Consider the following 57,671-nt stretch of genomic DNA (forward strand, 5'->3'; position numbering starts at 1 on the left):
GGGCGGCCCCTGCTGCGTTCACCGATGCGGTTCACCGATGCGCCAGGCTCTCCTTGACCGCCGCGATCAGCGCCAGCGCGCGCGGGTCGGCGGTGACTCCCTTGCGCAGTCCGTTGGTGACGTACCCCAGCGCGATGCCCGACTCCGGGTCGGCGAAGCCGAGCGAGCCGCCGCGCCCGGGGTGGCCGAAGGAGCCGGGGCCGAGCAGCGGGGACGCCGAACCGTGCAGCATGAAGCCCAGGCCGAAGCGGGTGTTGACGACCAGCACGCGGTCGGGTCCGGCGGATTCCTCGGTACGGGCGAGGGTGAGCGTCGCGGGCGCGAAGAGCCGGGGGCCGTCGTCGACCGGGCCGATCATCGCCGCGTAGCAGCGGGCGAGGGCGCGGGCGGTGGAGATGGCGCCGGAGGCGGGGAGTTCGGCGGCGCGGTAGGCGGCGTCGTTCTCGTCGGGGAGCGGGTCGATGGCCCCGAAGGCGCGGCGGGTGAGGGAGGCGGGGTCGGCGTACGCCTCGCTGACGGCGCGCTTGGGGCGGAGCTTGAGGCCGGTGGTGGACGGCGGCTCCTCGACGGGCGCGAGCCGCCCCACCCGGTGGGCCTCCTCCTCGGGCAGCCCGATCCAAAAGTCGAGGCCGAGCGGTCGGGCGATCTCCTCCGCCACCCAGCGGCCGATCGTCCGGCCGGTGACGCGTCGTACGAGTTCGGCGACGAGGAAGCTGTACGTCTGGGCGTGGTAGCCGTGGTCGGTGCCGGGTTCCCACACGGGGGCCTGGGCGGCGACCGCGCGGGCGCCGGACTCGCCGTCGCAGGCCTGGGCGGGGGTCAGGGGGTGGTCCAGCACCGGGAGTCCGGCGCGGTGCGAGAGCAGGTGACGTACGAGAACCCGCTCCTTGCCCGCGGCCTTGAACTCCGGCCAGTACGTGCCGACCGGCGCGTCGAGGTCGATCTGGCCGCGCTGGTGGAGGAGGAGGGGGACGGCGGCGGCTATGCCCTTGCCGGCGGAGCGGACGACCTGGGCGGTGTCGAGGGCCCAGGGGACGCTGCCGTCGACGTCGCGGGTGCCGCCCCACAGGTCGACGACCTTGTGGCCGTGGAGGTAGACGGCGACGGCGGCACCGCGGTCGCCCCGGTCGCGGAAGTTGCGCAGGAAGGCGTCCTTGACGGGTTCGAACCCGGCGAGCGTCGTGCCTCGGATGCCTTGGACGTCCACGCGTGTGCTCCGCTTCCTGGAGGGGTCGGGGTGGTGCTGGACACCATGGTGCAGGGTCGGGCGGGGCTCTTGCAGGTGGGGGCCGCCCCCGGTGGCGTGGGTCGGGGTCGGGGTCGGGGTCAGCGCACGCGGACCGACCGGGGGTCGAAGCCGAAGGGGAGTTCCAGGCGGTGCGCCCGCATGAGGTCCTCGTCCAGGAGGAGGTCCTGCGTGGGTGCGTCGGCGACGACCGTGCCCTCGCTGAGGACGACCGAGCGGGGGCACAGTTCCAGTGCGTACGGCAGGTCGTGCGTGACCATCAGGACGGTGACGTCCAAGTCGCGCAGGATGAGCGCGAGTTCCCGGCGGGCGGCCGGGTCGAGGTTGGAGGACGGCTCGTCGAGGACGAGGATCTCCGGGTGCATGGCGAGTACGGTCGCCACCGCGACCCGCCTGCGCTGGCCGAAGGAGAGGTGGTGCGGGGCCCGGTCGGCGAAGGCTTCCATGCCCACCCGCTCCAGGGCCTCCCGTACGCAGGTCTCCAGCGCGGCGCCGCGCAGTCCGGCCGCCGCGGGGCCGAAGGCCACGTCCTCGCGCACGGTCGGCATGAAGAGCTGGTCGTCGGGGTCCTGGAAGACGATGCCGACCCGGCGGCGGATCTCGGCGAGGTTGCGCTTGGCGACCGGGAGTCCGGCCACTTCGACCGTGCCGGCGCCGGCCGTCAGGATGCCGTTGAGGTGGAGGACCAGGGTGGTCTTCCCGGCGCCGTTGGGGCCGAGCAGGGCCACCCGCTCGCCCCGCTCGATCGTCAGGTCGACGCCGAACAGGGCCTGATGGCCGTCCGGGTAGGCGTACGCCAGTCCGCGTACGGCCAGCGAAGAAGTCGCGGTCACGCTCACACCATCACCCATCCCGTCAGACACACCAGCAACGCCGCCCCCGGCAGTACCCCCACCCGCGCCCACTGTGCGCGCGTGGCCACCGTCTCCTCCAGCACGGGCATGACGCCCGTGTACCCCCGGCTCACCATGGCCAGGTGCACGCGCTCGCCCCTTTCGTACGACCGGATGAACAGCGCGCCGGCGGTCTTCGCCAGCACCCCCCAGTGCCGTACGCCCCGGGCCTCGAAGCCCCGGGACCTGCGCGCGATCGACATCCGCTTCAGCTCACCGGCGATGACGTCCCCGTAGCGGATCATGAACGTCGCTATCTGTACGAGCAGTGGCGGGAGCCGCAACTTCTGTAGACCGTGCAGCAGTTCGCGCAGCTCGGTGGTGGAGGCGAGCAGCACGGAGGCGGCGACGCCGAGCGTGCCCTTGGCCAGGATGTTGAAGGCACCCCACAGCCCGGAGACGCTGAGCGAGACGCCCAGCACCTTGGTCTGTTCCCCCTGCGCGACGAACGGCATCAGGACGGCGAAGGCCACGAACGGCACCTCGACCAGCATCCGCGTCAACACATGACGGGCGGGCACCCGGGCGACGTACGCGACGGCCCCGAGCAGCACGGCGTACGCCGCGAAGGCCCACACGGCCTCGCGCGGTGTGGAGACGACGACCACCACGAAGGCGAAGACGGCGACGAGCTTGCAGTGCGGCGGCAGGGTGTGGACAGGACTGTCGACATGTCGGTAGAGCGCGTGAGCGTGACCTGCACCCATGTCAGACGCCGGTGGAGTCGGCGGTCTCCACGGCGTCCGTACGCCGCTTGCGGACCGCCCAGAAGACCCCGCTGCCGACGGCGACCGTCACCCCGACGCCGATGACCCCCGCGAGCCCGCCGGACAGGGAGCTGTCGCTGATGCCCCGGACGCTGTAGTCGGCGAGCGGGGAGTCGGCGGTGGCGTGCTCGCGGACGTTCTTGTCGATGCCCTGGTCGGCGGCGACCTTCTCCAGGCCGTCGGGGCTGGTCGACGCGTACAGCGACACGACACCGGCGAGGGCGAGCGCGGCCAGCAGCCCCACACCCCAGAAGCGCCGCGTGGAGCGGGCCGCGACGGGGACGGCCGCCGTGTCCGGAACCGGAGCGTCCACCAGCTCGCCGCCGACCCGCAGCTTCAGCGGCGCGCTGAGCCCGCGTGCGCCGAACACCAGGTCGGGCCGCACGGCGAGCACCGCGCCGACGGTGAGCGCGGTGATCGCCGCCTCGCCGATGCCGATGAGGACGTGCACGCCGACCATGGCGGTCAGCACCTTGCCGACGGGTACGTCGGTGGTCCCGCCGAGCGCGTACAGCAGGGTGAAGAAGGCGGCCGCCGTCGGCACGGAGACGAGCGCGGCGACGAAGGCGGACACCGTCACCGTGCGCCGCTTGCGCGGCAGGACCTTCACCAGGCCGCGGAAGATCCCGTACGAGACGAGGACGGTGATGACGCCCATGGTCGTGATGTTGACGCCGAGCGCGGTGAGGCCGCCGTCGGCGAACAGCACCCCCTGCATCAGCAGCACCACGGATATGCACAGGATGCCGGTCCACGGCCCGACCAGGATCGCCGCGAGTGCGCCGCCGAGGAGGTGACCGCTGGTGCCCGCCGCGACGGGGAAATTCAGCATCTGCACGGCGAAGACGAACGCCGCGACCAGGCCCGCCAGGGGCGCCGCGCGCTCGTCGGTCAGCTCGCGCCGGGCGCCGCGCAGGCCGAGACCGACGGCGGCGACGGCGGCGACACCGGCGGTCGCGGAGACGGGTGCGTTGATGAATCCGTCGGGGACATGCATGGCGGAACTCCCGAGTTCGAACCGCTACGGAGCGTGCAAGCGGACAGCCGTTCGATGATAGGGAGTTATTGCAAAGCGGTTGCAAAAGCTCCCTCTCGATAAGTACCCCTCCTGAGCGGCCGACAAGATGTCGATATTCGTTCGGACCGAAATATGGGACATTGGGTGTCAATTAACCGCGAATGTGAGTGTTGCGTACGTACGAGGTGAGGAGGCGGGCCGATGTCCCGCACCGTGGAGGACCGCCCCCTCGGGGGTACCGACGCCGAGAGCGCCGCCGCCGAGGCCACTGCCGCCGAAAGCCCTGCACAGGTCCAGTTGCGCGCGAACCTCGTCACCGACGCGCCGGTCCCCACCTGCCTCCCGGTCACCCTGCGACACGCCCCGGCGGGCGACCGGCGCGCGCTGCTCATCGAACTGCCGGTGCCGGGCCCGCCCGGCAGCAAGGGCGGCCGCCCCAACTGGACCTTCCCGCGAGCCCTCCTGGAGGCGGGCCTGCGCGCACCGGCCGAGCAGGGTGACGTACGGATCTGGCCGTGCGGCCGGGTGCAGGTGGTGCTGGAGCTGCACGCGGAGCAGGGGGTGCTGCTGTTGCAACTGGACAGCGCACCGCTGGTGCGATTCCTGCGGCGTACGTACGAGTGAGACGGCGGGCCGGGCCGAGCCGGGCCGGGCCCGCGCACATGGGTGACGGAGCGCACGTAACAATGCACGCGCATTGGAACGCGCACAACAATGCATGCGCATCGCGAAACACATGGCAATGCGCAGGCATCGCAACGTACGCACAGAGATCCAGCCGTACGAGTTGCCGGGCCCCCCTGGCGCGGAAAGCATGAGGGCATGCGAGTGCCCACAGACGAGTCCGCCCAGGAGCCCGACGCCCCCCACACCGCACCGCCCGAGCCCCCCGCCTACCTCCGCTTCCCGCACCTGCACGGCGACACCCTCGCCTTCGTGGCCGAGGACGACATCTGGGTGGCCCCGCTCCCCGCGGCCGGGCAGACCCCGGGCCGGGCGTGGCGACTGACCGTGGACCGCACCCGCGTCGGTCACCCGCGCTTCTCGCCGGACGGCCGGCACCTCGCGTACACGACCTGGCGCAGCCTCGACCCCGAGGTGCACGTCGTCCCCGTCGACGGCGGCCCCTCACGCCGCCTCTCCTACTGGGGTTCGGTGGACGCACGCGTCTGCGGCTGGACGCCGGACGGGCAGATCCTGGCGGTGTCCTCGCACGGCCAGCCGTTCTCGTACTACTCCTGGGCCTACACGCTGCCCACCGACGGCAGCCCCGGCGGCAGACTCCCCTGGGGCCCGGTCTCCGACATCGCGATCACCGACACCCTCCCCGACTGCAACGGCGAACGCCGCACCCTGCTCCTCACCGGCAAGCCCCCGCACGAGCCCGCCGCCTGGAAGCGCTACCGCGGCGGGGCCACCGGCCGCCTGTGGCTGCACGGCGACCGCCTGCTCCCGGACCTGAACGGTCACCTCGAAGCGCCGATGTTCGTGGCCGGCCGCATCGCGTTCCTCTCCGACCACGAGGGCATCGGCAACCTCTACTCCTGCCTGCCCGACGGCTCCGACCTGCGCCGCCACACCGACCACGCCGACTTCTACGCCCGGCACGCCTCCTCCGACGGCACGCGGGTGGTCTACCAGTGCGCGGGCGAGGTGTGGCTCGTCGACGACTTCTCACCGACCGGGATGCCGCGCCGGCTCGACGTGCGCCTCGGTGGCCCGCGCACCGGCCGCCGCCCCTACCAGGTCCCGGCGGCGGGCCACGTGGGCGGCCTGGCCGTCGACACCACCGGCCGGGCCAGCGCCGTCTCGGTGCGCGGCAGCCTGTACTGGCTCACCCACCGCGACGGCCCGGCCCGTACGATCGCCGACACTCCGGGGGTACGGGTGCGGCTTCCGGAGATGCTGGGCTCCAGCGGGCAGGTCGCGTTCGTGACGGACGCGGAGGGCGAGGACGCGGTGGAGATCGCGTACCTGCCCCGGGCGGCCGGGGCGCGTGCCGCACGCCGTCTCGCCGCCGGTCAACTCGGCCGCGTACACGAACTGGTGGCCGACCCCGACGGCGCGCGCGTGGCGGTCGCCTCCCACGACGGTCGCCTGCTCCTGCTCGGTGTCACTGAAGGACAGGAGTCCCTGACCGAGCTGATCCGCTCGGTGAACGGCCCCGTCCGCGACCTCGCCTTCTCGCCCGACGGGTCGTGGCTGACGTGGTCGCATCCGGGCATCGGCCGCTCGCTGCGGCAGATCAAGATGGCGCGCATCCAGGACACCGCGGCCGAGACGACCGCCCTGATCGTGGACGTCACCAACGGCCGCTTCGAGGACGAGAATCCCGTCTTCACCAGCGACGGCCGCTACCTCGCCTTCCTCTCCTGGCGCGGTTTCGACCCGGTGTACGACGTCCACACGGGCGACCTGTCCTTCCCGCTCGGCTGCCGCCCGTACCTCGTCCCCCTCTCCTCCGCGACCCCCTCCCCCTTCGCCCTCTCCCCCGACGGCCGCCCGGCGGCGGGCGGCCTGGACCCTGACGAGGCGTCGGAGGGCGACGGTACGGTGACGGTCGAGGTCGAGGGCCTGGCGAACCGGGTGACGCCGTTCCCGGTGGCGGCCTCCAAGTACTCGTCGCTGTCGGCGGTCAGCGGCGGCGGCCTGGTCTGGCTGCGCTGGCCGATCTCGGGCGCGCTCGGCGAGACGTTCGCGAACCCCGCCGACACCTCCGGCCGGCCCACCCTCGAACACTTCGACCTCGCCAAGGCCCGCAAGACGGAACTCGCCGACGACCTGGAATGGTTCGCCATCAGCGGCGACGGTACCCGCCTGGTGGTGGTCGAGGACGGTGAGCTGCGCGCCGTCCCCGCCACCGAACGCGGCGACAGCGACTCCACCGTCCACCTCGACCTGCGCCGCATCCTGCACGACGTGGACCCGGCCGCCGAGTGGCGCCAGGCGTACGCGGAGGCGGGCCGCATCATCGACTCCTACTTCTGGGAGCCGAACATGGGCGGTATCGACTGGTCGACAATCCTCGACCAGTACCGCCCGCTGGTGGAGCGGGTCGCCTCCCCCGACGAGTTCGCCGACCTGCTGCGCGAAGTCCTGGGCGAGCTGGGTACGTCGCATGCGTACGTCGCCGGCGCCCGCCGCAACGAAGGCCCCCCGCACTACCAGCGCGCGATGGGCCTGCTGGGCGCCAACTTCTACGTCAAGGACGGCAACTGGACGGTCTCCCGCATCCTCCCCGGCGACTCCTCCGACTCCAAGGCCCGCTCCCCGCTCGCCGGTACGGGCATCCGGGTCGGCGCGGTGCTCACCCATGTGGACGGCCGCCCGGTGGACCCGGTGGCGGGTCCCTTCCCGCTGCTGTCGGCCGCCGGGGGGACGACGGTCGAGCTGACATTCGTACCGGAAGGGCCCGAGGGCGCGGAGGTGCGTCCGCGGCGGGTCGCCGTCGTACCCCTCATCGACGAACGCCCCCTGCGCTACCAGGACTGGGTCGCCAAGCGCCGCGAGGTCGTCCGCGACCTGAGCGGCGGAAAGTGCGGCTACCTGCACATCCCCGACATGGGCGGCTCGGGCTGGGCGCAGTTCAACCGCGACCTGCGCCTGGAGGTGTCCCGCCCCGCGCTGATCGTCGACGTACGCGGTAACGCGGGCGGCAACATCAGCGAGCTCGTCATCGAGAAGTTGACGCGCCGCATCCTCGGCTGGGACCTGACGCGCGACGCCCAGCCCGTCTCGTACGCCTCCAACGCCCCCCGGGGCCCGGTGGTCGCCCTCGCCGACGAGGCCACCTCCTCCGACGGCGACATGATCACCGCCGCCTTCCGGCTGCTGTCGCTGGGGCCGGTCGTCGGTCAGCGCACGTGGGGCGGGGTGGTGGGCATGACCGGCCGTCACCCGCTGGGTGACGGCACGGTCATCACCGTCCCGATGAACGCGGCCTGGTTCGACGAGTACGGCTGGGCGGTCGAGAACCACGGCGTGACCCCGGACATCTCCGCCCTCCGCACCCCGCTGGACTGGGCGGAGGGCCGGTACGCCGTACTGGACGACGCGGTGAAGGTCGCCCTCGACCTGCTGGAGTCGACACCGGCGGCGGTCCCGCCGGACTACTCGGCGGTGCCGGACAAACGGCGACCGACACTGCCGCCGAGGTAGCGGGGCCGGGTGGCCGGGGGCGCTAGACCCCCACCCCCCGGGTCGACTCGTCCGCCGCGCCGCCCGCGCCCACGAGCCCCTTGGCGACCCCGCCCAGCCGGGGGGCGAAACGCTTCATCTCCCGCTGGCCGACCGTCCCGATGATGCCGGGCAGGTACCCGCGCACCGACTGCATCCCGCGCAGCCACCACTGCGCGTACACGTGGTGCGACCGCCGCTCGATGCCCGCGACGATCCGGTCCACGGCCGGCCCCAGCGGATACGTACGGTTCGACGGCCACGGCAGCCGCTGCCGCAACTCCCGCATCACCTCGTCCTGATCGGCCCCGCGCACCATGTCGGTGTCCGTCCACGACAGGTAACCGACCCCCACCCGCACGCCCCGGTAGCCGACCTCCGCCCGCAGACAGTGCGCGAACGCCTCGACTCCCGACTTCGACGCGCAGTACGCGCTCATCATCGGCGCGGGCGTGATCGCCGCCAACGAGGCGATCTGGAGGAAATAGCCGCGGCTCTCCATGAGTACGGGCAGAAAGGCGCGCGCGGTGACGGCGCCGCCCACGAGGTTGACCTCGATCACCCGCCGCCAGGCCTCGGGGTCGGAGTCGACGAAGGGACCACCGGAGGCCACGCCGGCGTTGGCGACGACAATGTCGACTTTCCCGAAGCGCTCCTTGACCTCCTCGGCGACCCGCACCATGGCCTCGTGGTCGGTGACGTCCGCGTACCACCAGTCGCTCTCGGTGTGCAGCCGACCGGTGACGTCCTTCAGCAGCTCGGGCTCCAGCCCCACCAGGGCGATGTTCGCCCCGCGCGCGGAGAGCTTGCGGGCGAGCAGCTCACCCACACCACGGGCCCCGCCCGTCACCACCGCGACCTGACCCTCAAGGCTGTAGCTCACGCGACTTCCTCCTTCTGCTGTGCACCGGCGTCGGCCTTCGGCCCCGCACCCTCGACGACGTATTCCCGCACCAACTGCCGGATCTTCCCGCTGACGACCTCCGGCGCCTCCACCGGCGTCATGTGCCCCACGCCGGTGAGCAACGTCAGCCCCAACGACTTCCGCAACGCTGCCTCGATCCCCCGGGCGTGCACCGGTGGCGTGAGCCGGTCATCAGCACCCGCGACGACGGCGACCGGCACATCCAACTCCCGCACACCGTCGGCCAGCTCCAACTCGGCCAGCACGTGCGACCAACCGACACGCGCCGCCTTGGGGCACGCGTGCACAATGCGAGCGCATTGCAAAACCCGCTCCGGTGACGCACCGCGCCCCATCGTGGCGTACTTCAGCACCGCCTTGGAGACCGGCGTCACCGGCCCCAGCGGAGCCTTCGCCCCGAGCACGGACCGCGTCAGCCGCGTCCGCAACCGCCCAGCCCGCAGCGGCACCACCAACGACTCCGCGACCAGCCGCGAACTGCCAGTACTGCACAGCAGCACCGCCGCCGCATGCTCGACGAAGGCAGCACGCCCGGCAGCCGCCATGACCGTCATGCCACCCATCGAGTGACCGGCGATCACCGCCTTCTCGCCCGGCGCGAGCGTCGCCGACAGCACCGCCTCCAGGTCATCGGCGAGCCCCTCCACCGCATACGCGGCCGAATCCGGCGAACGCCCGTGCCCCCGCTGGTCGTACGCCACGACCTTGAAGTCCCGCGCCAGCTCCCGTATCTGGGCCGCCCAGAAGCCGATCGAGCACGTCCACCCGTGCGCCAGCACCACCGCCGGCGCACCTTCCTCCCCGTACACCTCGACATGCAGCCGCGCACCGTCGCGCGAGGTGACGGTCACCTCCCGTACGTCGAGCCCGAGTTCACCGGCGACGCGGCTCACGCCACGACCTCCTCGACCTCGGCGGGGGCGGCGGCCTGGGCGCGCACCACCTCGTACTCCGCGAGATTGACCTCGCGCGTCGCCCGCCGGAACTCCGAGGTGGTGCCCGGCCAGACGGTCGTGTTGCGGCCGTTGGCGTCCAGGTACCAGCTGTCGCAGCCGCCGGTGTTCCACACGGTGCGTTTCATGCGCTCCTGCACACGACGGTTCCAGGCACCGACGGCCGAGGGGCGTGCCGACAGCGCGACCCGGCCGCCGAGCGTGTTCAGCTGCCGCATGTAGTCGGCCAGGTAGTTGAGCTGCGCCTCGATCATGAGGATCATCGACGAATTGCCCAGCCCGGTGTTCGGGCCGATGATCGTCATCCAGTTCGGGAAGCCGACGGCGCTCGCGCCGCGCAGCGACTCCATGCCGCCCTTCCACGTCTCGGCGAGGGTGATGCCGTCGGCGCCGACCACACGGTCGGCGATCGGCATGTCGGTGACGTGGAAGCCCGTACCGAAGATGATCGCGTCGACCTCGGTCTCCGTGCCGTCGGCGGCGACGACGGTCGACCCGCGCACCTCGGTCAGCCCGGAGGCGACGACATCCACGTTCGGCTGCGCGAGCGCCGGGTAGTACGTGCTCGACAGCAGGATGCGCTTGCAGCCGATGCGGTAGTCGGGCGTCAGCCTGGCGCGCAGGGCGGGGTCCTTGATGGACTTCGCCATGTTGGCCTTGGCGATGGCCTCGATGAAGCCGAGCTCGTTGGGGCGCTTGGTGAACGCCTGCACCTGGAGCTCACGGATGCCCCACAGCAGCCCCCGCCGGGCCTTGCCGGTCGCCGGCACCGTGCGGTGCAACCAGCGTTCGCCGCCGGTGATCGTGCGGTCGGCGCGCGGCATCACCCACGGCGGCGTGCGCTGGAAGAGGGTGAGTTTGTCGACTTGTGGCTGAATTGCCGGAACGATCTGGATCGCGGACGCCCCCGTCCCGATCATCGCGACCCGCTTGCCCTGGAGGTCGTAGTCGTGGTCCCACCGCGCGGAGTGGAAAACCTTGCCGGGGAAGGTGTCGAGCCCCGGGATGTCGGGCGTCTTCGGGTCAGACAGCGGCCCGGTCGCGGACACGACGACGTCCGCGACGAGCGTCTTCCCGTTCGCCGCCTCGATTTTCCACAAGAGCTTCTCGGCATCCCAGGTCATCATCGTGACCTCGTGGTTCAGCCTGATGTGCGGCCGCAGCCCGAAGGTGTCGGTCACGTGCTCCAGGTACGCCCGGATGTGCTCCTGCCCGGAAAAGGTGCGCGGCCACTCGGGGTTGGGCGCAAAGGAGAACGAATACAAATGGGACGGTACGTCGCAGGCGCACCCGGGATAGCTGTTGTCGCGCCAGGTCCCGCCGACCGAATCCGCCCGCTCCAGCACGACGAAGTCGGTAACCCCTTCCCTGCGCAGCCGGACCGCGGCCCCCAGGCCCCCGAACCCGGACCCGATCACCGCCACTCGTACATGCTCGTGCTCGAACTCGGCCATGCCCGACGCCTCCCGCACTCAACGACACATTGACACTTAGTGACACCCAAGCGACTCTGCCAGCAATCACTGGCATGATGGGGAGCGTAGAGCAGTGCCGTACTGATCGGTAGGGGTAGGACCGAGGAAAGTTACCCGGGGTACGACATAGGCTTCCCGGCGTGGACGAGGCAGTGGAACAGGCACCGGAATCCCCCGACCAGGGCGGCGCACGCGACGACGCGCAGCCCGAGAAGCCCGACGGCACGCAGGCCGCCGAGGCACGCCCGTACCGCGAATACCGCATGGAAGAACTGGCGGAGGCGGCCGGCATCCCCGTCCGCACCCTGCGCTTCTACCGCGAACGCAAGCTCATCGGCCCACCCCGCCGCGAGGGCCGCATCGCCTGGTACAACGACCACCACCTGGCCCGCCTGCGCACCGTCGCCGCCCTCCTGGAGCGCGGCCACACCCTCACCGGCATCGCCGACCTGGCCTCCACCTTCGACAGCGGCCGCGACATGGGCGACCTGCTGGCCCTCGGCACCCCGCCGGAGCCCACCGAGGAGACCCCGGTCCGCCTCACCCCGGAGAACCTCGCCGACTACTTCGAGGGCGAGGTCACCCCCGGGAACCTCGCCTCCGCCATGTCACTCGGCTACCTCACCGTCGACGGCGACGAGATCGTCCACATCAGCCGCCGCCTGCTGGACGCGTCGGCGGCACTCGTCCGCGAGGGCGTCCCGCTCTCCGAGGTGATGGCCGCTGGCCTCCAGGTGCGCGAGCACGCCGACGTACTCGCACAGATCTTCGTCGCCCTGCTCACCACCCACGACGCCGACCCCCAACGCCTGCGCCCCCTGGCCAAGAGTGTGGTCGAGGCCGAACTCTCCATGGCCCTCGACCGTCACCTGCCCACGTCCCGCCCGCAGACGACGTAGGCCCCCGCGAACACCGCGGGGGCCGGGCGAACTACTTCTCGTACGTCACCGTCACCGGCGCGTGGTCGCTCCACCGCTCCCCGTGCGTGGCGGCCCGCTCCACCCAGCCCTTGACCGCACGGTCGGCCAGCCCGGGCGTCACCACCTGGTAGTCGATGCGCCATCCCGTGTCATTGTCGAACGCACGTCCGCGATACGACCACCACGAGTACGGCCCCTCGACATCCGGATGCAGCTTGCGTACGACGTCGACGTACCCGGCCTCCTCGAAGACCCGCCCGAGCCACTCCCGCTCCTCCGGCAGGAACCCGGAGGACTTGCGGTTCGCCTTCCAGTTCTTCAGGTCGGCCTCCTGGTGCGCGATGTTCCAGTCGCCGCACACCACGACCTCACGCCCGTCCGCCGCCGCCCGCGCCTTCAGCGCGACCAGGTAGAGCATGAATTCGTCCATAAAGCGATACTTCTCGTCCTGCTTCTCCGTCTCGACCTCCCCCGACGGCAGGTACAGGCTCGCGACCGTCACCCCCGGCAGGTCGATCTCGACGTACCGCCCGCTCGCGTCGAACTCCTCGCTCCCGAAGCCGATCTGCACCCGCTCCGGCTCCTGCCGCGAGTACACCGCGACCCCGGCCCGCCCCTTGGCCTGCGCGGGCGCGAGCACCACGTGCCAGCCCTCGGGCGCCCGCACGTCCTCCGGCAGCTGGTCGGCCTCGGCCCGTACCTCCTGGAGGCACACCACGTCGGCACCGGTCTCCGCCAGCCACGGCACGAAGCCCTTCTTGGCGGCGGCCCGCAGGCCATTCACATTCACGCTGGTCACAGTGAGCATCCAAAAACCCTACCGACCCTCCGCACCTTTCCCTCGCGCTCGTACGCTCGTACGCATGGAATTCCGCCCCGTCGCCTACGACCACCCCGACGCCGTGAAGCTCAACGCCGACGTGCAGCTCGAATACGCCGAGCGCTACGGCGAGGGCGACCTCACTCCGCTCGACCCTGCGATGTTCACGCCCCCGCAGGGCCTCTACCTGATCGCGTACGACGACGAGGGCTTCCCCGTCGCCACCGGCGGCTGGCGCACCCAGCAGGCGGGCGAGGAGAACTACGCCGACGGCGACGCCGAACTCAAGCGCATGTACGTCGTCCCCGCCGCCCGCGGCAAGGCGCTCGCCCGCCGCATGCTCGCCCTTCTTGAGGCCGACGCGCTCGCCGCCGGCCGCACCCGCATGGTGCTGGAGACCGGCACCGAACAGCCCGAGGCCGTCGCCCTCTACCTCTCCACCGGCTACACGGCCGTCCCCCTGACCGACCGCTTCGGCCTCTACCGCCACACCGACGAGAGCCGCTGCTTCACCAAGCCGCTGGTGTAATCCGCCTCACACGCAAAAGGGGCCGGTCACAGCGACCGGCCCCAACACCCCTTGCACACGGCGCACATACGAAAGATCCCGCCCGGTCTTCCGACCGGACGGGATCTTTCTTGTTGTTGTGGACCTGTGGGGATTTGAACCCCAGACCCCCTCGATGCGAACGAGGTGCGCTACCAGACTGCGCCACAGGCCCTTGCAACGAGATGAACTCTAGCACCTCTTCCGGGGTGCTCGGTAATCCGTTCCTCGCCCCCTCCCGGGCCCCCCACCTGCGACGGGTCCGCCCGGGCCGATCACTCGTTGGCGGCGCGAGGGCGGTCGTCCTCGTCGTACTGGTCGAAGAGCGGGGTGCGACCGCGCTCGCGGGAGCGGCGGCCCGGCTGGGGGCGGCGGGCGCCCTGCGCAGGTCTGTCGTCCTCGGCCGGGGCGGCTGCCGGGTCGGCGGTGCTGGAGCGGGCGGAACTCCAGGTGCCGGGGGCGCCCAGGTCCAGTTCTCCGGTGGCGCGCGGGGCGACGGGGGCGGTGACGTACGTCGGGAGCGGGACCGGGACGGGCTCCCAGCTCTCGCCGCGGGCGGCACCGCGCTCGCGTTCGCGCTGCTGGTCGACCCACTCGGCGTGGTCGGTCTGCTCCACCAGGGCGCGGCGGCCGGCCTCCTGGGGGGAGACGGCGGGCGCGGGGGCGGGCTCCGGGCGGTCGTCCGGCTCACCGTGGGAGTGGGAGTGGGGGGTGCGCGCGTGCGGCTGGTGTCCCTGGTGGCCCTGGTACGCGTGGTGGCGCTGGGGGTGGTCCGGGGAGGGTGCCGGGCGGTGGATCTGCTGGGTGCGCTGCTCGCGCAGGCGCTGGGCGGCGAGTTCGGCCCGGCGGCGGTCCATGGTAAAGGCGAAGCGGCGCTTCTCCTGGCCGCGCAGGTGCACGATGTACGCGCTGAGGAGGACGGCCGGGATGCCGGGGGCCCACAGGTAGCGCAGGCCGCCGACGGCGGCGACGATCGCGCCGAGCGTGAAGGCGGCGAAGAGCAGGACCGTGGTGCGCCGGCGGCGGGCCAGGACCTTGGAACGGCGGGCCCGTTCGAGCGCGGCCGGGGACGGCTTGGCGGGGCGGGGGCGCTCCCTCTCGCGCACCGGCTCACGGGGGGCCGGTTCCTCGTGCGGGGCCTCCTCGCGGTGGGTTTCCGCGCGCTCGGCCCGCTGCTGCGCCTTGCGTTCGGCCCTGGAGGAGGGTGCGGCGAAGGCGCGGACGTCGACCGAGTCGGTCACCGGGTCCGCGTCGGACGGGGCGTCGGGGTCGCTGGGCTGTGCGCCTTCGGTGCCGGCCGCGCCGCCGTCGCGCTGCTGGAGCTCCTTGGCGTACCGGCGCTCCATGGCCGCGCGTCCCGACAGCAGTCGGATGGCGGTGCTGAAGCGTTCCGTCGGACGAGCCTCGTTGAGTTCGTCCTGCCTGCGGAGCCACATCGGCACCAAGTAGGCGGCCCAGGCCCCGACGATGACTGCGTAGATCAGGCCGCTGCTGCTCACACCCCACACCGTAGAGGGGCCCGGAGGGGGGCATCCGCCAATTGGGCCGGTGTGTCGGGCGTATCTGTCTGATATTCCGAACTTTTTTGACGCGCGGGGTGGCAGCCTCGATCAAATTCGAGCATTTGTTTTATTTTTGCGAGGCAGAGCGGCGCCGCCAGCGGCCGAGGACCCCCTCGGGAACCTCTTCCGAGGTCAGGGCGAAGACGAGGTGGTCGCGCCAGGCGCCGTCGATGTGCAGATAGCGCGGCCGCAGCCCCTCCTCGCGGAAGCCGAGCTTTTCCACCACGCGGCGGCTGGGCCCGTTCTCGGGGCGGATGCACACCTCCATGCGGTGCAGCCCGACGGTGCGGAAGCAGTGGTCGACGACGAGCGCGACGGCGGTCGGCATCACGCCGCGCCCGGCGACGTCCCGGTCGACCCAGTAACCGACGTGCCCCGAGCACATGGAGCCCCAGGTGATGCCGGCGACCGTCAGCTGACCGACGAGCTGCCCCCGGTACTCGATAACGAACGGCAGCATCCGCCCCGCGTTCGCCTCCGCCCGCAGGTGGCGCACCATTTGACGGTACGTCGGACGATGCGCGACCGGACCGCTCGGCGTGGGCGGCGGGATGGTCGCCTCCCAGGGGCGCAGCCAGTCCCGGTTGCGTCGGTTGACCTCGCGCCAGGCCCGCTGGTCGCGCAGTTTTATGGGACGCAGGACCACGTCCCCGTCCTTGAGTTCCACGGGCCAGGCGGCGGTGTTCAGTTGATCCCCCCGGGGGTACCGGCGGCTCTCGGGTGGTCGCCGCCGCGCAGCTGGTCGACGGCGTGCAGCAGGATGCGGTCGAGGACCGCGAGGCCGTCGCGGACGCCGCCGGTGGAGCCCGGCAGGTTGACGATCAGGGTGGTGCCGCCCGCGACTCCGGCCAGGCCCCGGGAGAGCGACGCGGTGGGCACGTGCGGGCGGCCCTCGGCTCGGATGGCCTCGGGGATGCCCGGGATCTCGTAGTCGACGACCCGGCGGGTGGCGTCGGGGGTGCGGTCGGTGGGCGAGATGCCGGTGCCGCCGGTGGTGACGATGACGTCGTACGCCAGCAGCACGCCGTCGCGCAGGGCCGCCTCGACGGGGTCGCCGTCGGGAACGACTTCGGGTCCGGTGACGGTGAATCCCATACGGGTCAGACCTGCGGCGACCATCGGGCCGCCCTTGTCGGCGTACACCCCGGCGGAGGCGCGGTTGGAGGCGGTGACGACGAGCGCGCGGTAGGGGCGGACGTCGGGGCCCGCGTACATCGGCTCGCCGGGCACCTGCGACTGGTAGCCGGGTTCGGAGACGGGTCCGGGTACGGCGTCGGGGTGGGCGTGCGCCTCGGAGTGACGGTCGGCCTCGGTGTCGGCGGGGGCGTCGGGGGCGAGGTCGGTGGCCCTGAGCTGTGTGTTCATGCGCGGGTCCAGTCGCCGGACTTGCCGCCGGTCTTCTCCTCGACCCGTACGTCCGTGATGACCGCGCCCTTGTCGACGGCCTTCACCATGTCGATCACGGTGAGGGCGGCGACGGTGACGGCCGTGAGGGCCTCCATCTCGACGCCCGTACGGTCGGTGGTCTTCACGGTGGCGTGGATCTCCACGGCGTCGTCGGCGACGGTCAGCTCGACCTTGACGCCGGAGACGGCCAGTGGGTGGCAGAGCGGGATCAGGTCGGGGGTGCGCTTGGCGCCCATGATGCCCGCGATGCGGGCGGTGGCGAGGGCGTCGCCCTTGGGGACGCCCTCGCCGCGGAGGAGTTCGATCACGCGCGGGGCGACGAGCACGCGGCCGCTGGCGCGGGCGGTGCGGTGGGTGACGTTCTTCTCGGAGACGTCCACCATCCGGGCCGCGCCGGCCTCGTCGATGTGGGTCAGGCTGCCTTGCGTACTCATCAATCCGCCTCGCGATCGGGCGCCGGTCCGTCGCGGCCCGGCAGTCGTTGCCTTCGGCCGTTGCCTCGGCGCAGCGGCAGACACCGTACCGCCACGGGCCCCTCAGCGCGTGAGCAGGACCACGTCCACCTCGCTTCCGGGGGCCAGGGACGTGGTGTCCTCGGGGACGACCAGCAGGCAGTCCGCGTGGGCGAGGGCGGCGACCAGGTGGGAGCCGGAGCCGCCCACAGGGGTGACGGTGCCGGTGGCCGCGTCGTACGCACCCCGCAGGAACTGGCGCTTCCCGGACGGGGATTCGAGTGCCTTGTCCGCCTTGAGGGTGGCGTGGACGACCGGGCGGTGGACGTCCTCCAGGCCCATCAGGGCGCGGATCGCGGGGCGTACGAACAGCTCGAAGGAGACGTACGAAGAGACCGGGTTGCCCGGCAGGGCGAGCAGCGGGGTGTGGTCGGGGCCGATCGAGCCGAAGCCCTGGGGTTTGCCGGGCTGCATGGCGAGCTTGCGGAAGTCGACACCGCTGCCCGGTTCGTCCTCGTCGGAGGTGTGCGAGAGGGCTTCCTTGACGACGTCGTACGCGCCGACGCTGACGCCACCGGTGGTGACCAGGAGGTCGGCGCGGACCAGCTGGTCGTCGATGGTGTCGCGCAGCTCGGCGGCGTCGTCGGTGACGGCGCCGACGCGGTAGGCGATGGCTCCGGCGTCGCGGGCGGCGGCGGTGAGGGCGAAGCTGTTGGAGTCGTAGATCTGGCCGGGGCCCAGTTCCTCGCCGGGCTGGACCAGCTCGGAGCCGGTGGACAGGACGACGACGCGGGGGCGCGGGCGGACCAGGACGGTGGCCCGGCCGATCGCGGCGAGGAGTCCGAGCTGGGGCGGGCCCAGGACCGTACCGGCTTCGAGGGCGTTGTCGCCGGCCTTGACGTCGCTGCCGGCGGCGCGGACGTGCGCGCGGGCGGTGGCGGGGCGGTGCACGCGGACCTCGCCGGAGGAGTCGCCGGGGTTGGCGCCTGCGGAGCGGAAGGCGGTGGCGGGGCCTTCGCCGCTGCCGCCGTCGGTCCACTCGACGGGGACGACCGCCTCGGCGCCCGGGGGCAGCGGGGCGCCGGTCATGATGCGGGCGGCCTCGCCGGGGCCGACGGTGATCTCGGCACCACCGGAGCCCGCCGCCACGTCGCCGATCACGGTGAGCACTGCGGGGAACTCCGTGCTCGCGTCCGCGACGTCGGCGACCCGGACCGCGTACCCGTCCATCGAACTGTTGTCGAAGGGCGGCAGCGAGACCGGGACGGTGACGTCCTCGACGAGGACGCAGCCCTGGGCGTCGGGGAGTTGGAGCTCGATGGGCTCCAACGGGCGGATCGCGCCCAGGACGTCGTCCAGGTGCTCGTCCACCGACCAGACGCGGTCGGGGCCGCCCTCGCCGTCGGCGGTGGCGGGCGGTGCTTCGGTGGTGCTCACGTGCTACATCTCCTCGTGGACGTAACTGCGAAGCCAGGTCTTGAAGTCCGGGCCCAGGTCCTCACGTTCGCACGCGAGTCTGACAATCGCCCGAAGATAGTCTCCGCGGTCCCCGGTGTCATAGCGCCGACCCTTGAAGACGACGCCGTGGACGGGGCCGCCGACCTTCTCGTCGGCGGCGAGTTTCTGCAGGGCGTCAGTGAGCTGGATCTCGCCGCCGCGGCCCGGCTCGGTCTCGCGCAGTATCCCGAAGACCGCCGGGTCCAGGACGTACCGGCCGATGATCGCCAGGTTGCTGGGGGCCTCGGCGGGGGACGGCTTCTCGACCAGGCCGGTGACCTTCACGACGTCGCCGTCGGCGGTGGGCTCGGCGGCGGCGCACCCGTACATCTGGATGTGCTCGGGATCGACCTCCATGAGCGCGATGACGCTGCCGCCGTGCTGCTCCTGGATCTCGACCATGCGCGAGAGGAGGGGGTCGCGGGGGTCGATGAGGTCGTCGCCGAGGAGGACGGCGAAGGGCTCTTCTCCGACGTGCGGGGCCGCGCACAGGACGGCGTGGCCGAGACCCTTGGGGTCGCCCTGGCGCACGTAGTGCATGGTCGCGAGGTCGCTGGACTCCTGGACCTTGGCCAGACGGCCCGCGTCGCCCTTCTTGGTGAGGGCGGACTCCAGCTCGTAGTTGCGGTCGAAGTGGTCCTCGAGCGGGCGCTTGTTGCGGCCGGTGACCATCAGGACGTCGGACAGGCCGGCCGCTGCGGCCTCCTCGACCACGTACTGGATGGCGGGCTTGTCGACGACCGGGAGCATCTCCTTGGGCGTCGCCTTGGTGGCCGGCAGGAAGCGGGTGCCGAGACCCGCTGCCGGGATGACAGCCTTACTGATCCTGGGGTGAGCCTGAGTCATGCGCGGAACGATATCGGCTGGCCCCTCACAGAAGGTCGGGTTCCAGCCTTTTTGTTGCCGTACGAGCGAATTGTGAAGGTGAAGTGACCGTGGACGCCGAGGAGATGACCGGCCTGGCCGCACAGAAGCGGGTGCTGCGGGGTGAACTCCTGGAGCACAGGAGGCTGTTGTCCCAGGAGGACGCAGCGGGGGCGGCCGCGGTTCTTGCCCGGCGGGCGCTGGAGCTGCCGGAGCTGGCGGGTGCGGGGACGGTCGCCGCGTACGTGTCGGTCGGCCGTGAACCCGGCACCCGTGCACTGCTGGACGCGCTGCACGCGCGCGGGGTGCGCGTTCTGCTGCCGGTGCTGATGCCCGACAACGACCTGGACTGGGGGGCGTACGAGGGTGCGCAGGGGCTCGTACGGGCCGGGCGCGGGCTCCTGGAACCCTCGGGGCGCCGACTGGGCGTGGACGCCGTACGGGAGGCGGACGCGGTGCTGCTGCCGGGGCTGGCGGTGGATGCGCGGGGGATGCGGATGGGGCGCGGCGGCGGGTCGTACGACAGGGTGCTGGCGCGGCTGAAGGGGGGCGCGGCGCACCTGGTGGTGCTGCTGTACGCGAACGAGGTGGTCGCGGAGGTTCCGGTGGAACCCCACGACCACCCCGTGCACGCGGTGGTGACGCCGGAAGGTGTCCAGCGCTTCGGCGCTCGTCCGCCGATGGGTGGCTAGCCGGGCGGGCCCGGCTTGAGGACCAGGGTCTCGGTGGTCGACTTGTCGACGGCCGCCTTGGTGAACGACCAGTCGAGCAGTTCGCCCTTGGCCCACTTCTCCGTCTGGTCACTGTAATTACTGTGATAGGCGTGGCCGGAGGCGCCGGTCAGGTTGATCCAGCGGGACTTGTCGAGGTCACTGAGGTTGACGACCATGCGCATGGACGGCACCCAGACGACCTCGTAGCCGCCCGCCGCGTTCCAGCCGGTGGCGTTGACGGCCGCCTCGCCGCCGCCCAGGTTCCAGGGGCCGCGGTTGAGCAGGTGCTGGATGAAGCCGGGGCCCTCGGTGCCCAGCGTCTGGTTCTTCAGGGTGAGCTGGTGCAGGCGGCCCCAGTTCCAGGTCTTGATGTTCTTGCCCAGCTTGGCGGTGAGCTCCCAGCGGGCGTCCTCCATGGCCCGCGCGAACAGCTCGTCGCGGGTCGTGGTGGCCTTGTCGGTGCGGGAGGCCGGCGAGGACCACCAGTCGTTCTTCTCGTCCTTGACGAGGTTGCGTACGACCTCGAACCAGCGGTCGCCGCCGTCGGGCTGCGCGGAGTCCGCGTCGCGCTCGCCGCACTCGCGGGTGGGCTTGGCGAGGTCGTCGACAGGGCCGTCGGCGGAGCGCACGTACAGGCACTGGCCCTTGACGCGCAGTTCCTTGGGCATCTTGTTGCCGAAGGCCAGCTTGAGGATGTTGCGCCAGACGCCGTTGAAGTAGGCGGCGGCCGCGGAGTCGGACTCCTGGGTGTAGTCCCAGCCCTCCAGGAGCTTCTGCGCCTCGCGGACCTGGTCGTCGTCGATGTCGATCTTCAGCAGGTAGGGGGTCAGCAGCTTGGCGATCTCGCTGCTGTTGTCCATCTGCATGGTGCGCATGTCATCGGTGCTGATCTTGCCGCCGTCCTTGGTCTTGGACTCGATCAGGTCGTTGATGCGCTGCGAGCGGGCGCCGTAGCCCCAGTCCTCGGTGAGCTTGAGGTCCGACTTGCGGGAGTCGACGACGGCCTGGTTGGCGGTGACGATGTAGCCGCGCTTGGGGTTGTACTCGTACGGCATCTGGGACTGCGGGATGTAGCCCTGCCAGTTGTTCTTGGAGTCCCAGCCGGCGACCGGCATGCGGCCGTCGTGGCCGGTCCGGCGGATCGGGATGGTGCCCGGGGCCTGGTAGCCGATGTTGCCCGCGGTGTCGGCGTAGATGAGGTTCTGCGACGGCACCTCGAAGTGGCGGGCGGCACCCTGGAAGTCCTTGAAGTTCTTGGCGCGGTTCATCTCGAAGACGGCGTCCATGGACTTGCCGGCGTCGAGGGCGGTCCACCTCAGAGCGATCGCGTAGCCGTTGCCGCGGTCGGGGGCGGCGTTGGTGACGGGCGCCTTCTGGCCGACCGACTCCATCTCGGAGTTGCGGTCGGAGATCAGGGGGCCGTTCTGGGTGGAGCGGACGGTGATCTTCTTGCTGCCGCCGCCTGCGACCTTGATGGTCTCCACGCGGGTCTTGAAGGGGACTTCCTTGTTGTCGTAGAGGTACGTGTTGTTGGGGCCGACCTTCTCCAGATAGAGGTCCGAGACGTCGGCGCCCAGGTTGGTCATGCCCCAGGCGATGTCCTGGTTGTGGCCGATGACCACACCGGGCATGCCGGAGAACGTGTAGCCCGCGGTGTCGTACTGGCACTGCGAGGAGATCTCGCGGCAGTGCAGGCCCATCTGGTACCAGAGGGACGGCATCTGGGGGGCCAGGTGCGGGTCGTTGGCGAGCAGCGGCTTGCCGGTGGTGGTCTTCGAGCCGGCGACCACCCAGGAGTTCGAGCCGATGCCGTTGCCGTTGGGGCCGAGCAGCGCCGGGATCTTGTCGAGGTTGGCGGAGATGCGGGAGAGCTGGGTCTGGAGGCCCTGGGTGGAGCCGACGCCGGTGTTGGCGTTCGTGCCGGTGCCGTTGCCGGTTCCGGTGTTACCGGTGCTGGTGTTGCCGGCACCGGTGCCGGCGTTGCGGCCTGCGCTGCCGCCGGCGCTGGTGCCCGTTCCCGTGCTTCCGGTGCCGGTGCCCGTACCCGTACCCGTACCGGATGCGCCGCGGGCGCCGGTGCCGAGGCCGGTGTTCGACGAGCCGCCCTTGGCGAGGTTCTCCTCGACGATCGGCTTGTGCCGGTCGAAGGGGTACTTCGGGTACAGCTCGTCGATCTGCTTCTTGTCCAGGCGGCTGGTCATCAGCGAGCGGTCGATCTCGTCCTGCATGTTGCCGCGCAGGTCCCAGGCCATCGCCTTGAGCCAGGCCACCGAGTCGACCGGGGTCCACTCCTCGATGGTGTAGTCCGTGGTGAAGCCGAGGGCCGCGTACTCCACGGAAACGTCCTTGCTGGAGCGCCCCTTCAGGTACTCGTTGACGCCCGCCGCGTACGCCTGGAGGTGCTTCTTCGTCTCCGGCGACAGCTTCTTGTCGTACTCCTCCTGTGCCACCTGGCGCCAGCCGAGGGTGCGCAGGAAGGCGTCCGTCTCGACCTGTCCCGAACCGAACATCTCGGAGAGGCGGCCCGACGTCATGTGACGGCGGACGTCCATCTCCCAGAAGCGGTCCTGCGCCTGGACGTAGCCCTGGGCGCGGAAGAGGTCGGCGTCCGTGGAGGCGTAGATCTGCGGGATGCCGTTGGCGTCGCGCTTGACGTCGACGGGCTGCGTCAGCCCTTCGAGCGTCAGCTCACCACTGGCTTGAGGGAACGAGGCCCGTACGGTGCTGACGCTCCAGTACGTGCCGTAACCGACGCCCGCGACGATCGCCAGCACCAGCACGATGACGAGCAGGCGGGCGCGCCCCCTCTTCTTTTTCTTGCCTGCGGGAGCAGCGGAAGGGGCGGTGGGGGTGGCGGGCATCGCTGTCCTTAGAGGGGCAGGGTGGTCCTGGAGTGCTGGAGCAACCATAGGCGCAGCCCCGTACCGCTCCGGACTCGGTCTCCTGAAGCACTGTTCGAGGCAGTTGAGGAAACGCGTTAAGGAGGCGTCAAAGATTAGGTAAGGTAATGAAACTACCTCGCCCGTATGCCCTGCCGCTGGAGGAACGATCCGGCTGGCCCCAGGAAAGGACCGGCCCCTGACTGTCCACCAGCTCAATGAACTCCTGCTCATCTGCGCGGTCGTGCTGCTCGTCGCCGTCGCGGCGGTGCGGCTGTCCTCGCGCAGCGGGCTCCCCAGCCTGCTGATCTACCTCGGGATCGGTATCGCGCTGGGCCAGGACGGCATCGGCAACGTCGCGTTCGACAACGCCGAGCTGACGCAGGTGATCGGCTACGCCGCACTGGTCGTGATCCTGGCCGAGGGCGGCCTGGGCACGAAGTGGAAGGAGATCAAACCCGCGTTGCCGTCGGCAGTCGTCATGTCGACACTCGGCGTCGCGGTGAGCGTGGGGATCACCGCGGCCGGTGCGCACTATCTGGTGGGCCTCGACTGGCGGCAGGCGCTGATCATCGGCGCGGTGGTGTCCTCGACGGACGCGGCGGCGGTCTTCTCGGTACTGCGCAAGGTGCCGCTGCCTGCGCGTCTGACGGGCGTACTGGAGGCCGAGTCGGGCTTCAACGACGCCCCGGTGGTCATCCTGGTCGTGGCGTTCTCCACGGCCGGCCCCGTCGACCACTGGTATGTCCTGGTGGGCGAGATAGCCCTGGAGCTGGCGATCGGCGCGGCCATCGGTCTCGCGGTCGGCTGGCTCGGTTCGCTCGGTCTGCGCAGCGTGGCACTGCCCGCCTCCGGCCTGTACCCGATCGCGGTGATGGCCATCGCGGTCACCGCGTACGCGGCGGGCGCCATGGCACACGGCAGTGGCTTCCTCGCGGTCTACCTGGCCGCGATGATCATGGGTAACAGCAAACTTCCGCACTGGCCGGCCACCCGCGGTTTCGCCGACGGGCTCGGCTGGATCGCCCAGATCGGCATGTTCGTCCTGCTGGGCCTGCTGGTCACCCCGCACGAGCTGCTGGACGACATCTGGCCCGCGGTCATCGTCGGCCTGGTCCTGACGATGGTGGCCCGCCCCGCTTCCGTACTCATCAGCCTGCTGCCCTTCGGTACGTCCATGCGCGAGCAGGTGCTGCTGTCGTGGGCGGGGCTGCGCGGGGCGGTGCCCATCGTGCTGGCGACCATTCCGATGGTGGGCGGCGTCGAGGGTAGCGACCAGATCTTCAACATCGTCTTCGTGCTGGTCGTCGTCTACACGCTGGTGCAGGGGCCGACGCTGCCGTGGGTGGCGCGACGACTGAACCTCGGCGACGGCGCGGAGACCGCCGACCTCGGCATCGAGTCCGCACCGCTGGAGCGGCTGCGCGGTCACCTGCTGTCGGTGGCCATCCCGGAGAAGTCCCGGATGCACGGGGTCGAGGTGGCGGAACTGCGCCTGCCGCCGGGTGCCGCCGTCACCCTGGTGGTGCGGGACGGCACCAGCTTCGTACCGCTGCCCACGACGGTGCTGCGACGTGGCGACGAGCTGCTGGTGGTGGCCACCGATCCGGTACGGGATGCCGCTGAGCGGCGACTGCGGGCGGTCGGCCAGGGCGGCAAGCTGGCGGACTGGCTGGGCACTGGTGGCGAGCCGGCACCACGGCCGGCAACAGGGAAGGCGTCACGACAGGTGACAGGAAAGCCACCCGCGCCGACGGCGGGGACGGCGGCGAAGCCCGTGACGGGGATGCCGCAGGACCCGGTGACAGCGAAAGCAAGGACGACGGAGCAAAAGCCCCTGTAGCATGAAGGTGAATTGATCGACCAACTCTGCCTGACGCAGGGCTGGCGCGACCGCACGGCGGCCTGTCCCCATCACAAGGGGCGCCTGGTATCTACCGCCGGTCCTGCGCAAGAGGACAGCTCTCGGCGGCTTCCGCACGCACTGCGTGCCCGCGTACGACGTACGCGCAAAGGGATGCGCTACCAGGCGGCAGAAAGGCAAGGGCCGTGACGAACACGGTCACGACCGACGCCACGAAGACCGACAAGCGCCCCGGGTACGGACAACTGCTGCGTACGCCCGGGGCCTGGACGTTCCTGATTCCCGGGTTCCTGGCCCGGCAGCCCTTCGCGATGCTGACCATCGGCATCGTGCTGCTGGTGCAGCACACGACCGGCTCCTACGGCAGCGCGGGCATCGTGGCCGCCGTCACTGGTGTCTCGATGGCGCTGTTCGCGCCGCAGAGCGGCAAGCTCGCGGACCGCTTCGGGCAGCGTGCGGTGCTCCTGCCCGGCGTACTGGTGCACGCGGCGTCCGTGAGCGCCCTGACCGCGCTTGCGCTCGCCGACGCGCCCCTGTGGGCGCTCTTCGTCGCTGCCGTCCCCGCAGGTGCTTCGGTTCCGCAGGTGGGGCCGATGGTGCGGGCACGCTGGGCGGCGAAGCTGGAGGGTTCGCCGCTGATGTCGACGGCCGCGGCCTTCGAGTCGGTGACGGACGAGTTCACCTTCGTGGTGGGTCCGGTGCTGGCGACCGCTTTGTGCACCGGTGTGCATCCGGCGGCGGGGCTGATCGCCGAGGCGACGCTCACCCTGGCGGGCGGCCTGTTCTTCGCCGCCCAGCGCCGGACGCAGCCGGAGCCGAGCCGTCGCGCCGGTGAGGCGAAGGTCAAGCACGTCTCCGCGCTCTCCATCCCCGGTGTGCGGGTGCTCGCGGTGGCGTTCCTGGGCATCGGCTCCGTCTTCGGCGGCATGCAGGTCTCGCTGACCGCCTTCGCGCAGGAGGCGGGCAACCCGGGTATCAACGGACTGCTGTACGGGATCTTCGCGGGCGGCAACATGCTGGCGGGCATCGTCTGCGGCACCATCGCCTGGAAGATCGGGCCGCGCCGCCGTCTGATCGCCGGGTACATCGGCCTGACGCTGTTCGCCTCCGGTCTGTGGGCGGTGCACTCCGTGCCGCTGCTGGCGGGGCTGGGGCTGCTGGTCGGCCTGTGCATCGCGCCGGCGCTGATCACCGGCTACACCATGGTCGAGACGCTGGTGCCCGCCACCGCGCGCACTGAGGCGTTCACCTGGCTGACGGGTGCGGTCGCGTTCGGGCAGGCCATGGCGGTGACGGTGGCCGGGCGGCTGACCGACGCGCATGACTCCGGCGCCGGATTCCTGGTGCCGCTGGGCGGCACGGTGCTCGCCCTGGTGGTGCTCGTGGTGCTGCGCTCGCGCCTGTTGCCGCAGTCGTCGGGGCGGGTGGCGGCACGTGGTGTGGGTCACCGCGTGCCGGTCACGGTGGACTGATCCAGCGGAATACGTCACTATGGACCGTCGTTAGCACTCATCGAGTGAGAGTGCCAGGAGGAGCAAGTGCCGACCTACCAGTACCAGTGCACCGCATGCGGCGAAGGCCTTGAGGCAGTGCAGAAGTTCACCGATGACGCACTGACCGAGTGCCCGGCCTGCAAGGGACGCCTGAAGAAGGTCTTCTCCGCGGTCGGCATCGTCTTCAAGGGCTCCGGTTTCTACCGGAACGACAGCCGCGGCTCCTCGTCGAGCAGCACGCCGGCCTCGTCCTCGAAGACCGCTTCGTCGTCGTCCTCGTCGAGCTCGGACTCGAAGCCCGCGGCATCGTCGTCGACCACGTCGTCTTCGTCGTCCGCGTCTTCGTCGAGCTCCTCCACGGGGTCGTCCTCGGCCGCCTGAGGCATCTGCCGAGGCATTCGCTTTCCGGTTTTCCCGAAGTCCCCGCTGTCGTTCGCGACGGCGGGGACTTCGGCGTTCCCGGGCCAGGGCCACGCGCGGGCCGGGACTAGGGTGACGGCCATGGTGAACGCAGCGCAGGCAGAGATCGGTGTCATCGGCGGATCGGGCTTCTACTCCTTCCTGGAGGACGTGACCGAGATCCAGGTGGACACTCCGTACGGCAGCCCCAGCGACTCCCTGTTCCTTGGTGAGATCGCCGGCCGGAAGGTGGCGTTCCTGCCCCGGCACGGACGAGGCCATCACCTTCCGCCGCACCGCATCAACTACCGGGCCAACCTGTGGGCGCTGCGCTCGGTGGGCGCCCGCCAGGTGCTGGGGCCCTGTGCGGTGGGCGGGCTGCGGGCCGAGTACGGTCCGGGCACGCTGCTGGTGCCGGACCAGTTGGTGGACCGTACGAAGGCCAGGACCCAGACGTACTACGACGGCGTCACGCCCGTGGACGGCGTGCTGCCCGAAGTTGTGCACATGTCGTTCGCCGACCCGTACTGCCCCGTGGGGCGCGGTGTCGCGTTGGAGGCCGCGCGGGGGCGGGACTGGGAGCCGGTGGACGGCGGGACGCTGGTGGTCGTCGAGGGGCCGCGCTTCTCGACCCGCGCCGAATCGGTGTGGCACGCGTCGATGGGGTGGTCGGTGGTCGGCATGACCGGGCACCCGGAGGCGGTGCTCGCACGTGAACTGGGGCTTTGCTACACGTCGATGACACTGGTCACGGACCTGGACGCGGGTGCGGAGACGGGTGAGGGCGTCAGCCACGAGGAGGTCCTCAAGGTGTTCGGGGCGAACGTGGACCGGCTGCGTGGGGTGCTGTTCGACGCGGTGGCGGGGCTGCCGGCGAACGCGACGCGTGACTGCCTGTGTGCGCACGCGCTGGACGGGATCGAGACGGGGATCGCGCTGCCCTGACGGCAGTTGTGTCGCCCTGACATCGGGTTTTCCCTCGTAGGGGTGAGCGAGTTCTCCACAGGTTGGGGGCTGTCCACAGGGTCGGGTGGGATCGGCGCGGAACGTGGATCGTGAGGAGTTCCAGTCCGTGCACCCGACGTGATCCGGTGGTGATTCTCCGTGTCCTCGCTCGCCCCTTCTCCCCCGCTGCCCCTGCCCGCGCTGTCCGCGCCCGAGCCGTGCGGTGTGCCCGAGTTCGCTCCGTTGCGGGTGCGAGGGGGTGGCGGCCGACATCGGCTGCGCAAGGCGGTCAGGCGCAGGCGGCGGGCGATGGCTGCCGGACTCGCGGTGTCCGCCGCCGCGTTGGCCGCTGCGACACCGCGGGCCACGGAGCGTACCGGTACGGCTACGCAGGCGGTCGAGGGTGCGGGGCAACAGCACCGTCGGACGCCGGCGCGTACCGAGGTGGTGTCCGCGCCGGTACGGATCGCCGACGCGGCGACCGTACGACTGCTGCGGCGCGGGGACCGGGTCGACGTGATCGCTTCTGCCAACTCGCCCACCAGCGACGGCGGTTCTCCGGCCAAGGTGGTGGCCGCCGGTGTTCGAGTGGCTGAAGTGCCGGAACCGGGGCAGACTTCTGCGGACGGCGGGGCACTGGTGGTGCTGTCCGTTCCTCGCGCGACCGCGGCTCAGCTGGCGGGTGCGGGGGCGACGTCCCGGCTGGCGGTGACGCTGTGTTGATCAGTGTGCTGATTGACGGAGCGCAGATTCGCGCTGACGAACAGTGGGGTCACCGATTCGAGTTGCCGGATTGGACAGCGGCAACCGGTGCTGCCAAGAGTTGCGGAGATATTTGCACCGCCCCCTGCACATGCGAAAAGAGGCTCGTTCGTGAGCGACGAGAAGACCAGCCTGCTGGAAGGCTTCAAGGCCTTCCTGATGCGCGGCAATGTGATCGATCTCGCGATCGCCGTTGTCATCGGTGCCGCGTTCACCAACATCGTGAACTCGATCGTCAAGGGCGTGATCAATCCGCTTGTCGGCGCCTTCGGCACGCAGGACCTGGAGAAGTACAGCTCCTGCCTGAAGGATCCGTGCAAGGTCGTCGACGGTCAGATGCAGGGCATCCCGATCATGTGGGGATCGGTCCTGAGCGCCGCACTGAGCTTCCTGATCACCGCCGCGGTCGTCTACTTCCTGATGGTCCTGCCGATGGCGAAGTACCTCGCCAGGCGCGCGGCGAAGGAGAAGGCGAAGGAGGCGACCGAGGAGGTCATGGAGGCCACCGAGGTCGAGCTCCTCAAGGAGATCAGGGACGCCCTGGTCGCGCAGCGCGGGTCCGGGCACAACAACCCCTAGCCCCGCAGTCGCCGCTGTCGGATCAGACGTGGTGCGGCGGCTTCTCGTCCAGGAAACGGGCGAGGTCCGCCGTCCCACCGCTGGTGGTGGGACGGTCGCCCCAGCCCCGGTCCGTGTCGTCCGACGACTGCTGGTCCAGCGGATCGTCGAAGACCAGACCGGGCCTGGGGCGCGACGCCGGTTCGGGCAGGCCCGCGGCTGGGACGGCGTGGTCGGAGGTGTTCATTTCTCCAGGGTACGGCGGGGGTGCGGGGCCAGGGCCCCGGTCAGCTGGGGGCCTCCGCGTTCTTGCGGGCGTAGAACCACCAGCAGACCACCAGGCACGTGACGTAGAAGCCCACGAACACCCAGAGGGAATTGACCACGGGGAAGTTCGCGAACATCGCCGGGATGAAGAAGAAGCCGTAGGCCGCGATGGCCGAGCTGAAGCCGGTGACGGCGCCCGCCTCCATCTCGGACTGCTTGAGAGCCTTCGCCTGGACTGCCTCGCCCTGGCCGGCCGCCTCCATCAGGTGCTGGTTGCGGAAGATCACCGGGATCTGGCGGAAGGTCGAGCCGTTGCCCAGGCCGCAGAAGAAGAACGCGACGAGGAAGCCGGCGTAGAAGACCCAGAAGTTACCGTTGTTGCCGCCGCTGGGCAGAGCGTTGATCACGACGATCAGGGCCACGCCCATGCCGACGAACGACAGCATGGTGACGCGGGCGCCGCCCATCTTGTCGGAGAGCCAGCCGCCGCCCCAGCGGGCGAGCGCGCCGACGAAGGGGCCGATCCAGGCGTACGTGGTCGCCGAGTAGGCCGAGTTGATCGGTGTGAACGTGGTGTTGATCAGGTTCGGCAGGGCCGCGGCGAAGCCGATGAAGGAGCCGAAGGTACCGACGTACAGCCAGGTCATCAGCCAGTTGTGCTTGCGCTTGAAGATGATCTTCTGCTGGCTGAACGGGGCGGCGGCGACCTTGAGGTCGTTCATCAGGAACCAGGCCAGCAGCGCCATGATCACCAGCAGGGGCACCCAGAGGAACGCGCCGTTCTGGAGCCAGACCTCGTCACCGGTCTTCTTGCTGGTCAGCGCCTTGCCAGCCGGGGGACCGAGGACGGCGGCGGTGACTACGAGCGGGGCGATCAGCTGGACGACGGAGACGCCGAGGTTGCCGAGGCCGCCGTTCATGCCGTTGGCGTTGCCCTTCTCCCGTTTGGGGAAGAAGAAGCCGATGTTGGCCATGGAGGAGGCGAAGTTCGCGCCGCCGAGACCGCAGAGGGCGGCGATCAGGACCATCTCCCAGTACGGGGTGGAGGTGTCCTGGAGCGCGAAGCCGAGCCAGAGCAGCGGGGCGATCAGGATGATCGTGGAGAACGCGGTGAACTTCCGCTCGCCGAAGATCGGCCCGATGAAGGTGTAGAGGATCCGGAAGGTGCCGCCGGTGATGCCGGGGACGGCGGTCAGCCAGAACAGCTGCGACTTGGAGAAGCCGAAGCCGACGTCGCCGAGCTTGACGACGGTCACCGACCAGACCTGCCAGACGACGAATCCCAGCATCAGGGCGGGGACCGAGATCCACAGGTTGCGGCTGGCGACCTTGCGGCCGGTGGACTGCCAGAAGGACTCGTCCTCGGGGCGCCAGTCGTTGATGGTCGTGCCCGGCTTGTACGTGTCGACTCCCTGGGCCGGGGAGCCTGTGGGGGGTGCCGTTGCCATGGGAGTCACCTGTCCTTGGGGTCGATGAGCCAGAGAAGGAGGACGACCACGAAGGAAAGGCACAGGAAGCCCGCGCCCCACCAGGCGGTGGTGGTGTCGCCCTTCATCCACTCGTTGACGGTGATGAACAGCGCCCAGAGCTGGCCGATGACCACCGTCATGGCGAGCGTGAGGCGGGCGTTGAACTTGGCTGCGCGTTCGGGTTCCTGCTCGGTGCCGGCGCCGGGGCCCGGCCCGGTGTGACGGACGCGGGGGTCGCCGTAGCCGCTGGTCGGGCGGATCTGGGGGTAGCGCTCGTGGACCGGGCGGTTCAGCCTCGGGTCGGCGCTGCCGGGGTGGTAGACGGGGCGCGGCGGGAGGCCGGGCCCCGTGTTCGGGGACGGGGCGTGGTTCGGGGATGGGGCGTTCGGGAGCGGGGGGTTCGGGGGCGGGGTCGGTTCGCTCATGTCTGCCTGCTCTGCTGGCGGGGCTCGGACTGCGGATTGCGGCGCAGGGCAGCTCCCGGGCAGCCGATCCGGGCCGCGAACTCGGGGCGCTCGTCGATGATCTGGCGGCACAGGCCGTCCTCGACGCTCTCGCCGGAGCGGGTGGTGCCGATGGCCCAGATGCTGCCGTCGACCTCCTCGACGACCACCACCTTGGGCAGGCCGCGGGGTGGCGGGCCGGCGGTGACCTCGCCGGTGCGGGCGTCGAAGATGCCTTCGTGGCAGGGGCAGTACAGCTCGCCCTCGGAGCCGCGTTCCTTGCGCCACAGGACGGCGCAGGCCAGGTGCGTACAGACGGCGGAGTAGCCGACGAGGGAGCCGTCGGCGAGGCGGATGGCGACGGCGCGGTCCTCGTCGCCGGGGTAGCGGAAGGCGATCGACTCGCCGGTGGGGAGTTCGTCGGCGATCTTCTTGGCCTTGGGGACGCCGTCGCCCTCGGGGTCGCCGTGGCGGTGCAGCACTCCCCCGGCGACCGCCAGGCCGCCGACGGCGAGGCCGCCGGAGACGGTGGCGACGATCCGCAGGTAGTCGCGGCGGGAGGTGAGGGAGTCGGCGCTGATCCGGTCGTGGAGTGCGGCCTGGGCGGCGTCGGCGTCCTCGGGGAGGCGGGTGTCGCCGGGGGACGGTGGCTGGACTGTGCTCATCGGACGTCGACTCCGTTCACCTCGACGACCGGGAGCCCGCCGGGCACCGGCCACTGGACCTTGTCGGCGGGGACGACCATCGCGACCCCGGTGGAGACCATCACGTCGCCGAACGCGAAGGAGTCGGCGACCTGCACGCCGGGGCGTTCGGCCTGGAGCTCTTCGAGGGTTCCGTAGAAGAGGGCGCCGGTGGGGCAGACCGTGGCGCACATGGGGGCGAGACCGTAGGCGGTGCGGTCGTAGCAGAGGTTGCACTTCATCTGCAGCTTGGCTTCGAGGTCGATCTTGGGAACGCCGAAGGGGCAGGCGTTGACGCAGTTGGCGCAGCCGATGCAGCGGGTGGTGTCGGCCTGCTGCACCACGCCGTCGGCGGTGATCAGGATCGCCTCGGCGGGGCACACCTCGGCGCAGGGCGCGATCGGGTCCTCGCAGTGCATGCAGACGGTGGGCAGCGAGGCGACAGACTGGCCGGGGTCGGTGTAGTCGAGGTGGATCATCGACTTGCCGCGGTGCGAGTCGCATTCGCGGCAGGCTGAGACACACGCCTGGCAGCCGATGCAGCGGCCCGGGTCGATGAAGATCGTTTTACCCATCATGGCTGGTCAGCGCCTCTCTTCTGCGGTCGCCCTGCCCTGGGGGGCGGTGGGCGGCAGGGTGTCGGTGCGGGAGACCTGGGTCTCCGGGTACGCCACGTGGCCGGGCGCGACGGGTGGGGCCGGGACCTCGTCGATGGAGTCGGCGCGCTCGATGCGGCAGGCGCAGACCTTGTACTCCGGGATCTTGGAGCGGGGGTCCAGGGCGTCGATGGTGAGGATGTTGGCGGCCGTCGGCGAGGGCCAGTGGTAGGGGACGAAGAAGGTGTCGGGGCGGATCGCCTCGGTGACGAGGGCAGGGAAGACGGCGCTGCCGCGGCGGGTGACGACGCGTACCGGATCACCGTTCTGGAAGCCGTGCGAGGGGTGCACTTCCACCCACGGGCGCGGGGTCTGCTCGACCAGTGCGCCCAGGCGCCGGGTCTGGTTGCCGGAGAGGAAGTGGGCGACGGTGCGGCCCGTGGTGAGCGACATCGGGAAGTCGTCGTCGTACGGATCCATCGGCTGGTGCCACTCGACGACCTGGAGGTGGATCTTGCCGTCGGGGTGGTAGGTCTTGCCGTCCTCGAAGAGGCGGGGGGTGCCGGGGTGCTCGGTGTCCGGGCAGGGCCAGGCGATGCCGCCGGTCTCCTCCAGGCGCTCGTAGGTGATGCCGTAGTAGTCGTTGACGGTGCCGGAGGAGGCGGTGCGCAGTTCCTCGAAGACCTCGCGGGAGCCGGCGAAGGCGAACTTGTCGCCGAAGCCCAGGCGCTGGGCGAGCTGGCACATCACCCACGTGTCGGTGCGTACGCCCGCCGGGGGTTCCTGCGCCTTGTTGTGCTTGACGACGCGGGCCTCGGCGTTGGCCATCACGCCCTCGTCCTCGGCCCAGGTGGTGACGGGGAAGACGACGTGCGCGTTGGCGGCCGTCTCGGAGAGGAAGAAGTCGAACTGGGCGTGGAACTCGGTGGCGTCGTACCCCTCCTTGACCACCCGGTAGTTGGGGAGGGAGACGAAGGGGTTGTTGCACACGCCGATCAGGCCGCGGATCTCGCCGCGTTGCATCTGCCAGACCATTTCCATCATCGAAGTGCCAGCGGGCGGCAGTTCGGATTCTTCGATGCCCCAGATCTCGCAAATCTGGCGGCGGTGCTCGTCGTTCATGATCGAGCGGCCGCCGGGCAGCATGTCGGACTTCTGGCCGTGCTCGCGGCCGCCCTGGCCGTTGCCCTGGCCGGTGATGGTGCCGTAACCGGCGCCGGGCTTGCCGATGTTGCCGGTGGCGACGCACAGGTTGATGACGGACAGGCAGTTCTCGACGCCCTGCGAGTGGTGCTCGATGCCGCGCGCGTGCCACGCCATCGACTTGCCCGCGCCCGCGAACACCCGGGCGACCTGCTCGATCTGCGCGGCCGGCACCCCGCAGATCTCCGCCGAGCGCTCCGGCGGGTACTCGGCGACCTTGGCCCTGACCTCGTCCCAGCCGGTGGTGTTGGCGGCCAGGTACGCGGCGTCGACGAGGTTCTCCCGTACGACGACATGGAGGACGGCGTTGAAGAACGCCGAGTCCGTGCCCGGCTTGAGGGCGACGTGGATGTCGGCGGTGCGCGCGATGGCCGTCTCGCGCGGGTCGACGACGATCAGCACCGCACCCCGGTCGCGCGCCCCCCACAGGTACTGCGTCATCACCGGGAAGCACTCACCGACGTTGGAGCCCGCGATCAGCAGGCAGTCGGTGAGGAGGATGTCGGAGAAGGGGTTGCCGGCGCGGTCGATGCCGAAGGCGAGCTTGTTGGCGCCGGCGGCGGAGACCATGCACAGGCGACCGTTGTAGTCGACATGTCGTGTTTTGAGGGCGACCCTCGCGAACTTGCCGACCAGGTACGTCTTCTCCGAGAAGAGGCTCGCGCCGCCGAGCAGGCCAAACGCGTCATTGCCGTACGCCTGCTGGATACGACGCACCTCGGACGCGGTGAAGTCCAGCGCCTCCTCCCAGGAGACCTCCCGGAACTCCTCGTTCCGCGAGCGGCGCATCAGCGGGGCGGTGAGCCGGTCGGGGTGGTTGACCTGCTGGTAGGCGTTGATGCCCTTGGGGCACAGGCGCATGCGGTTGATGTCGTGGTTGCGGGGTTCGACGCCGAAGACCTTGCCGCCTTTGTCGACCCGCAGGTACATGCCGCACTGCACGCCGCAGAAACAGCAGTGGGTGGGGACGAGGGTCTCGCCGTTCTGGTCGGCGTGCCACTGGTCGGCGGGGATGCCGCCGGCGTCGCGGAAGCCGCGGGTGCCGGGCGGGGCGATGGAGGGGTCCAGGGGGACGTGGGCCCGTACGGTCGGTCCCAGCGGGACGTCTTGCGCGGTCACTTGAAGCCCTTCTTGACGTGCGAGAGGTAGGCGTTGCCCCGCAGTTCGCGCTTGCAGCGCGGGCAGTACTCGGCCCATTCGGCGAAGTCGAGCTTCAGGTCGCGCATGGTGGCTTCGAGGTTCTCGACGTACGGAGCGGTGTCGATCGGCGTGTTGCAGCGGCGGCAGTGGAAGACCTCGTCCTTCTGCCGCGCCGTGTACTTGAAGAGCTGCATGCCGACGGCGGCGGGCCGCTGCACGATGTGGAAGAACTTCCCGAACGGGATGTAGATGAGCGTGAAGACGACCGACACCATGTGCAGCAGCGCCAGGAACTCGTAGCCGCCGCCGTGCAGGAAGATCGACGAGAAGGTGAGCAGCAGGCCGGTCACCGAGATGACGATCAGTGCGATGAGCGGTACGAGGTCGTACGCGAAGCGCTGACCGGTCATCGCGCCGCGGTCCTTCATCCGCCGGTACAGGAAGTACGAGGCGCCGGGGATGACCAGTACGGCGGCGACGTCCAGGCCGTGGAACATCAGCCAGCCGATGAGGCTGGAGGAGTCGTAGCCGAGGACCTTGAAGCCCCAGATCCGCATCTCGTAGCCGGGGCCCGAGCCGGTCGACGACGTGAAGGTGAACCAGCCCCAGGTGAGCGGGAAGGTGATCGCGGCGGCGAGGATGCAGCCCCAGAAGATGAGCTGGTGGGCGGCCCAGCGGGCGTGGCTGCGGGCGCCGAGGAACTTCTGGAAGCCGAGGTAGGTCGCGATCATCTTCGGCAGCGCGGTGGGCGCCTTGCGGAAGTTCTCGGCGGAGAAGAGGCTGCCCCACCCCTTGGTGAACAGGCGGCGGGCGCCGGGGGCCGAGACCCAGACGGTGTACCGGTATGCGACACCGAACGCCAGGAAGACCGTCGCCACGGCGTAGGGGATGAGCGCGGAGTCGAAGTCGCGCAGCATCCGGCTGCCGAAGTAGATCGCGAGGATCAGGAGCAGCGAGACGGCGGTGGCCACCAGGGTGGCGCGGCGTGTCACCGACGGGGTGGGCCGCGGGGAGGGACCGACGGGTGTTCCCCCTGCGCCCGCAGGGGGAACACCCCCTGGAATGGGGGGTGCGGTCGGGTCCGGTGCGGAGGGTGAGGGCTCGGTCACCCCCTCAAATTAGGGCGAAGGGTGCACTTTCACCCCTCGGCGCACTCAAACGGCGTACAGACCGTGTCCCTGAAAGATCTCCCTGGCCGCCGCCACTTCGGCCGGGCCCGGCGACGGGGTGTCGTGCAGCGTGAAGGTCTTGCCGAGCGCCTCCCACTTGGCCTCGCCCAGCTTGTGGAAGGGCAGGATGTCGACCCGGGAGACGACCCCGAGCGAGGCGGCGAAGGCGGCGACGCCCTCGACGTTCGCGGGGTCGTCGGTCAGGCCCGGCACGAGGACGAAACGTACGTGCACCTGCTTGTCGAGGGCGGCCAGGCGCCGAGCGAAGTCCAGGGTGGGCTGGAGCTCGCGGCCCGTGACCTTGGTGTACGTCGCCGGGTCCCAGGACTTGATGTCGAGGAGGACGAGGTCGACGTCGCGGAGCATGGCGTCGGTGGCGCGCGCGCCGAGGAAGCCCGAGGTGTCCAGGGCGGTGTGCAGGCCCAGCTCGTGCTTGAAGCGGTGGAAGAGCTCGCCGGCGAAGACCGGCTGGAGGAGGGGTTCGCCGCCGCTGATGGTGGCGCCGCCGCCGGAGGCCCGGATGAAGGTCGTGTACTTGGCGGCTTCGGCGACGATGTCGTCGGCCGCGTACCGCTTCCCGTTGCGCATCTTCATGGTGTCGGGGTTGTGGCAGTACAGGCAGCTCAGCGGGCAGCCGGAGAGGAACGTGACGAACCGGGTGCCGGGCCCGTCGACGCCGGTGGACAGGTCCCAGGAGTGCACCGAGCCGCTGATGGGGCGCTGGGTCGCGGCGCCGGCCGGGGTGGCGCCCTCGGGGGCGGCGGGGGCGGCGGGGGCGGCGGCCCGTACGGGGATCTCGTTCCCGAGCAGTACGGCGGTCATGGCAGGAGCCTCCTGGGAGGAGTGGAGAAACGTTTTCGTACGGCACCGGGACCGGGTGAGGGTCAGGGGGATCGGCCCCGGCGCCGTACGGATCGTGGGGCCCGCCGCCGCCTCGTGGTGAGAGGCGGCGGGCCGGTCCCGCGGACAGGGGGGTTGCCGCGGGACGTCCTGGGGCTCTAGAGCGAGCCGTGGAAGGTGCGGTTGATGACGTCGAGCTGCTGCTCGCGGGTCAGCCGCACGAAGTTGACCGCGTAGCCGGAGACCCGGATGGTCAGCTGCGGGTAGTTCTCCGGGTGCTCCATGGCGTCTTCGAGCATCTTCTTGTCGAGCACGTTGACGTTCATGTGGAAGCCGTTGCTGGCCATGAACCCGTCGAGGACGCCGGAGAGGTTCTGCACCCGCTCCTCGGCGGTGCGGCCGAGCGCGTCCGGGGTGATGGTGTTGGTCAGCGAGATGCCGTCCTCGGCGTCGTCGTACGGCAGCTTGGCGACCGACAGCGCGGAGGCGATGTAGCCGTGCTCGTCGCGTCCGTTCATCGGGTTGGCGCCGGGCGCGAACGGGGTGCCGGCGCGGCGGCCGTCGGGGGTGTTGCCGGTCTTCTTGCCGTAGACCACGTTTGAAGTGATCGTGAGCACAGATTGTGTGTGCACGGCGTCGCGGTAGGTCGGGTGCTTGCGGATCTTCTGCATGAAGTCCTGGACGATGCGCTTGGCGATGGCGTCCGCGCGGTCGTCGTTGTTGCCGTACGCCGGGTACTCGCCCTCGATCTCGTAGTCGACCGCGAGACCGGTCTCGTCCCGGATGATCTTGACCTTGGCGTGCTTGATGGCCGAGAGGGAGTCGGCGGCGACCGACAGGCCGGCGATGCCGCAGGCCATGGTGCGCAGGATCTCCTGGTCGTGCAGGGCCATCTCGATGCGCTCGTACGCGTACTTGTCGTGCATGTAGTGGATGACGTTCAGCGCGTGCACGTACGTCTTGGCCAGCCAGTCCAGCATCGCGTCGTAACGCGGGGCGATGTCCTCGTAGTCGAGGTAGTCGCCGGTGACCGGCTCGAAGCCGTTCACCACGGTCTTCCCGGACTTCTCGTCGCGGCCGCCGTTGATCGCGTACAGCAGCGCCTTGGCGACGTTGACCCGGGCGCCGAAGAACTGCATCTGCTTGCCGACGGCCATCGCCGAGACGCAGCACGCGATGGCGGTGTCGTCGCCGTACTTCGGGCGCATCAGTTCGTCGGACTCGAACTGGATCGCCGAGGTGTCGATGGCGACCTGGGACGCATAGTCCTTGAAGCCCTTGGGGAGCTGCTGCGACCAGAAGACGGTCAGGTTGGGCTCCGGCGCCGGGCCGAGGTTGTAGAGCGTCTGCAGGGCGCGGAAGGTGGTGCGCGAGACCAGCGGGCGGCCGTCCTCGCCGATGCCGGCCATCGACCAGGTCACCCAGGTCGGGTCGCCGGAGTACAGCTCGTTGTACTCCGGGGTGCGCAGGAAGCGGACGATGCGGAGCTTGATGACGAAGTCGTCGATGAACTCCTGGGCCTGCTCCTCGGTGATGAGGCCCTTCTCGATGTCGCGCTGGAGGTAGATGTCGAGGAAGTTGTCGATGCGGCCGATCGACATGGCCGCGCCGTTCTGCTCCTTCACGGCGGCCAGGTACGCGAAGTACAGCCACTGGACGGCCTCGCGGCCGGTCTTCGCCGGGCCCGAGATGTCGTAGCCGTAGGAAGCGGCCATCGACTTGAGCTCGTTCAGCGCCTTGATCTGCTCGGAGATCTCCTCGCGGTCACGGATGACGTGCTCGGTGGCCCACTGCTCGCCCAGGCGCGCCTTGTCGGCCGCCTTCGCGTCGATAAGTCGATCTACGCCGTACAGGGCGACGCGGCGGTAGTCGCCGATGATGCGGCCGCGGCCGTACGCGTCGGGCAGGCCGGTGATGATGCCGGAGGAGCGGCAGGCGCGGATCTCGGGGGTGTACGCGTCGAAGACGCCCTCGTTGTGGGTCTTGCGCAGGTGGGTGTAGACCTCGCGGACCTCGGGGTCGGTTTCGTAGCCGTACGCGTTGAGGGCGCTCTCGACCATGCGCCAGCCGCCGTTGGGCATGATGGCGCGCTTGAGGGCGCCGTCGGTCTGGAGGCCGACGATGAGGTCCTTGTCGGCGTCGATGAAGCCGGGGGCGAAGGCGTCGATGCGCGACGGGGTCTTCACGTCGACGTCGTAGATGCCCTTGCTGTTCTCCTCGGGGAACATCCCCAGGAGCTTCTGCCACACGGCGGTGGTGCGCTCGGTGGGGCCCGCGAGGAAGGCGGCGTCGCCCTCGTACGGGGTGTAGTTCCGCTGCACGAAGTCGCGGACGTCGACCGCGTCGCGCCACAGACCGTCCTGGAAACCGTCCCAGGCGTCTGTGACCTCTGTGGCCTGCATGCTGTTCGCCGCGGTGTCCACGGGGGCTGTGGTCATCGTCCGCACCTTCCGTTCCTGCTTCGTCGCTACATCCCCATTCGACTCCTGTCGCGCCCTTCGTGCAGCGCGCAATGGTCCTCAGTCGAGGACCCAAAGGCCCTACTTTTGACCCACCGAGGCGGGATTCACCGCCCTGACCTGCACTTTTCGTCGGGACTAAAGTCATTAGCCCGCTTGTGAATGCATTCACAAAAGATTTCCCGCCGGTACGCAAGAGCCTCCCCCGTGCGATCGTTCCGCGCGCGCTCCGCCCCCTCCTCTGGTCTCTTGGTACGTATGAGCCATCCCGCCCCGACCGGCCTCCTGCGCCGGATGACGTCGCGCAGCCCCGACGAGGGACACCGCGCGGCCACTGTGCTGGAACTGTTCTTCGACCTGTGTTTCGTCGTCGCCGTCGCCCAGGCCGGTGTGCGTCTGGTGCACGCCGTCGCGGAGGGCCATTTCGGCAGCGGCATCCTCGGCTACGTGCTGGTGTTCTTCGCGATCTGGTGGGCGTGGATGAACTTCACCTGGTTCGCCTCGGCCTACGACAACGACGATGTGTTCTACCGCATCGCCGTACTGGTGCAGATCGCGGGCGTCCTGGTGTTCGCGGCGGGCATCCCGCGCGCCTCCGACGACGGCAACTGGGCGGTGTGCATCGTCGGTTACGTCGTGATGCGCCTCGCGATGACCTGCCAGTGGCTGCGGGTCGCCCGGCACAACAGCGGCGCGGAGCGCTCCATGGCGCTCAAGTACGCCATCGGGCTGGTGATCTGCCAGGTCGGCTGGCTGGCGATGCTGTTCGCCCCGGAGGGGGCGCGCATGTACTTCTTCGTGATCCTGGGGCTGGCCGAGCTGAGCGTGCCGCTGATCGCCGAGAAGGGCTTCAACACCACCTGGCACCCGCACCACATCGCCGAGCGGTACGGCCTGTTCACCATCATCGTGCTGGGCGAGTCCATCACCGCGGCCACCATCGCCGTGCAGGAGGGCCTGGACGAGCACGAGGCACTGGGCGAGCTGCTGTCGATCGCCGGCGGCGGACTGCTGATCGTCTTCGGCGCCTGGTGGATCTACTTCGCCTCACCGGCGCAGGACCGTCTCACCACGATGCGGCGGGCCATCACCTGGGGTTACGGTCACCTGCTCATCCTGGGGTCGGCGGCGGCCATCGGCGCGGGCATCGAGGTCGCGGTCGAGCAGGTCACCGGCAAGGCGCACATCTCCCCCGTCGCGGCGACGGCGGCGGTGACGATCCCCACCGCGCTGTTCCTGTTCACCGGCTGGTTCCTCCAGGCCCGGCACTTCAAGCGGGACGCGGCGGAGAAGGCGCTGATGCCGGTGACGGTGGTCGTGGTGCTCGCCTGCACGTTTCTGGGCACCTGGGGCGTGCTGGCGGCGGGCATCGTGATGGCGGCGGCCGTGACGATCGGCGTACTGCTGTCGAACCGCCCCGACAGCGCGAGTCTTCGCAAGCCACAAGTGGCGTGATACGCAAGGTCCATGGACGCCCTCACCGGAAAGCCGGGACCGAACGACGCACTGACCGACGTGGCCGGCCTCCGGGTCGGCCACGCGCGCGTGGCAAGCGCCCTCGCCCTGACCGGGACCACCGTCGTGCTCGGACCCGAGGGCGGCTTCACCGCCGCCGTGGACGTACGGGGCGGCGGACCCGGCACCCGCGAGACGGACGCCCTGGACCCGCGCAACCTGGTGCAGCGCACCGACGCCATCGTGCTCACCGGCGGCAGTGCGTACGGGCTCGACGCGGCCTCCGGCGTGGTGGCCTGGCTGGAGGAGCACCGGCGCGGCTACCGCATAGGCCTTGACCCGGCGCAGGTGGTGCCCGTGGTGCCCGCCGCCTGCCTCTTCGACCTGGGGCGCGGCGGCGACTGGCACTGCCGCCCGGACGCGGCGACAGGACGTACCGCCGTGGAGGCCGCCGCGCGCACCGGCACCGGTGCACCGGTGGCACAGGGTGCGGTGGGCGCCGGCGCCGGTGCGGTGGCGGGCGGCCTCAAGGGCGGGGTGGGCACCGCGAGCGTGCTGCTGGACTCGGGGGCGACGGTGGCGGCACTGGTGGTGGTGAACGCGGTGGGCTCCCCCGTCGACCCGCTGACCGGTGTGCTGTACGGGATGTACCTCCAGGGGCCGGTGACGTACCCGCGCGAGGAGGTGCACCGGGAGGCGGTACGCCGTACCAAGGAGGCGCGCGAGGAATCCGCGCGACGGTACGCCGCCTCCGTGCGCCCCCCGCTGAACACGACCCTCGCGGTCGTCGCCACGGACGCCGCGCTCACCCGCGCGCAGGCGCACAAGCTGGCGGGCACCTCGCACGACGGCTTCGCCCGCGGCCTGCGTCCGGTGCACCAACTGACGGACGGTGACACGGTCTTCGCGCTCTCCACCGGTGAGCGGCCGCTGGTCGCCGAGCAGCACCCGGAATTCGCCGCCCAGTTGACGGCAGCCGCCCTCAACGAGGTGCTGGCGGCGGGCGCGGACACGGTGACGCGGGCGATCGTGAAGGCCGTCCGGGCGGCCGAGGGGGTCGACGGGCCGGGCGGGGTGTTCCCCGCATACCGGGACCTCTACCCCGCGGCGGTGTGAATCGTAGAACTGCGGTATTTCGGGGGCGGTTTGCGGGAACCTCTCGTACACCGCCCTTCGTTCAGAGGCAAATAAGTGCCATTCCCGGGGCACGATGTCAGACCCACCGGCTACTTTGAGTTCCGAGAGCGTCACACGCGGCGACGGCCTGGAGAAGCCTTGAACGATCCGTACGAGAACGAGAGCGACGGCCTCGACGCATACGACGGCCGTGACGAGTACGACGGCCTCGACGAAACCGACGGCCTCGAAACGACCGAGGAGCACCTCGGGCAGCTCCTGGGCCGCGCGCTGAACTCCTTCGACCTGCCCGACGAGACCGTCGAGCGCCTCCAGTCGGCGCTGGCGCACAGTTCCTCGCTGCGCTCTTCCCACCACAGCTCCGGCCTGCGCCGCTCCCTGCACCGGCACACGTTCCTGCTCACCGACGGCTCCTCCCTCACCCTGTGGGAGCTGGTGCACAACGCCGGCCGCGACCGGCACGTCCAGCACGAGCTGTACACGGACGTCGACGACGCCCGGCTGGCCGCGAACCGGCTGGCTCTCAGGGGCGGTTCGCACCCCGACGAGCCGCCGATGTTCCCCGAGCACCTGGAGGGCGAGGCCGACACGCTCTGCAGTCCCGTCGCCCACCCCGGCCGCCGGGCCCGGCGCTCCTTCGTGCCGGACGACTCCGCCGACCACGCCCGCCGCGTCCTGCGCCGCGCGGAGAACACGGACCGGCCCGGCGAGGAGACGGCCCGGCTGCTGATGGACGCGCTGGCGCACGAGATCACGCAGGTGTACGGGCGGCAGTGCCGCATCAAGGGAAGGGAAGTGGGCTTCACGCTGTACGAGCACGCGTTCCTGCTGCTGGACGGCAGCGAGTTCAGCCTCTGGGAGGTCGAGCACACGGCGACGCCGGACGGGCGGCACATGTGCGAGGTGTACGCGGACAAGCACACCGCCCGCGAGGCCATGGGGCTTCGCGGGCGGGTGCGGTGATCAACCGGAGCTATTCGGCGCTCACTTGCAGGTGCGGTGGGTCGGCTCGAAGCGGGTCACGATGTCCGTGCGGCCCGCGGTGCCGTCGATCCACACCACCTGACGGCCGTCGCCGTCCGCGTCGGCGTACCACTGCATGCCGCGGTTGCAGCTGACCCGCGCCGGGGTGCCGGGCCGGCTCAGCGAGACCTGCTTGAGCTTGGGCAGCTTGTCGTTGCTGGCCTCCACCCCGGCCAGGTCGGTGTACGTCACGTACCGGTCGGACGCGGTGACCTGCGCCGACAGCGGGGCGTTGGGCGAGGTCGCCGGGACGATGTCGGTGACGGTGCCCGCGCCGGTGAGCGCGCCCGCCCGGATCGCGGTCCGCGCGCCCGCGGCCCGGCCCTTCTCGGCCCACACCAGCTTGCCCTTGACCAGGGTGGTGCTGTTGGTCAGCGGCGAGGTGGCGCCGGTCTGGTCGGTGGGCAGGAACTGCTTCTCGACCTTGCCGGTGAGCATGTCGCGCACGGTCGGCGCGAAGACGGTGCCCTTCTCCGCCACCCAGTACTCGGTGTAGCCGAGCTTGCCGCCCTTGACGGAGATCGCCCAGGCGCCGTGGTCGGCGGGGATGGCCTCCGAGCGCTTGAGCGGGGAGCCCTTGTAGGAGGTGTAGAGGTACGACTGGCCGGCGCCGAAGTCCGTGGTGAGGACCGCGAGGTGGTCGCCGTCCAGCTTGATCTCGGTGGCCTGCTCGGTCTTGCTGCTGAACAGGGTCTTCAGCGGACCGCCCTTGAGGGAGCCGGTGACGATGTCGAACGAGTCGATGGCGTTGTTCTTGACCGTCAGCACCAGCGAGGCGAAGTTCTTGCCGTCGGTGGCCGGGTAGACGTACCAGCGCCCGTCGTCGGGGGTGAGCCGCTTCGGCTTGCCGCTGCCGTCGGTGCGGCCGGTGTAGAGGCCGGGGAAGGAGTCGCCCGTCGGGTCGGAGTTGGAGACGACGTAGCGTCCGCCCTCGGCCGCCGGGATGGAGTTGGTGTCGGTGATGTTGCCGACGAGGACCCGTGAGTCGGTGCCGGTGCGCTTCTCCCAGCCCCGGAAGATGCCGTGCTGGTCGAAGATCTTGGCGATCTTGCGCAGGTCGGCCTTGGACAGCTTGCTCGCCTTGCCCGCCGCGAGGATCGCGTCACGGCCGTCGGCGAAGTCGTCCAGCGGCGTCATGTACTCGGTGAGCGCCTTGTAGACGAGCTTGTCGGCGGTCAACGCGGAGAGCTGCTCGCGGATGTCCCACAGCGCGCCGGAGAAGATCGTCGAGTTGTAGTGCACACCGCCGTTGTCGACGCTGACCGGCAGGCCGATGTAGTCCTTGACCGCGCTGCGCCCGTCGTTGAGGTCGCGCAGGGCGCACTCCTTCGGCGTGCCGGTCCGGCAGAGGTCCTCGCCGACGAGCCCGGCGCTCGGGTCGGTCGACGGGGTGCCCTTGGCGTCGGCCTCGATGGCGTTGCCGAAGTAGTCGGCGAGGCCTTCGTTCATGGAGCCGGACTGGTTGATGTAGAGGAGGTTGGCGCTGTTGGTGATCACGCCGTGCGTCATCTCGTGACCGGCCACGTCCATGGCCGCCGCGAAGGAGTAGTACGTGGGTCCGCCGCCGCCGTACACCATTTTGGTGCCGTCCCAGAAGGCGTTCAGGTACGGCTTCCCGGTGGAGGTGCGGACGTTGACGACGGAGAGGATCGTGCCGCCCTTGCCGTCGATGCCCTCGCGGCCGAACTTCTTCTTGTAGAAGTCGTAGACCTTGGCGGAGTTGATGTGCGCGTTGATCGCGCCCGTCTCGCCGGCGGCCGCGGGGTAGTCGGCGGTCGGGTTCGGCATGGGCTTCATCCCGGCCGGCATCCTGCCGCTGAACTGGCCCGAGGGGCGGCCCTCCGCGTCGTAGGTGTCGATGCGGGTGGGGTTGGTGAGGTCGGAGAGACGGTACGTGCCGTCGTCCTGCCGGGCGATGTTGATCGGCTGCGTCTTGCCGTGCACGTCGACGCCGGTGCCGGTGGCCGGGGTCTCGGCGTGCATCTGCGACTCGTGCTGGAGGGTGACGGAACCGGTGTGCGCGTCGACGTACACCTCGCGCGCCTGCTCCTCGCCGGTGTTCACGTCGGTGGAGGTGACCGTGTAGTGCCGGGTGAGGCTGCCCGACTTCCCGGCGCCGCCGACGCCGCCGGGCAGGACCACCAGGCCGTGCTCCTCGGCGGTGGCGGCCTTGCGGGCGCGCGGGTCGGTGACGGTGGCGAGCGCGCGGCCCTTGGACGCCTTCGGGTCGAGGGTGGGGGTGGTGTCGACCGTGAGGTCGGTGAAGTACGTGCCGCCGGCGCCGGTGACGTCGCGGTCGGTGCCCTGTGCCTGGAGGTGGACGAGGTACTGCGCGCCGAGGACCTTGACGCCCTGGTGGTACTGCTGGAAGCGCACCGTGCTGCCGGTGTGCGGCAGGGCCTTGAGGTCGGCCGCCTTGGTGCTGACGTGATAGCGGTCGGCGTTGGCGGCGAGGTGCCCCCGGGCCGCGCTCTCCGCGTTGCCGCCGCTCGCGTCCTCGGCGAGGCCGGTCACCAGGCGCGGGGCCTTGGTGCCCTCCCCCGCGACGGTCGCCGGCACCGGGTCGGGGTCCGCGGGCGCGGCGGGCGCCGCGAAGACCTGCGGGGCGGTCAGACCCGCGAGGAGGGCGGCTGCGGCGAGTACCGCGGCGGCTCTGGGCAAGGGGGGTATGGAGCGTCTGGACACCGGGCCTCCGGAACGAGGGGTGAGCATGACAAGGTCGACGGTGTGCCATCCTCACAGGTGCGCGGCCGCTCCAGGAGTCACTTGCGCACGGTTGTCCTGATGGTGAACACGTGGTCGCCCGAGTTGGGCGCAGTTGCCTGTGAAAGCGCTGTCACTGGTCGAGCGTTTTCGGCCAGCGGCTCGTTCCGTACAGCGGAAACCCGCCCCCGCGCGGTGGGCGCGGGGGCGGGTTTCCGGGTTCGTACGGTACGGATTCGTACGGTTCGCACTTGTACGGTACGGATCAGGCGGCGACGGTGACCTTCTCCTCCGCCGTGGCGGCCGGCGCGGTCTGCGGCTTCCGGCGCATCCCCTTGAGGAGGACGACCAGCCCGGTGGTCACCAGCACACCGGCGGCGATGGCCACCAGGTACAGCAGCGGGTTGCCGACCAGCGGGGCCACGAACACGCCGCCGTGCGGGGCGCGCAGCGTGTTGCCGAAGGCCATCGACAGTGCGCCGGTGACCGCACCGCCGGCCATGGACGCGGGGATGACCCGCAGCGGGTCGGCGGCCGCGAACGGGATCGCGCCCTCGGTGATGAAGGACGCCCCGAGCACCCAGGCGGCCTTGCCGTTCTCCCGCTCGGTCTTGGTGAACAGCTTGCCGCGCACGGTGGTGGCCAGCGCCATCGCCAGCGGCGGCACCATGCCCGCGGCCATCACGGCGGCCATGACCTTGAGGTTGCCGTCGTTGGGGTTGTCGGCGATGCCGCCGATGGCGAAGGCGTACGCGACCTTGTTGAGCGGGCCGCCCAGGTCGAAGCACATCATCAGGCCGAGGATGATGCCCAATACGATCGCATTGGTACCGGACATACTGCCCAGCCAGTCGGTCAGCGCCGACTGCAGCTTGGCGATGGGCTCGCCGATGACCAGAAACATCAGGAAGCCGACGACGATCGAGGAGATCAGCGGGATCACCACGACCGGCATGATGCCGCGCAGGGCGGCCGGGATGCGCACCTTCTGGATCGCGAGGACCACCGCACCCGCGAGCAGACCGGCCACCAGGCCGCCGAGGAAACCGGCCTTGATGGTGACCGCGATCGAGCCGCCGACGAAGCCGGGCACGAGTCCTGGCCGGTCGGCCATTCCGTACGCGATGTAACCGGCCAGCACCGGTATCAGGAACGCGAAGGCCAGGCCGCCGATCTGGAACAGCAGCGCCGCCCAGCTGGTGTGGTCGCCCCAGGCGAAGTGCTCCATCACCGAAGGCGCTTTGTCGATTTTGTAACCGCCGATGGCGAAGCCGAGGGCTATCAGCAGGCCGCCCGCCGCGACGAACGGGACCATGTAGCTGACGCCGCTCATCAGCCAGGTGCGGAGCTTCGCGCCGTAGCTCTCGTCGGCCTCGCCCGACTCCTCGACCGGGGTCCCCTTCGCGGGTGCCGCGGAAACGTCACCTCGGGCCGCCTTCTCCTTGGCCTCGGCGATGAGTTCGAGGGGCCGGTTGATGCCCGCCTTGACGCCGACGTCGACCGTCGGCTTCCCGGCGAAGCGCTCGCGGTCCCGGACCGGCACGTCGTGGGCGAAGATCACCGCGTCGGCGGCGGCGATCACGGCCGGGTCGAGGCGGGTGAAGCCGGAGGAGCCCTGCGGCTCGACGGTGAGCTGCACGCCGTCGCCGTTGCCGGCCTGTTCGAGGGCTTCGGCGGCCATGTAGGTGTGCGCGATGCCGGTGGGGCAGGAGGTGACGGCGACGATACGGAAGGGGCTTCCGGCGTCGGGGGCGGCCGGTGTCACCGGGGCCGGTGCGTCCGCTGTCACCGGGGCCGGTGCCTGCGCGGCGGCCTCCGGTGCCGGTGCGTCCGCTGTGGCCGGTGCCGGTGTCTCGTCGCCCCGGATCAGCGCCGCCGCCGACTCCGGGTCCGCCACCGCCCGCAGCGCGTCCGTGAACGCGGTGTTCATCAGGTGCCGGGCCAGGCTGGAGAGGATCGTCAGGTGGGCGTCGTCCGCGCCCGCCGGGGCGGCGATCAGGAAGATCAGGTCCGCCGGGCCGTCCGTCGCACCGAAGTCGACACCGGCAGCGCTGCGTCCGAAGGCGAGCGTCGGCTCGGTGACGTGGGCGCTGCGGCAGTGCGGGATGCCGATGCCGCCCTCCAGGCCGGTCGGCATCTGCGCCTCGCGGGCCGCGACGTCGGCGAGGAAGCCGTCGAGGTCGGTGACCCTGCCGAGCCCCACCATCCGGGTCGCCAGCGAACGTGCCGCTTCTTGTTTGGTGTCGGCGGCCAGGTCGAGGTCGACCAGGTCCGCGGTGATCATCTGGCTCATCGCGGGCTCCTTTGCACGGATGTCACGGATGTCCGCACGGATGCGGAAGGTGCGGGAAGGGGTGCGGCAGGCTGCGGGAAGTTCAGGGGGCTCACGGCGCGGGCTCCGTCAGTGCGCGGTCCAGCGGGACGTCCGCCGTCACCGTCACCGCCGCCGGGTCCAGGTCCGCCGGGGTCGGCATCACGCTGCCCGGCAGCCGTACCGCCGCCGCACCGTGCGCCACCGCCGCCGCGAGGGCCTCAGGGCCTTCGCCTCCGGCCGCCAGGAACCCGGCGAGCGAGGCGTCGCCGGCGCCGACGTTGCTCCGTACGACATCGACCGTCGCCGAGCCGAACCACGCACCGGCACCGGTGACCAGGAGCTGACCGTCGGCACCCAGGCTCGCGAGCACCGACCGTGCGCCCAGGGCACGCAGGTCCTCGGCCGCGGCGACGGCGTCGCCGACCGTCTTGAGCGGCCGTCCGACCGCTTCGGCCAGCTCCTCCGCGTTGGGCTTCACCACGTCGGGTCGTTCGCGCAGGGCCGCCAGCAGGGAGGGCCCCGAGGTGTCGAGGGCGATCCGCGCCCCCGCCTCGTGGGCGCGGGCCACCAGGGCGGCGTACCACTCGGGGGCGAGGCCGCGCGGGAGGCTGCCGCAGCAGGCGATCCAGTCGGCGTCGGCGGAGTGCGCGCGCACAGTGGCGAGCAGTGCCTCCGACTCGGCGGAAGTGAGCTCCGGGCCCGGTGCGTTGATTTTGGTGAGGGCGCCGTCGGGTTCGGCGACGGAGATGTTGGAGCGGGTCTGTCCTGTCACCGGCACTGGTGCCACCGTGATGCCCTCGGCACGCAGGAGTTCGGCGACCAGGGCGCCGGGGGCGCCGCCGAGCGGGAGGACGGCGAGGGTGTCGTGTCCGGCGGCGGCGACCGCGCGCGAGACGTTGACGCCCTTGCCGCCGGGGTCCATCCGGTCGGAGGTGGCCCGCAGCACTTCGCCTCGCATCAGGGAGGGGACCTCGTAGGTGCGGTCGAGGCTGGGGTTGGGGGTGACGGTCAGGATCATCGGGTCACACTCGCTGTACTTCGGTTCCGGCCGCCTCGATGGCGGCTGCGTCCTCGGGGCTGAGCCCGGAGTCGGTGATCAGCAGATCCACGTCCGCGAGGTCCCCGAACCGCGCGAAGTGCTCCTGCCCGTGCTTGGCGGAGTCGGCGAGCAGCACGACCCGGCGGGCCGAGGCGATCACCGCCCGCTTGACCGCCGCTTCGGCGAGGTCGGGGGTGGTCAGGCCGTGGCGTACGGAGAATCCGTTGGCGCCGAGGAGGACGACGTCGGCGCGGATCTCGCCGTACGCACGCAGTGCCCAGGCGTCGACGGCGGCGCGCGTGCGGTGCCGTACCCGGCCGCCGACCAGGTGGAGGTCTATCCCCGGGTGGTCGGCGAGGCGGGCGGCGACCGGCAGGGAGTGCGTGACGACGGTCAGGCCGCACTCCAGCGGGAACAGCGCCGCGAGGCGGGCCGTCGTCGTGCCGGCGTCGAGGACGACGCTGCCCTCGGTGGGCAGTTCGGCGGCGGCGGCCTGGGCGATGCGGTCCTTCTCGTCGGCGGCGGCGCTCTCGCGCTCGGCGAGGTCGGGCTCGAAGTCGAGCCGCCCGGCGGGGATGGCGCCGCCGTGGACGCGGCGCAGGAGGCCGGCCCGGTCGAGGGTCTTGAGGTCGCGGCGGACGGTCTCGGCGGTGACCTGGAAGGTGTCGGCCAGGGACAGTACGTCGACGCGGCCGCCCTCGCGGGCGAGGCGGAGGATTTCTTGCTGGCGCTCCGGTGCGTACATGTGGGTTTACGTCCGTTCGATGCCCGAACCTGTGGTTTCTCTGGCAGAGTACGCCCATTTTGGGGTGCAGGTAAACACATACGGGCCTTGTTCGGGCGTGAACGGGCTTTGGTCCTCCGAGGGGGCGGGCTGTGCGGGCCCTCTGGCCTGGCAAGAGGGCCCCTGACCCGCCCCTTCACCTAAAGCGCTCGCCGCGCGGCTTTGTGGTGGGTTGCTCGCGCAGTCCCCCGCGCCCCTGGAGGGGCCCGGAAATGCGTCAGGCCCGCTCGGTCGGGGACCGGGCGGGCCTGAAGCCGCAGGAGGGGGTGGGGCGTCACGCCGTCAGGGCGGGCTCCTTGTGGAGGTCGTCGGACGGGGGCGCCGTGTCCGGCGCCTCGTGGCCCGACGTCTTCTTCGGCAGCGCGAACATCAGCAGGAAGATGACGATCAGGACGCCGACGACCCAGCCCAGCGCGCTCTGGAACGCGTCCACGTACGCCGGACCGATCGCGCTCTTCGCCCCCTTGGCCAGCTCCAGCTTGTCGTCGATGACCCCGAAGAAGACCACGGACACCAGGCCGATGCCGAAGGCGTTGCCGGTCTGCCCGGTCGTGTTGATCAGACCCGACGCCGAACCCGCGTGCTCCTTGGGCACCTCGGAGAGCACCGCGTCGGTGAGCGGCGCGACGATCAGGCCCATGCTCAGGCCCATCACGATCAGCGGCAGCGCCATCTGGACGGAGGAGATGTCCGCACCGAAGTGGTTGGCCTCCCAGATGTAGAGCAGCAGCCCGGTCGCCATGGTGAGCGCACCCGCCTGCAGCACCTTGCGCCCGAAGCGCGGCACCAGCTTCTGCACCGAGATGCCCGCCGCCACCGAGACCGCGATGGAGAAGGGGATGCCGGTGACGCCCGCGCGCAGTGCGCTCCAGCCGAGGCCGATCTGCATGTACAGCGTCCACACCATGAAGAAGATGCCGCTGAAGACACCGAAGGTGAGCTGCACCGCGATGCCCGCCGCGAAGCTCTTCACCTTGAACAGCGACAGTTCCACGAGCGGGGATCCGTCGCGCCGGGTCTTCCACTTCTCGTACGCGACGAAGACGCCCAGGATCACCAGGCTGCCCGCCATCGACAGGTAGCCCCACAGTGGCCAGTCCAGCTCGCGGCCCCGGGTCAGCGGGTAGATCAGCGCCAGCAGGCCCAGCACCACCAGGGCGACGCCCGGCAGGTCCAGCTTCAGCGCGCGCGGCGCCTTGGACTCGGTGATGAACTTGGCGCCCAGGATCAGCCCGGCGATGCCGACGGGCAGGTTGATCAGGAAGATCGGGCGCCATTCGAGGCCGAAGAGATTCCACTCGGTGAGCAGCGCGCCCAGCAGCGGGCCGGTGACCGCGCCGAGGCCGACGATCGCACCGAACAGGCCGAAGACCTTGCCGCGCTCGTGCGCGGGGAAGGTGGCGTGCACGATGGAGAGCACCTGCGGGACCATCAGCGCCGCCGTCGCACCCTGGAGGACCCGGGAGGCGACCAGGACGTCCGGGTTCGCGGCGAAGCCGCAGAGCGCGGAGGCGACGGTGAAGCCGCCGATGCCGATGAGGAACAGCCGCTTGCGGCCGTAGATGTCGCCGAGGCGGCCGCCCGTGATGAGCCCGGCGGCGAACGCGAGCGCGTAACCGGCGGTGATCCACTGGATGGCGCTGAAGGTCGCGCCCAGGCTGTTCTGGATGCTGGGGATGGCGATGTTGACGATCGTCACGTCGACCAGGTCCATGAAGGCGGCGGTCATCACGATGGCGAGCGCGAACCAGCGGCGGCGGTCGCCGACGGCAGGGGCTTCGGGTGCTGCGGCAGATATCGGGGACGCTGCGGGAGTCCCCGACGGGGGTGCTGATGTCATGTCGATGACGTTAGTCCCCATGTAGGTCACGCTGTGTCCCACATCCCCCGCATCCTTGGTGTTATGACCGACACACCGGCACGGCTGCTGCAATTGCTCTCGCTGCTTCAGACGCCCCGCGAATGGCCGGGCAGCGAACTCGCCGACCGTCTCGACGTCTCGCGCCGCACGGTGCGCAGGGACATCGACCGGCTCCGGGACCTGGGATATCCGGTGCAGGCGACGATGGGCGCGGAGGGCGGGTACCGCCTGGTGGCGGGCAAGGCGATGCCACCCCTGGTGCTGGACGACGAGGAGGCGGTGGCGATCGCGGTGGGCCTGCGGGCCGGCGCCGGGCACGCCGTCGAGGGCATCGAGGAGGCGTCGGTGCGGGCGCTCGCCAAGCTGGAGCAGGTGCTGCCGTCGCGGCTGCGCCACCAGGTCTCGGCGCTCCAGGCCGCGACGGTGCCGCTGACCAGCGGCGACGGGGCGAGCATCGATCCGCAGACGCTGACCGTGATGGCGGGGGCGGCGGCCGGGCAGGAGCGGCTGCGGTTCGCCTACCGCTCCGGCGACGGTACGGCCACCAAGCGCCTGGTCGAGCCGCACCGGCTGGTCAGCACGGGGCGCCGCTGGTACCTGGTGGCGTACGACATCGACCGGGAGGACTGGCGGACGTTCCGGGTGGACCGGGTGAGCGAGCCGTTCGCGACGGGGGCGCGTTTTGTGCCGCGGGGGCTGCCGACGGGGAACGCGGCGGACTTCCTGCGGCAGTCGATGAAGGCCTTGAGCGGTGCGGCGGGGCGGGACGAGCCGATCCGGCTGGTGGCGACGTTCGAGGCGCCCGCCGCCTTCGTCGCGGCGCGGCTGCCGCACGCGATGGGGGTGCCGGTGGCGACGGGCGAGAACACCTGCCGCCTGGAGGTGGAGCTGGCCGACTCGCCGGAGTGGGTGGGGCTGCGGCTGGCGCTGGTGGACTGCGAGTTCACGGTCGAGGAGCCGCCGGCGCTGGTGGAGTACCTGGCGTCGCTGGGGGCGCGCATCGGGCGGGCGGTCGGCCCGGCCGCGTGAAACGGCGGGGCGCGGTCGGCACGGCCGCGTGAGACGACGAGGCGCTGTCGGCCCGACCGCGTAGAGGCGGTTGGTGGGGAGCCCCGGCGCTCGGGGGGAGATGCGCCGGGGCTTCGTCCCGGGAAGGACCCGGCGGCCGGGGTGGGTGGTGGCCGCCGCGTCGTGGTCTGTGCCGTACGCCCGCACCGCCGTCCCGAAGACGGCGTGCGGCGTACGGGGAGGGCCGCGGGCGGGGCTTACGCCGCCGCGTCGAAGCCCGTGTCGTGGGCCATCTTCTTCAGTTCGAGCAGCGCGTGCTTCTCGATCTGGCGGATGCGCTCACGGGTGAGGCCGTGCTCCTTGCCGACCTCGGTGAGCGTGCGCTCGCGGCCGTCCTCGATGCCGTACCGCATGCGGATGATCGAGGCCGTGCGCTGGTCGAGCTTGCCTATGAGGTCTTCCAGCTCCTCGCTGCGCAGCATGGAGAGCACCGACTGCTCGGGCGAGACCGCGGAGGTGTCCTCCAGCAGGTCGCCGAACTGGGTCTCGCCGCCGTCGTCGACCGGCATGTTCAGCGAGACCGGGTCGCGGGCCCAGTCGAGCACGTCGCTGATGCGCTGCGGCTTGGCGTCGAGCTCCTTGGCGATCTCCTCGTGCTCGGGATCGCGGCCGTTCTCCCGGTTGAACTCGCGCTGGACGCGGCGGATGCGGCCCAGCTCCTCCACCAGGTGCACGGGCAGGCGGATCGTGCGCGACTGGTCGGCGATCGAGCGGGTGATGGCCTGGCGGATCCACCAGGTCGCGTACGTGGAGAACTTGAAGCCCTTGGCGTAGTCGAACTTCTCGACGGCGCGCACCAGGCCGGCGTTGCCCTCCTGGATGAGATCGAGCAGGGGCAGACCGCTGCGCGGGTAACGGCGGGCAACGGCCACGACCAGGCGCAGGTTGGACCGGATGAAGAGGTCCTTGGCCCGCTCCCCCGCCTCGTAGAGCGCTTCCAGCTCTTCGCGGGATGCGACACCCGCCTCCTGGGAGTCCTCCACCTCGCCGTCGAGTATCTGGCGTGCGTACACACCGGCTTCGATGGTCTGGGACAGCTCGACTTCCTTGGCGGCGTCGAGCAGGGGCGTCCGTGCTATCTCGTCGAGGTACATGCCGACCAGGTCGCGGTCGGCGATCTCCCCGCCTACGGCGCGAACGCTGCTGGCCCTGGTCGATCCGGTCGAGGACCGACGGGCGACGGCACGGGTTGCCATGCGGGTGCTCCCTTGCGTGTGTAGGTCGCTGGTGTGGCTGTGGCTGCCGGGACTCCTTGCGGGTTCCCTGCTTCCAAAAGAACCAACGGCTGGAATCCGGACAGAATTCCCCTCACCCGCACTCAATTTCGTGATCTTGCAGTACCCTGTCGCCCCACCGAGGAGGAATCTTGGCCCAAATCACCACAGAAGTGCAGGTCAGAGCGGGTGTGGAGGCTGATCTGGAGGGCCTCACCGACCTTTACAACCACTTCATCAGTGAGACGTCGATCACCTTCGACGTGACGCCTTTCACGCCCGAGGAGCGCCGCCCGTGGCTGCTCTCCCACCCTGAAGACGGCCCCTACCGCTTGATGGTTGCTCGCGATGTCCGAAGTGCCCGAATTCTGGGTTACGCGACGAGCAGTCCGTTCCGCCCGAAGGCCGCCTACGGCACCTCCGTCGAGACGACCGTCTACTGCGCGCCCGACGCGGGCGGGCGCGGCATCGGCACGCTCCTGTACGACGCGCTGTTCGCCGCGCTCGCCAAGGAGGACGTGCACCGCGCGTACGCGGGCATCACCCAGCCCAACGAGGCCTCGGCCCGGCTGCACGCGCGCTTCGGCTTCGCGCAGGTGGGGCTGTTCCGCGAGGTGGGCCGCAAGTTCGACCGGTACTGGGACGTCGCCTGGTACGAGAAGGACCTGAGCGGCCCGGACGCACCCCCGGGCGCAGGCGCACTCGGTCGCGCGGACTAGGTCCCGCGCCCGTTACGCGGCCCCGGCGGTGCACCTACTGTCCGGCGCATGGACACCACGGGGATCTACGACGAGGCACTGACGCGGCTGCACTCCTTCGGGCCCGAGCGGCTGGGGCGGCTCACCAATCACGCGCCGATGGCCGTGGAGGCGCTCGCCGCACGCGGCCGGGCCCGGGCCGTGCACCGGTGGCTCGACGTGTACGAGGCCAAGCTGGAGGACTTCCCCTCCGCCCACGCGCGGGTGACGGACGAGAACTGGGCCGGGGCGCTCGGTGATCCGCGCCGGGCCGCCGACTGGATCGCGTACTTCGAGCGCCTGCTGGCCGAGCGCCCCTGGCGTGACGTGCTCGCCCAGTGGTGGCCGCGGCTGCTGCCGGGGATGTACGGGGGTTCCACGCATCCGGTGATCCGGGTCGGGCACACGGTGCGCGGGCTGCTGGCGCAGGAGGGCGCGCCCCGGCTGACCGAGCTGGCGCACGGGCTCGGCTACTGGGCCGCCCGCCACCACACGGCCCCCGAGGTCGTGCCGGTGCCGGGTGCGGTGAGCGCCGCCGGGGCGCTGGACGCCGTACCGGCGCTGGAGGTACGGGACGGGGGCTTCCCGCAGCGGCTGGCGCGGGTGTCGCGGCTGCCGGTGTGGGCCCCGGCTCCCGCGACACCTCAAGAGGCGCGCGAAAAGCTGACAGAGCTGGTGCGCGCGGCGGTGCACCGGTACGCCACGCACGGGCACGGCGAGGAGACCATGCTGGTGCACGCCTCGACCGCCCCGAACGCCGTGCTGCGGGTGCTGCCGGCGCTGCCGCAGGCGCTGTGGACGCCGAGTCTGCACGCGGCCTGGACGGCGTCGGCGGCGGTGACCGCGATGTACGCGCCCGACGCGGCGGTCGCCCACCGGCCCCGGGCGCAGGGGATGGCACCGGAGGAGGTGTTCGAGCGGGCCGCCGCGCACGGTGACGAGCACGTGGTGAAGTTCGCCGACACCGCGCTGGACGTCGGCGACGAGCACGCCCTGTCGTCCGCGCTGTACGCGGTGGAGCTCGGTGAGCCGCTCCTGTGAAAGTGAGCCGCTCCTCTGGTGCAGGCCGGCGGTCAGCCGAACTGGAGCGAGCGCTTGGCCAGACCCATCCAGAAGCCGTCGATGACGCTGCGGCCGTCGCCGAGCTCCCCCTCGGCCGCGCCCAGCGTCACGAACAGCGGGGCGAAGTGCTCGGTGCGCGGGTGCGCGAGGCGGCCGGCCGGGGCCTTGTGCTCGAAGTCGAGCAGGGCGTCCACGTCACCGGCGGCCAGCGCCCGCTGCCCCCAGTCGTCGAACTCCGCCGACCAGTTCGGCACACCGGGGCCGGTGTGCCGAAGTGCCGCCAGGTTGTGGGTGAAGAAGCCGCTGCCGACGATCAGTACGCCCTCGTCCCGCAACGGTGCGAGTTTGCGCCCGATGTCCATGAGCTTCTGCGGGTCCAGCGTCGGCATCGACACCTGGAGCACGGGGATGTCCGCGCCCGGAAACATCTCCACGAGGGGGACGTACGCACCGTGGTCCAACCCCCGATCGGGTACGTCCTGGACCGGCGTCCCCGCGCCTCGCAGCAGCCCGCGCACCGCTCGCGCCAGTGCCGGTGCGCCCGGGGCCGCGTACTCGACCGCGTAATAGTGCTCCGGGAAGCCCCAGAAGTCGTACACGAGCGGCACCGCCTCGGTGGCCCCCAGCGCCAGTGGCGCCTCCTCCCAGTGGGCGGAGACGACCAGAATGGCGGTGGGGCGGGGCAGCCCGGCGGACCAGGCGGCGAGTTCGCCCGGCCAGAGGGGATCATCCGCGAGTGGCGGCGCCCCGTGGCTGAGATAGAGGGCGGGCATGCGTTCCGCGGTGGCCACCATGACGGATCTCCGGTCTGTCGAACCCTGCTGAATGCTGTTGACCTTGCTTGAATCTTCAAGCGTTACTGCACGAGCCTAGCGCGAGCTAGTTTAAGTTTCAATGAGAGGCTTTACAGTGGAGCGCATGAGCACCAAGAAGAGCGCGGCCCGCACCGAGGAACCCTCCGCCGAGCCGCGCTGGCTCACCGAGGGGGAGCAGCGCGTGTGGCGCGCGTACATCCATGCCACCACGCTCCTCGACGACACGCTCGACCGCCAGCTCCAGCGCGACGCGGGCATGCCGCACATGTACTACGGGCTGCTGGTGCAGCTCGCCCAGGCGCCCGGCCGCAAGCTGCGGATGACGGAGCTGGCGAAGAACATGAAGATCACCCGTTCCCGGCTCTCGCACGCGGTGGCCCGGCTGGAGAAGAACGGCTGGGTGCGCCGTCAGGACTGCCCCTCCGACAAGCGCGGCCAGAACGCCTTCCTCACGGACGAGGGGTTCGAGGTCCTCAAGGGGGCCGCTCCGGGACACGTGTCACTCGTACGAAAAGCCATGTTCGACCGCCTCAGCGAGGAACAGGTGCGTCAGCTCGGCGAGATCATGTGCGTGATCGCCGACGGGCTGGAGCCCACCGGCACGGGCGCGGACCTGCCCTGGCTGCGCTGAGCCCCGGCACCCCCTGCATCCCGCCCCGGCACCCCGGCACACAGGTCTGCCCCGGTCCCGCTGACCGTCACAGCAGCGGGACCGGGGCAGAGTTCGACGGGGGCCGAAAGGGCCTGTGTCAGTGCGCGACGACCGGGATGCGCACCTCGTCCTCGGCACCCTGACCGTCGCCGGAGGACACCGACGTGGTGCCCGGGCGTCCGGTGGTGATGAGGGCGAACGCGATGCCCGCCGAGATCACCAGGATGCCGACCGCCCACCAGATGGCGCTGGCGTAACCGTGCACCATGGCCTGCGCCTGGAGCAGCTGCTCGTTGGTGGCGCCGGCGGCGTGCGAGGCGACGTACGCCGTGGTGGCGCTCGCCGCGATGGTGTTCAGCAGGGCGGTGCCGATCGCGCCGCCGACCTGCTGCGAGGTGTTCAC

Annotated in this window: 50 protein-coding genes and 1 tRNA gene (1 of these 51 only partly in view); 18 read left to right on the forward strand and 33 right to left on the reverse strand. The window is 70.7% G+C overall.

The window, feature by feature from the left end:
• Positions 1-31: 31 nt before the first annotated feature.
• The 4 genes from IE269_RS23690 to IE269_RS23705 all read right to left on the reverse strand — a co-directional run bounded on the left by IE269_RS23690 (position 32) and on the right by IE269_RS23705 (position 3,903).
• Positions 32-1,207, reverse strand: coding sequence for a serine hydrolase domain-containing protein (locus IE269_RS23690; RefSeq protein WP_189825132.1), 1,176 nt, complete (start codon positions 1,205-1,207; stop codon positions 32-34).
• Between the two features lie 119 nt (positions 1,208-1,326).
• Positions 1,327-2,097: an energy-coupling factor ABC transporter ATP-binding protein gene (locus tag IE269_RS23695; RefSeq protein ID WP_189825133.1), complete on the reverse strand. Its 771-nt coding sequence runs from the start codon at positions 2,095-2,097 to the stop codon at positions 1,327-1,329.
• The gene (cbiQ, locus tag IE269_RS23700; protein WP_189825134.1) at positions 2,082-2,846 is read right to left on the reverse strand and encodes a cobalt ECF transporter T component CbiQ; all 765 of its coding nucleotides are present in this window, start codon (positions 2,844-2,846) and stop codon (positions 2,082-2,084) included. The genes IE269_RS23695 and cbiQ overlap by 16 nt, the downstream gene beginning before the upstream one ends.
• Before the next feature lies 1 nt (position 2,847).
• Positions 2,848-3,903 (reverse strand): energy-coupling factor ABC transporter permease, encoded by a 1,056-nt coding sequence (locus tag IE269_RS23705; protein WP_189825135.1) that lies wholly within the window; start codon positions 3,901-3,903, stop codon positions 2,848-2,850.
• Positions 3,904-4,125: 222 nt separating this feature from the next.
• Here IE269_RS23705 and IE269_RS23710 point away from each other — a divergent pair, with 222 nt between their 5' ends.
• Complete coding sequence (locus IE269_RS23710; RefSeq protein ID WP_189825136.1) at positions 4,126-4,548, forward strand: SsgA family sporulation/cell division regulator; 423 nt, start codon at positions 4,126-4,128, stop codon at positions 4,546-4,548.
• Positions 4,549-4,746: 198 nt separating this feature from the next.
• Positions 4,747-8,082: a S41 family peptidase gene (locus tag IE269_RS23715; RefSeq protein WP_229898172.1), complete on the forward strand. Its 3,336-nt coding sequence runs from the start codon at positions 4,747-4,749 to the stop codon at positions 8,080-8,082.
• Between the two features lie 22 nt (positions 8,083-8,104).
• On the opposite strand, the gene IE269_RS23720 is transcribed toward IE269_RS23715, so the two are convergent.
• From IE269_RS23720 to IE269_RS23730, 3 genes are read right to left on the reverse strand one after another with little or no spacing between them, the layout of a single operon-like run.
• Positions 8,105-8,983 carry an SDR family oxidoreductase gene (locus IE269_RS23720; RefSeq protein WP_189825138.1) on the reverse strand — a complete coding sequence of 293 codons (879 nt, stop codon included), beginning with the start codon at positions 8,981-8,983 and terminating at the stop codon, positions 8,105-8,107.
• Positions 8,980-9,918, reverse strand: coding sequence for an alpha/beta fold hydrolase (locus IE269_RS23725; RefSeq protein ID WP_189825139.1), 939 nt, complete (start codon positions 9,916-9,918; stop codon positions 8,980-8,982). The genes IE269_RS23720 and IE269_RS23725 overlap by 4 nt, the downstream gene beginning before the upstream one ends.
• The gene (locus IE269_RS23730) at positions 9,915-11,432 is read right to left on the reverse strand and encodes a flavin-containing monooxygenase (protein ID WP_189825140.1); all 1,518 of its coding nucleotides are present in this window, start codon (positions 11,430-11,432) and stop codon (positions 9,915-9,917) included. The genes IE269_RS23725 and IE269_RS23730 overlap by 4 nt, the downstream gene beginning before the upstream one ends.
• A gap of 284 nt (positions 11,433-11,716) precedes the next feature.
• Here IE269_RS23730 and IE269_RS23735 point away from each other — a divergent pair, with 284 nt between their 5' ends.
• Positions 11,717-12,352 carry a MerR family transcriptional regulator gene (locus IE269_RS23735; protein ID WP_189825392.1) on the forward strand — a complete coding sequence of 212 codons (636 nt, stop codon included), beginning with the start codon at positions 11,717-11,719 and terminating at the stop codon, positions 12,350-12,352.
• Between the two features lie 31 nt (positions 12,353-12,383).
• On the opposite strand, the gene IE269_RS23740 is transcribed toward IE269_RS23735, so the two are convergent.
• Positions 12,384-13,181 (reverse strand): exodeoxyribonuclease III, encoded by a 798-nt coding sequence (locus IE269_RS23740; protein WP_189825141.1) that lies wholly within the window; start codon positions 13,179-13,181, stop codon positions 12,384-12,386.
• Positions 13,182-13,236: 55 nt separating this feature from the next.
• Between IE269_RS23740 and IE269_RS23745 the strand changes: the two genes are divergently transcribed.
• Positions 13,237-13,722, forward strand: a complete 486-nt coding sequence (locus IE269_RS23745) for a GNAT family N-acetyltransferase (protein WP_189825142.1) — start codon at positions 13,237-13,239, stop codon at positions 13,720-13,722.
• A 119-nt stretch (positions 13,723-13,841) separates the two neighbouring features.
• Here the strand turns inward: IE269_RS23745 and IE269_RS23750 are convergent.
• The 7 genes from IE269_RS23750 to galU all read right to left on the reverse strand — a co-directional run bounded on the left by IE269_RS23750 (position 13,842) and on the right by galU (position 19,504).
• Positions 13,842-13,915 (reverse strand) — tRNA-Ala (locus IE269_RS23750).
• A 100-nt stretch (positions 13,916-14,015) separates the two neighbouring features.
• Positions 14,016-15,239: a gephyrin-like molybdotransferase receptor GlpR gene (locus IE269_RS23755; RefSeq protein ID WP_189825143.1), complete on the reverse strand. Its 1,224-nt coding sequence runs from the start codon at positions 15,237-15,239 to the stop codon at positions 14,016-14,018.
• 130 nt (positions 15,240-15,369) lie between these two features.
• A complete protein-coding gene (locus IE269_RS23760; RefSeq protein WP_189825144.1) occupies positions 15,370-15,969 on the reverse strand; it encodes a GNAT family N-acetyltransferase in 600 nt (199 codons plus the stop codon).
• Positions 15,970-15,986: 17 nt separating this feature from the next.
• Positions 15,987-16,517 (reverse strand): MogA/MoaB family molybdenum cofactor biosynthesis protein, encoded by a 531-nt coding sequence (locus IE269_RS23765; RefSeq protein WP_189825393.1) that lies wholly within the window; start codon positions 16,515-16,517, stop codon positions 15,987-15,989.
• Positions 16,518-16,663: 146 nt separating this feature from the next.
• Positions 16,664-17,143: a cyclic pyranopterin monophosphate synthase MoaC gene (moaC, locus tag IE269_RS23770; RefSeq protein ID WP_189825145.1), complete on the reverse strand. Its 480-nt coding sequence runs from the start codon at positions 17,141-17,143 to the stop codon at positions 16,664-16,666.
• A gap of 102 nt (positions 17,144-17,245) precedes the next feature.
• Positions 17,246-18,598, reverse strand: a complete 1,353-nt coding sequence (gene glp, locus IE269_RS23775; RefSeq protein ID WP_189825146.1) for a molybdotransferase-like divisome protein Glp — start codon at positions 18,596-18,598, stop codon at positions 17,246-17,248.
• A 3-nt stretch (positions 18,599-18,601) separates the two neighbouring features.
• A complete protein-coding gene (galU, locus tag IE269_RS23780; protein ID WP_189825147.1) occupies positions 18,602-19,504 on the reverse strand; it encodes a UTP--glucose-1-phosphate uridylyltransferase GalU in 903 nt (300 codons plus the stop codon).
• Positions 19,505-19,608: 104 nt separating this feature from the next.
• Between galU and IE269_RS23785 the strand changes: the two genes are divergently transcribed.
• Positions 19,609-20,214 carry a 5-formyltetrahydrofolate cyclo-ligase gene (locus IE269_RS23785; protein ID WP_189825394.1) on the forward strand — a complete coding sequence of 202 codons (606 nt, stop codon included), beginning with the start codon at positions 19,609-19,611 and terminating at the stop codon, positions 20,212-20,214.
• Here the strand turns inward: IE269_RS23785 and IE269_RS23790 are convergent.
• Positions 20,211-23,096 carry a penicillin acylase family protein gene (locus IE269_RS23790; protein WP_189825148.1) on the reverse strand — a complete coding sequence of 962 codons (2,886 nt, stop codon included), beginning with the start codon at positions 23,094-23,096 and terminating at the stop codon, positions 20,211-20,213. The genes IE269_RS23785 and IE269_RS23790 overlap by 4 nt on opposite strands.
• A 262-nt stretch (positions 23,097-23,358) precedes the next feature.
• On the opposite strand from IE269_RS23790, the gene IE269_RS23795 reads away from it, so the two are divergent.
• From IE269_RS23795 to mscL, 6 genes are all read left to right on the forward strand, one after another.
• Positions 23,359-24,957 (forward strand): potassium/proton antiporter, encoded by a 1,599-nt coding sequence (locus IE269_RS23795; RefSeq protein ID WP_229898173.1) that lies wholly within the window; start codon positions 23,359-23,361, stop codon positions 24,955-24,957.
• Between the two features lie 206 nt (positions 24,958-25,163).
• Complete coding sequence (locus IE269_RS23800; protein WP_189825149.1) at positions 25,164-26,450, forward strand: MFS transporter; 1,287 nt, start codon at positions 25,164-25,166, stop codon at positions 26,448-26,450.
• Positions 26,451-26,516: 66 nt separating this feature from the next.
• Positions 26,517-26,852: an FmdB family zinc ribbon protein gene (locus tag IE269_RS23805; RefSeq protein ID WP_189825150.1), complete on the forward strand. Its 336-nt coding sequence runs from the start codon at positions 26,517-26,519 to the stop codon at positions 26,850-26,852.
• 120 nt (positions 26,853-26,972) lie between these two features.
• Positions 26,973-27,815, forward strand: coding sequence for an S-methyl-5'-thioadenosine phosphorylase (locus IE269_RS23810; protein ID WP_189825151.1), 843 nt, complete (start codon positions 26,973-26,975; stop codon positions 27,813-27,815).
• A 159-nt stretch (positions 27,816-27,974) separates the two neighbouring features.
• A complete protein-coding gene (locus tag IE269_RS23815) occupies positions 27,975-28,538 on the forward strand; it encodes a hypothetical protein (protein ID WP_229898174.1) in 564 nt (187 codons plus the stop codon).
• A 150-nt stretch (positions 28,539-28,688) separates the two neighbouring features.
• Positions 28,689-29,156 (forward strand): large conductance mechanosensitive channel protein MscL, encoded by a 468-nt coding sequence (gene mscL / locus IE269_RS23820; RefSeq protein ID WP_189825152.1) that lies wholly within the window; start codon positions 28,689-28,691, stop codon positions 29,154-29,156.
• A gap of 22 nt (positions 29,157-29,178) precedes the next feature.
• Here mscL and IE269_RS23825 read toward each other — a convergent pair whose 3' ends face one another.
• From IE269_RS23825 to pflB, 9 genes are all read right to left on the reverse strand, one after another.
• Positions 29,179-29,382, reverse strand: a complete 204-nt coding sequence (locus IE269_RS23825; protein WP_189825153.1) for a hypothetical protein — start codon at positions 29,380-29,382, stop codon at positions 29,179-29,181.
• A 40-nt stretch (positions 29,383-29,422) separates the two neighbouring features.
• Positions 29,423-30,850: a NarK family nitrate/nitrite MFS transporter gene (locus IE269_RS23830; protein WP_189825154.1), complete on the reverse strand. Its 1,428-nt coding sequence runs from the start codon at positions 30,848-30,850 to the stop codon at positions 29,423-29,425.
• Positions 30,851-30,855: 5 nt separating this feature from the next.
• Entirely contained in the window at positions 30,856-31,296 is a 441-nt protein-coding gene (locus IE269_RS23835; protein WP_189825155.1) for a hypothetical protein, read from the reverse strand.
• Complete coding sequence (locus IE269_RS23840; protein ID WP_189825156.1) at positions 31,293-31,979, reverse strand: Rieske (2Fe-2S) protein; 687 nt, start codon at positions 31,977-31,979, stop codon at positions 31,293-31,295. Before IE269_RS23840 ends, IE269_RS23835 begins: the two co-directional genes overlap by 4 nt.
• Entirely contained in the window at positions 31,976-32,575 is a 600-nt protein-coding gene (locus IE269_RS23845) for a 4Fe-4S dicluster domain-containing protein (RefSeq protein WP_189825157.1), read from the reverse strand. Before IE269_RS23845 ends, IE269_RS23840 begins: the two co-directional genes overlap by 4 nt.
• A 6-nt stretch (positions 32,576-32,581) precedes the next feature.
• Positions 32,582-34,915 carry a molybdopterin oxidoreductase family protein gene (locus IE269_RS23850; RefSeq protein WP_229898175.1) on the reverse strand — a complete coding sequence of 778 codons (2,334 nt, stop codon included), beginning with the start codon at positions 34,913-34,915 and terminating at the stop codon, positions 32,582-32,584.
• Entirely contained in the window at positions 34,912-36,045 is a 1,134-nt protein-coding gene (locus IE269_RS23855) for an MFS transporter (RefSeq protein ID WP_189825159.1), read from the reverse strand. The genes IE269_RS23850 and IE269_RS23855 overlap by 4 nt, the downstream gene beginning before the upstream one ends.
• A 45-nt stretch (positions 36,046-36,090) precedes the next feature.
• The gene (gene pflA / locus IE269_RS23860) at positions 36,091-36,927 is read right to left on the reverse strand and encodes a pyruvate formate-lyase-activating protein (protein WP_189825160.1); all 837 of its coding nucleotides are present in this window, start codon (positions 36,925-36,927) and stop codon (positions 36,091-36,093) included.
• Between the two features lie 176 nt (positions 36,928-37,103).
• On the reverse strand, positions 37,104-39,383 hold the full coding sequence (pflB, locus tag IE269_RS23865; protein ID WP_189825161.1) for a formate C-acetyltransferase: 2,280 nt from the start codon (positions 39,381-39,383) through the stop codon (positions 37,104-37,106).
• Between the two features lie 279 nt (positions 39,384-39,662).
• On the opposite strand from pflB, the gene IE269_RS23870 reads away from it, so the two are divergent.
• The 3 genes from IE269_RS23870 (at position 39,663) to IE269_RS23880 (ending at position 42,959) form a co-directional block, all read left to right on the forward strand.
• Positions 39,663-40,859 carry a low temperature requirement protein A gene (locus tag IE269_RS23870; protein ID WP_189825162.1) on the forward strand — a complete coding sequence of 399 codons (1,197 nt, stop codon included), beginning with the start codon at positions 39,663-39,665 and terminating at the stop codon, positions 40,857-40,859.
• Between the two features lie 12 nt (positions 40,860-40,871).
• Positions 40,872-41,975: a P1 family peptidase gene (locus tag IE269_RS23875; protein WP_189825163.1), complete on the forward strand. Its 1,104-nt coding sequence runs from the start codon at positions 40,872-40,874 to the stop codon at positions 41,973-41,975.
• 279 nt (positions 41,976-42,254) lie between these two features.
• Positions 42,255-42,959, forward strand: a complete 705-nt coding sequence (locus tag IE269_RS23880; protein WP_189825397.1) for a DUF6227 family protein — start codon at positions 42,255-42,257, stop codon at positions 42,957-42,959.
• Between the two features lie 21 nt (positions 42,960-42,980).
• Here the strand turns inward: IE269_RS23880 and IE269_RS23885 are convergent, their stop codons facing one another.
• From IE269_RS23885 to IE269_RS23905, 5 genes are all read right to left on the reverse strand, one after another.
• Positions 42,981-45,680: a M4 family metallopeptidase gene (locus tag IE269_RS23885; protein ID WP_189825164.1), complete on the reverse strand. Its 2,700-nt coding sequence runs from the start codon at positions 45,678-45,680 to the stop codon at positions 42,981-42,983.
• A gap of 307 nt (positions 45,681-45,987) precedes the next feature.
• Positions 45,988-48,015: a PTS fructose transporter subunit IIABC gene (locus tag IE269_RS23890; protein ID WP_189825165.1), complete on the reverse strand. Its 2,028-nt coding sequence runs from the start codon at positions 48,013-48,015 to the stop codon at positions 45,988-45,990.
• 91 nt (positions 48,016-48,106) lie between these two features.
• Entirely contained in the window at positions 48,107-49,054 is a 948-nt protein-coding gene (pfkB, locus tag IE269_RS23895; RefSeq protein WP_189825166.1) for a 1-phosphofructokinase, read from the reverse strand.
• 4 nt (positions 49,055-49,058) lie between these two features.
• On the reverse strand, positions 49,059-49,820 hold the full coding sequence (locus tag IE269_RS23900; protein ID WP_189825167.1) for a DeoR/GlpR family DNA-binding transcription regulator: 762 nt from the start codon (positions 49,818-49,820) through the stop codon (positions 49,059-49,061).
• A 313-nt stretch (positions 49,821-50,133) separates the two neighbouring features.
• The gene (locus IE269_RS23905) at positions 50,134-51,699 is read right to left on the reverse strand and encodes an MFS transporter (RefSeq protein WP_189825168.1); all 1,566 of its coding nucleotides are present in this window, start codon (positions 51,697-51,699) and stop codon (positions 50,134-50,136) included.
• Between the two features lie 63 nt (positions 51,700-51,762).
• Between IE269_RS23905 and IE269_RS23910 the strand changes: the two genes are divergently transcribed.
• Positions 51,763-52,749, forward strand: coding sequence for a helix-turn-helix transcriptional regulator (locus tag IE269_RS23910; RefSeq protein ID WP_189825169.1), 987 nt, complete (start codon positions 51,763-51,765; stop codon positions 52,747-52,749).
• 236 nt (positions 52,750-52,985) lie between these two features.
• Here the strand turns inward: IE269_RS23910 and IE269_RS23915 are convergent, their stop codons facing one another.
• Entirely contained in the window at positions 52,986-53,984 is a 999-nt protein-coding gene (locus IE269_RS23915; RefSeq protein WP_189825170.1) for a sigma-70 family RNA polymerase sigma factor, read from the reverse strand.
• A gap of 179 nt (positions 53,985-54,163) precedes the next feature.
• On the opposite strand from IE269_RS23915, the gene IE269_RS23920 reads away from it, so the two are divergent.
• On the forward strand, positions 54,164-54,721 hold the full coding sequence (locus IE269_RS23920; protein ID WP_438817622.1) for a GNAT family N-acetyltransferase: 558 nt from the start codon (positions 54,164-54,166) through the stop codon (positions 54,719-54,721).
• Positions 54,722-54,769: 48 nt separating this feature from the next.
• The gene (locus IE269_RS23925) at positions 54,770-55,780 is read left to right on the forward strand and encodes a questin oxidase family protein (RefSeq protein ID WP_189825172.1); all 1,011 of its coding nucleotides are present in this window, start codon (positions 54,770-54,772) and stop codon (positions 55,778-55,780) included.
• 32 nt (positions 55,781-55,812) lie between these two features.
• On the opposite strand, the gene IE269_RS23930 is transcribed toward IE269_RS23925, so the two are convergent.
• Complete coding sequence (locus tag IE269_RS23930; RefSeq protein WP_189825173.1) at positions 55,813-56,595, reverse strand: dioxygenase family protein; 783 nt, start codon at positions 56,593-56,595, stop codon at positions 55,813-55,815.
• 124 nt (positions 56,596-56,719) lie between these two features.
• Between IE269_RS23930 and IE269_RS23935 the strand changes: the two genes are divergently transcribed.
• On the forward strand, positions 56,720-57,247 hold the full coding sequence (locus IE269_RS23935) for a MarR family winged helix-turn-helix transcriptional regulator (protein WP_189825174.1): 528 nt from the start codon (positions 56,720-56,722) through the stop codon (positions 57,245-57,247).
• A gap of 118 nt (positions 57,248-57,365) precedes the next feature.
• On the opposite strand, the gene IE269_RS23940 is transcribed toward IE269_RS23935, so the two are convergent.
• Positions 57,366-57,671: the 3' portion of an MFS transporter gene (locus tag IE269_RS23940; RefSeq protein ID WP_189825175.1), read on the reverse strand. The gene runs 1,230 nt beyond the window's last position; the window shows 306 of its 1,536 coding nt (coding positions 1,231-1,536); the start codon falls outside the window, past its right edge; it ends in the stop codon at positions 57,366-57,368.

The sequence above is a fragment of the Streptomyces spiroverticillatus genome, from assembly GCA_014650415.1.
Taxonomy (GTDB): Bacteria; Actinomycetota; Actinomycetes; order Streptomycetales; family Streptomycetaceae; genus Streptomyces; species Streptomyces spiroverticillatus.

Coding starts and splice junctions, on each gene's coding strand:
- IE269_RS23695 (WP_189825133.1), bottom strand. CDS start 2,097: ATGGGTGATGGTGTGAGCGTGACCGCGACTTCTTCGCTGGCCGTACGC.
- cbiQ (WP_189825134.1), bottom strand. CDS start 2,846: ATGGGTGCAGGTCACGCTCACGCGCTCTACCGACATGTCGACAGTCCT.
- IE269_RS23705 (WP_189825135.1), bottom strand. CDS start 3,903: ATGCATGTCCCCGACGGATTCATCAACGCACCCGTCTCCGCGACCGCC.
- IE269_RS23710 (WP_189825136.1), top strand. CDS start 4,126: ATGTCCCGCACCGTGGAGGACCGCCCCCTCGGGGGTACCGACGCCGAG.
- IE269_RS23715 (WP_229898172.1), top strand. CDS start 4,747: ATGCGAGTGCCCACAGACGAGTCCGCCCAGGAGCCCGACGCCCCCCAC.
- IE269_RS23730 (WP_189825140.1), bottom strand. CDS start 11,432: ATGGCCGAGTTCGAGCACGAGCATGTACGAGTGGCGGTGATCGGGTCC.
- IE269_RS23735 (WP_189825392.1), top strand. CDS start 11,717: ATGGAAGAACTGGCGGAGGCGGCCGGCATCCCCGTCCGCACCCTGCGC.
- IE269_RS23740 (WP_189825141.1), bottom strand. CDS start 13,181: ATGCTCACTGTGACCAGCGTGAATGTGAATGGCCTGCGGGCCGCCGCC.
- IE269_RS23745 (WP_189825142.1), top strand. CDS start 13,237: ATGGAATTCCGCCCCGTCGCCTACGACCACCCCGACGCCGTGAAGCTC.
- IE269_RS23765 (WP_189825393.1), bottom strand. CDS start 16,517: ATGTACGCGGGCCCCGACGTCCGCCCCTACCGCGCGCTCGTCGTCACC.
- moaC (WP_189825145.1), bottom strand. CDS start 17,143: ATGAGTACGCAAGGCAGCCTGACCCACATCGACGAGGCCGGCGCGGCC.
- galU (WP_189825147.1), bottom strand. CDS start 19,504: ATGACTCAGGCTCACCCCAGGATCAGTAAGGCTGTCATCCCGGCAGCG.
- IE269_RS23785 (WP_189825394.1), top strand. CDS start 19,609: ATGACCGGCCTGGCCGCACAGAAGCGGGTGCTGCGGGGTGAACTCCTG.
- IE269_RS23790 (WP_189825148.1), bottom strand. CDS start 23,096: ATGCCCGCCACCCCCACCGCCCCTTCCGCTGCTCCCGCAGGCAAGAAA.
- IE269_RS23810 (WP_189825151.1), top strand. CDS start 26,973: ATGGTGAACGCAGCGCAGGCAGAGATCGGTGTCATCGGCGGATCGGGC.
- IE269_RS23825 (WP_189825153.1), bottom strand. CDS start 29,382: ATGAACACCTCCGACCACGCCGTCCCAGCCGCGGGCCTGCCCGAACCG.
- IE269_RS23830 (WP_189825154.1), bottom strand. CDS start 30,850: ATGGCAACGGCACCCCCCACAGGCTCCCCGGCCCAGGGAGTCGACACG.
- IE269_RS23835 (WP_189825155.1), bottom strand. CDS start 31,296: ATGAGCGAACCGACCCCGCCCCCGAACCCCCCGCTCCCGAACGCCCCA.
- IE269_RS23840 (WP_189825156.1), bottom strand. CDS start 31,979: ATGAGCACAGTCCAGCCACCGTCCCCCGGCGACACCCGCCTCCCCGAG.
- IE269_RS23845 (WP_189825157.1), bottom strand. CDS start 32,575: ATGATGGGTAAAACGATCTTCATCGACCCGGGCCGCTGCATCGGCTGC.
- pflA (WP_189825160.1), bottom strand. CDS start 36,927: ATGACCGCCGTACTGCTCGGGAACGAGATCCCCGTACGGGCCGCCGCC.
- pflB (WP_189825161.1), bottom strand. CDS start 39,383: ATGACCACAGCCCCCGTGGACACCGCGGCGAACAGCATGCAGGCCACA.
- IE269_RS23870 (WP_189825162.1), top strand. CDS start 39,663: ATGAGCCATCCCGCCCCGACCGGCCTCCTGCGCCGGATGACGTCGCGC.
- IE269_RS23875 (WP_189825163.1), top strand. CDS start 40,872: ATGGACGCCCTCACCGGAAAGCCGGGACCGAACGACGCACTGACCGAC.
- IE269_RS23890 (WP_189825165.1), bottom strand. CDS start 48,015: ATGAGCCAGATGATCACCGCGGACCTGGTCGACCTCGACCTGGCCGCC.
- pfkB (WP_189825166.1), bottom strand. CDS start 49,054: ATGATCCTGACCGTCACCCCCAACCCCAGCCTCGACCGCACCTACGAG.
- IE269_RS23900 (WP_189825167.1), bottom strand. CDS start 49,820: ATGTACGCACCGGAGCGCCAGCAAGAAATCCTCCGCCTCGCCCGCGAG.
- IE269_RS23905 (WP_189825168.1), bottom strand. CDS start 51,699: ATGACATCAGCACCCCCGTCGGGGACTCCCGCAGCGTCCCCGATATCT.
- IE269_RS23910 (WP_189825169.1), top strand. CDS start 51,763: ATGACCGACACACCGGCACGGCTGCTGCAATTGCTCTCGCTGCTTCAG.
- IE269_RS23915 (WP_189825170.1), bottom strand. CDS start 53,984: ATGGCAACCCGTGCCGTCGCCCGTCGGTCCTCGACCGGATCGACCAGG.
- IE269_RS23925 (WP_189825172.1), top strand. CDS start 54,770: ATGGACACCACGGGGATCTACGACGAGGCACTGACGCGGCTGCACTCC.
- IE269_RS23930 (WP_189825173.1), bottom strand. CDS start 56,595: ATGGTGGCCACCGCGGAACGCATGCCCGCCCTCTATCTCAGCCACGGG.
- IE269_RS23935 (WP_189825174.1), top strand. CDS start 56,720: ATGAGCACCAAGAAGAGCGCGGCCCGCACCGAGGAACCCTCCGCCGAG.